This is a genomic window from Paenibacillus sp. FSL R10-2796 (genome assembly GCF_037965315.1).
Taxonomy (GTDB): Bacteria; Bacillota; Bacilli; order Paenibacillales; family Paenibacillaceae; genus Paenibacillus_AQ; species Paenibacillus_AQ odorifer.
In genome coordinates this window covers 1,841,819-1,899,489 of sequence record NZ_CP150178.1, presented here as the reverse complement: position 1 = coordinate 1,899,489, position 57,671 = coordinate 1,841,819, and the positions used below count along the sequence as shown (strand labels likewise).

Annotated in this window: 57 protein-coding genes and 1 riboswitch (2 of these 58 running past the window's edge); of the genes, 21 read left to right on the top strand and 36 right to left on the bottom strand. The window is 45.4% G+C overall.

The window, feature by feature from the left end; genetic code table 11:
• Together NST58_RS08650 and NST58_RS08645 are read right to left on the bottom strand one after the other, a co-directional pair.
• On the bottom strand, positions 1–328 hold the start of the coding sequence (locus NST58_RS08650) for a rhamnulokinase family protein (RefSeq protein WP_076220128.1). It extends 1,118 nt beyond the left edge of the window; 328 of the gene's 1,446 nt are visible here — the first part of the coding sequence; it begins with the start codon at positions 326–328; the stop codon falls past the left edge of the window.
• A gap of 29 nt (positions 329–357) precedes the next feature.
• Complete coding sequence (locus NST58_RS08645) at positions 358–2,124, bottom strand: L-fucose isomerase (protein WP_143762477.1); 1,767 nt, start codon at positions 2,122–2,124, stop codon at positions 358–360.
• Positions 2,125–2,365: 241 nt separating this feature from the next.
• Here NST58_RS08645 and NST58_RS08640 point away from each other — a divergent pair, with 241 nt between their 5' ends.
• A complete protein-coding gene (locus tag NST58_RS08640) occupies positions 2,366–3,136 on the top strand; it encodes a DeoR/GlpR family DNA-binding transcription regulator (RefSeq protein ID WP_076130709.1) in 771 nt (256 codons plus the stop codon).
• Positions 3,137–3,177: 41 nt separating this feature from the next.
• On the opposite strand, the gene NST58_RS08635 is transcribed toward NST58_RS08640, so the two are convergent.
• Positions 3,178–3,885 carry an SGNH/GDSL hydrolase family protein gene (locus tag NST58_RS08635; RefSeq protein WP_076130708.1) on the bottom strand — a complete coding sequence of 236 codons (708 nt, stop codon included), beginning with the start codon at positions 3,883–3,885 and terminating at the stop codon, positions 3,178–3,180.
• Positions 3,886–3,951: 66 nt separating this feature from the next.
• Between NST58_RS08635 and NST58_RS08630 the strand changes: the two genes are divergently transcribed.
• Positions 3,952–4,926, top strand: coding sequence for an aldo/keto reductase family protein (locus tag NST58_RS08630; protein WP_076130707.1), 975 nt, complete (start codon positions 3,952–3,954; stop codon positions 4,924–4,926).
• Between the two features lie 82 nt (positions 4,927–5,008).
• Here the strand turns inward: NST58_RS08630 and NST58_RS08625 are convergent, their stop codons facing one another.
• A complete protein-coding gene (locus NST58_RS08625; RefSeq protein WP_076130706.1) occupies positions 5,009–7,684 on the bottom strand; it encodes a YhgE/Pip domain-containing protein in 2,676 nt (891 codons plus the stop codon).
• Positions 7,685–7,919: 235 nt separating this feature from the next.
• On the opposite strand from NST58_RS08625, the gene NST58_RS08620 reads away from it, so the two are divergent.
• Entirely contained in the window at positions 7,920–8,447 is a 528-nt protein-coding gene (locus NST58_RS08620) for a hypothetical protein (RefSeq protein WP_076130705.1), read from the top strand.
• A 115-nt stretch (positions 8,448–8,562) separates the two neighbouring features.
• Positions 8,563–10,121, top strand: a protein-coding gene (locus NST58_RS08615; RefSeq protein WP_143762009.1) for an IS3 family transposase whose coding sequence is annotated in 2 segments (ribosomal slippage) — positions 8,563–9,196 and positions 9,196–10,121 — 1,560 coding nt in all. Because the reading frame shifts where the segments join, the coding sequence is not laid out codon by codon here.
• Between the two features lie 81 nt (positions 10,122–10,202).
• Here the strand turns inward: NST58_RS08615 and NST58_RS08610 are convergent.
• Genes NST58_RS08610 through NST58_RS08590 form a run of 5 tightly spaced genes read right to left on the bottom strand, consistent with a single transcriptional unit; the run spans position 10,203 to position 15,609 of the window.
• Complete coding sequence (locus NST58_RS08610; RefSeq protein WP_076125166.1) at positions 10,203–11,168, bottom strand: family 43 glycosylhydrolase; 966 nt, start codon at positions 11,166–11,168, stop codon at positions 10,203–10,205.
• Positions 11,169–11,180: 12 nt separating this feature from the next.
• Positions 11,181–12,458 (bottom strand): glycoside hydrolase family 27 protein, encoded by a 1,278-nt coding sequence (locus NST58_RS08605; protein ID WP_339248756.1) that lies wholly within the window; start codon positions 12,456–12,458, stop codon positions 11,181–11,183.
• A gap of 31 nt (positions 12,459–12,489) precedes the next feature.
• The gene (locus tag NST58_RS08600) at positions 12,490–12,762 is read right to left on the bottom strand and encodes a DUF6171 family protein (RefSeq protein ID WP_076125168.1); all 273 of its coding nucleotides are present in this window, start codon (positions 12,760–12,762) and stop codon (positions 12,490–12,492) included.
• Between the two features lie 4 nt (positions 12,763–12,766).
• Positions 12,767–14,242, bottom strand: coding sequence for an alpha-N-arabinofuranosidase (locus NST58_RS08595; RefSeq protein ID WP_076125169.1), 1,476 nt, complete (start codon positions 14,240–14,242; stop codon positions 12,767–12,769).
• Positions 14,239–15,609 (bottom strand): arabinan endo-1,5-alpha-L-arabinosidase, encoded by a 1,371-nt coding sequence (locus tag NST58_RS08590; RefSeq protein ID WP_339247315.1) that lies wholly within the window; start codon positions 15,607–15,609, stop codon positions 14,239–14,241. Before NST58_RS08590 ends, NST58_RS08595 begins: the two co-directional genes overlap by 4 nt.
• A 376-nt stretch (positions 15,610–15,985) precedes the next feature.
• Here NST58_RS08590 and NST58_RS08585 point away from each other — a divergent pair, with 376 nt between their 5' ends.
• The 3 genes from NST58_RS08585 (at position 15,986) to NST58_RS08575 (ending at position 17,590) form a co-directional block, all read left to right on the top strand.
• Positions 15,986–16,942, top strand: a complete 957-nt coding sequence (locus NST58_RS08585; protein ID WP_036675692.1) for a winged helix-turn-helix transcriptional regulator — start codon at positions 15,986–15,988, stop codon at positions 16,940–16,942.
• Positions 16,943–17,073: 131 nt separating this feature from the next.
• Positions 17,074–17,232, top strand: a complete 159-nt coding sequence (locus NST58_RS08580; RefSeq protein ID WP_036675694.1) for a hypothetical protein — start codon at positions 17,074–17,076, stop codon at positions 17,230–17,232.
• A gap of 136 nt (positions 17,233–17,368) precedes the next feature.
• Entirely contained in the window at positions 17,369–17,590 is a 222-nt protein-coding gene (locus NST58_RS08575; protein ID WP_339247314.1) for a hypothetical protein, read from the top strand.
• A gap of 389 nt (positions 17,591–17,979) precedes the next feature.
• Here NST58_RS08575 and NST58_RS08570 read toward each other — a convergent pair whose 3' ends face one another.
• The 16 genes from NST58_RS08570 to spoVAC all read right to left on the bottom strand — a co-directional run bounded on the left by NST58_RS08570 (position 17,980) and on the right by spoVAC (position 30,944).
• Positions 17,980–18,153: a hypothetical protein gene (locus NST58_RS08570; protein WP_339247311.1), complete on the bottom strand. Its 174-nt coding sequence runs from the start codon at positions 18,151–18,153 to the stop codon at positions 17,980–17,982.
• A gap of 36 nt (positions 18,154–18,189) precedes the next feature.
• Positions 18,190–18,960: a class I SAM-dependent methyltransferase gene (locus tag NST58_RS08565; RefSeq protein ID WP_339247310.1), complete on the bottom strand. Its 771-nt coding sequence runs from the start codon at positions 18,958–18,960 to the stop codon at positions 18,190–18,192.
• 56 nt (positions 18,961–19,016) lie between these two features.
• Positions 19,017–19,940 carry a S1-like domain-containing RNA-binding protein gene (locus tag NST58_RS08560; protein WP_339247308.1) on the bottom strand — a complete coding sequence of 308 codons (924 nt, stop codon included), beginning with the start codon at positions 19,938–19,940 and terminating at the stop codon, positions 19,017–19,019.
• Entirely contained in the window at positions 19,937–20,284 is a 348-nt protein-coding gene (rsfS, locus tag NST58_RS08555) for a ribosome silencing factor (RefSeq protein WP_036675699.1), read from the bottom strand. Before rsfS ends, NST58_RS08560 begins: the two co-directional genes overlap by 4 nt.
• Positions 20,281–20,859, bottom strand: coding sequence for a bis(5'-nucleosyl)-tetraphosphatase (symmetrical) YqeK (gene yqeK, locus NST58_RS08550; RefSeq protein WP_339247305.1), 579 nt, complete (start codon positions 20,857–20,859; stop codon positions 20,281–20,283). The genes rsfS and yqeK overlap by 4 nt, the downstream gene beginning before the upstream one ends.
• The gene (locus NST58_RS08545; protein WP_076138319.1) at positions 20,831–21,433 is read right to left on the bottom strand and encodes a nicotinate-nucleotide adenylyltransferase; all 603 of its coding nucleotides are present in this window, start codon (positions 21,431–21,433) and stop codon (positions 20,831–20,833) included. Before NST58_RS08545 ends, yqeK begins: the two co-directional genes overlap by 29 nt.
• A gap of 36 nt (positions 21,434–21,469) precedes the next feature.
• Positions 21,470–21,763 carry a ribosome assembly RNA-binding protein YhbY gene (yhbY, locus tag NST58_RS08540; protein ID WP_036675703.1) on the bottom strand — a complete coding sequence of 98 codons (294 nt, stop codon included), beginning with the start codon at positions 21,761–21,763 and terminating at the stop codon, positions 21,470–21,472.
• A gap of 67 nt (positions 21,764–21,830) precedes the next feature.
• The gene (aroE, locus tag NST58_RS08535; RefSeq protein WP_339247302.1) at positions 21,831–22,703 is read right to left on the bottom strand and encodes a shikimate dehydrogenase; all 873 of its coding nucleotides are present in this window, start codon (positions 22,701–22,703) and stop codon (positions 21,831–21,833) included.
• A gap of 17 nt (positions 22,704–22,720) precedes the next feature.
• Entirely contained in the window at positions 22,721–23,848 is a 1,128-nt protein-coding gene (gene yqeH / locus NST58_RS08530) for a ribosome biogenesis GTPase YqeH (protein ID WP_339247300.1), read from the bottom strand.
• A 2-nt stretch (positions 23,849–23,850) separates the two neighbouring features.
• Entirely contained in the window at positions 23,851–24,372 is a 522-nt protein-coding gene (locus NST58_RS08525) for a YqeG family HAD IIIA-type phosphatase (RefSeq protein ID WP_036675921.1), read from the bottom strand.
• Between the two features lie 87 nt (positions 24,373–24,459).
• A complete protein-coding gene (locus tag NST58_RS08520; protein WP_076125184.1) occupies positions 24,460–26,700 on the bottom strand; it encodes a transglutaminase domain-containing protein in 2,241 nt (746 codons plus the stop codon).
• Between the two features lies 1 nt (position 26,701).
• Positions 26,702–27,946, bottom strand: a complete 1,245-nt coding sequence (locus NST58_RS08515) for a DUF58 domain-containing protein (RefSeq protein ID WP_076185303.1) — start codon at positions 27,944–27,946, stop codon at positions 26,702–26,704.
• Between the two features lies 1 nt (position 27,947).
• Positions 27,948–28,904 (bottom strand): MoxR family ATPase, encoded by a 957-nt coding sequence (locus NST58_RS08510; protein WP_076125188.1) that lies wholly within the window; start codon positions 28,902–28,904, stop codon positions 27,948–27,950.
• 155 nt (positions 28,905–29,059) lie between these two features.
• A complete protein-coding gene (gene spoVAE / locus NST58_RS08505; protein ID WP_036675923.1) occupies positions 29,060–29,410 on the bottom strand; it encodes a stage V sporulation protein AE in 351 nt (116 codons plus the stop codon).
• A 2-nt stretch (positions 29,411–29,412) separates the two neighbouring features.
• The gene (spoVAD, locus tag NST58_RS08500; RefSeq protein ID WP_076185304.1) at positions 29,413–30,444 is read right to left on the bottom strand and encodes a stage V sporulation protein AD; all 1,032 of its coding nucleotides are present in this window, start codon (positions 30,442–30,444) and stop codon (positions 29,413–29,415) included.
• Complete coding sequence (gene spoVAC / locus NST58_RS08495; protein ID WP_076125192.1) at positions 30,441–30,944, bottom strand: stage V sporulation protein AC; 504 nt, start codon at positions 30,942–30,944, stop codon at positions 30,441–30,443. The genes spoVAD and spoVAC overlap by 4 nt, the downstream gene beginning before the upstream one ends.
• 563 nt (positions 30,945–31,507) lie before the next feature.
• Here spoVAC and NST58_RS08490 point away from each other — a divergent pair.
• On the top strand, positions 31,508–32,581 hold the full coding sequence (locus NST58_RS08490; protein ID WP_339247296.1) for a M42 family metallopeptidase: 1,074 nt from the start codon (positions 31,508–31,510) through the stop codon (positions 32,579–32,581).
• Positions 32,582–33,170: 589 nt separating this feature from the next.
• Here the strand turns inward: NST58_RS08490 and NST58_RS08485 are convergent.
• From NST58_RS08485 to NST58_RS08475, 3 genes are all read right to left on the bottom strand, one after another.
• On the bottom strand, positions 33,171–34,070 hold the full coding sequence (locus tag NST58_RS08485) for an aldo/keto reductase (RefSeq protein ID WP_076098851.1): 900 nt from the start codon (positions 34,068–34,070) through the stop codon (positions 33,171–33,173).
• A 149-nt stretch (positions 34,071–34,219) separates the two neighbouring features.
• A complete protein-coding gene (locus NST58_RS08480) occupies positions 34,220–34,534 on the bottom strand; it encodes a multidrug efflux SMR transporter (RefSeq protein WP_076125196.1) in 315 nt (104 codons plus the stop codon).
• Complete coding sequence (locus tag NST58_RS08475; RefSeq protein ID WP_036675723.1) at positions 34,535–34,897, bottom strand: multidrug efflux SMR transporter; 363 nt, start codon at positions 34,895–34,897, stop codon at positions 34,535–34,537.
• Positions 34,898–34,981: 84 nt separating this feature from the next.
• A riboswitch (guanidine-I (ykkC/yxkD leader) is annotated at positions 34,982–35,089 on the bottom strand.
• Between the two features lie 148 nt (positions 35,090–35,237).
• Between NST58_RS08475 and NST58_RS08470 the strand changes: the two genes are divergently transcribed.
• The gene (locus NST58_RS08470) at positions 35,238–36,176 is read left to right on the top strand and encodes an MBL fold metallo-hydrolase (RefSeq protein ID WP_076305041.1); all 939 of its coding nucleotides are present in this window, start codon (positions 35,238–35,240) and stop codon (positions 36,174–36,176) included.
• Positions 36,177–36,204: 28 nt separating this feature from the next.
• Positions 36,205–36,543: a hypothetical protein gene (locus NST58_RS08465; RefSeq protein ID WP_076220329.1), complete on the top strand. Its 339-nt coding sequence runs from the start codon at positions 36,205–36,207 to the stop codon at positions 36,541–36,543.
• 140 nt (positions 36,544–36,683) lie between these two features.
• On the opposite strand, the gene NST58_RS08460 is transcribed toward NST58_RS08465, so the two are convergent.
• The gene (locus NST58_RS08460; RefSeq protein WP_339247291.1) at positions 36,684–39,515 is read right to left on the bottom strand and encodes a glycoside hydrolase family 3 C-terminal domain-containing protein; all 2,832 of its coding nucleotides are present in this window, start codon (positions 39,513–39,515) and stop codon (positions 36,684–36,686) included.
• A gap of 188 nt (positions 39,516–39,703) precedes the next feature.
• On the opposite strand from NST58_RS08460, the gene NST58_RS08455 reads away from it, so the two are divergent.
• The gene (locus NST58_RS08455; RefSeq protein ID WP_339247289.1) at positions 39,704–40,297 is read left to right on the top strand and encodes a hypothetical protein; all 594 of its coding nucleotides are present in this window, start codon (positions 39,704–39,706) and stop codon (positions 40,295–40,297) included.
• Here the strand turns inward: NST58_RS08455 and NST58_RS08450 are convergent.
• The 4 genes from NST58_RS08450 to NST58_RS08435 all read right to left on the bottom strand — a co-directional run bounded on the left by NST58_RS08450 (position 40,271) and on the right by NST58_RS08435 (position 42,787).
• Positions 40,271–40,948 (bottom strand): winged helix-turn-helix domain-containing protein, encoded by a 678-nt coding sequence (locus NST58_RS08450; RefSeq protein WP_076220878.1) that lies wholly within the window; start codon positions 40,946–40,948, stop codon positions 40,271–40,273. The genes NST58_RS08455 and NST58_RS08450 overlap by 27 nt on opposite strands.
• A 950-nt stretch (positions 40,949–41,898) precedes the next feature.
• Positions 41,899–42,036, bottom strand: a complete 138-nt coding sequence (locus NST58_RS08445; RefSeq protein ID WP_339247285.1) for a hypothetical protein — start codon at positions 42,034–42,036, stop codon at positions 41,899–41,901.
• A gap of 6 nt (positions 42,037–42,042) precedes the next feature.
• On the bottom strand, positions 42,043–42,462 hold the full coding sequence (locus NST58_RS08440; protein ID WP_076185312.1) for a rhodanese-like domain-containing protein: 420 nt from the start codon (positions 42,460–42,462) through the stop codon (positions 42,043–42,045).
• A 4-nt stretch (positions 42,463–42,466) separates the two neighbouring features.
• A complete protein-coding gene (locus tag NST58_RS08435; protein WP_076185313.1) occupies positions 42,467–42,787 on the bottom strand; it encodes a rhodanese-like domain-containing protein in 321 nt (106 codons plus the stop codon).
• 101 nt (positions 42,788–42,888) lie between these two features.
• Between NST58_RS08435 and NST58_RS08430 the strand changes: the two genes are divergently transcribed.
• The 7 genes from NST58_RS08430 to NST58_RS08400 all read left to right on the top strand — a co-directional run bounded on the left by NST58_RS08430 (position 42,889) and on the right by NST58_RS08400 (position 49,799).
• Complete coding sequence (locus NST58_RS08430) at positions 42,889–43,173, top strand: metalloregulator ArsR/SmtB family transcription factor (protein WP_339247282.1); 285 nt, start codon at positions 42,889–42,891, stop codon at positions 43,171–43,173.
• Between the two features lie 6 nt (positions 43,174–43,179).
• Positions 43,180–45,768: an FAD-dependent oxidoreductase gene (locus tag NST58_RS08425; protein ID WP_339247279.1), complete on the top strand. Its 2,589-nt coding sequence runs from the start codon at positions 43,180–43,182 to the stop codon at positions 45,766–45,768.
• Between the two features lie 209 nt (positions 45,769–45,977).
• Complete coding sequence (locus NST58_RS08420) at positions 45,978–46,670, top strand: response regulator transcription factor (RefSeq protein ID WP_076282298.1); 693 nt, start codon at positions 45,978–45,980, stop codon at positions 46,668–46,670.
• A gap of 82 nt (positions 46,671–46,752) precedes the next feature.
• Positions 46,753–47,676: an ABC transporter ATP-binding protein gene (locus NST58_RS08415; RefSeq protein ID WP_076279587.1), complete on the top strand. Its 924-nt coding sequence runs from the start codon at positions 46,753–46,755 to the stop codon at positions 47,674–47,676.
• Positions 47,669–48,430, top strand: coding sequence for an ABC transporter permease (locus NST58_RS08410; RefSeq protein ID WP_076279586.1), 762 nt, complete (start codon positions 47,669–47,671; stop codon positions 48,428–48,430). Before NST58_RS08415 ends, NST58_RS08410 begins: the two co-directional genes overlap by 8 nt.
• A gap of 20 nt (positions 48,431–48,450) precedes the next feature.
• Positions 48,451–49,377 carry a HAMP domain-containing sensor histidine kinase gene (locus NST58_RS08405; protein ID WP_339247276.1) on the top strand — a complete coding sequence of 309 codons (927 nt, stop codon included), beginning with the start codon at positions 48,451–48,453 and terminating at the stop codon, positions 49,375–49,377.
• Positions 49,378–49,604: 227 nt separating this feature from the next.
• Positions 49,605–49,799 (top strand): helix-turn-helix domain-containing protein, encoded by a 195-nt coding sequence (locus NST58_RS08400; protein ID WP_076279585.1) that lies wholly within the window; start codon positions 49,605–49,607, stop codon positions 49,797–49,799.
• Positions 49,800–49,924: 125 nt separating this feature from the next.
• Here NST58_RS08400 and NST58_RS08395 read toward each other — a convergent pair whose 3' ends face one another.
• Complete coding sequence (locus tag NST58_RS08395; protein WP_076279584.1) at positions 49,925–50,383, bottom strand: Lrp/AsnC family transcriptional regulator; 459 nt, start codon at positions 50,381–50,383, stop codon at positions 49,925–49,927.
• 172 nt (positions 50,384–50,555) lie between these two features.
• Between NST58_RS08395 and NST58_RS08390 the strand changes: the two genes are divergently transcribed.
• Both NST58_RS08390 and NST58_RS08385 read left to right on the top strand, forming a co-directional pair.
• Positions 50,556–51,731 carry a serine hydrolase domain-containing protein gene (locus NST58_RS08390; protein ID WP_254848798.1) on the top strand — a complete coding sequence of 392 codons (1,176 nt, stop codon included), beginning with the start codon at positions 50,556–50,558 and terminating at the stop codon, positions 51,729–51,731.
• 118 nt (positions 51,732–51,849) lie between these two features.
• Entirely contained in the window at positions 51,850–53,058 is a 1,209-nt protein-coding gene (locus NST58_RS08385) for an MFS transporter (protein ID WP_076279583.1), read from the top strand.
• 104 nt (positions 53,059–53,162) lie between these two features.
• On the opposite strand, the gene NST58_RS08380 is transcribed toward NST58_RS08385, so the two are convergent.
• Complete coding sequence (locus NST58_RS08380) at positions 53,163–55,427, bottom strand: glycoside hydrolase family 3 C-terminal domain-containing protein (protein ID WP_076279582.1); 2,265 nt, start codon at positions 55,425–55,427, stop codon at positions 53,163–53,165.
• Between the two features lie 110 nt (positions 55,428–55,537).
• Between NST58_RS08380 and NST58_RS08375 the strand changes: the two genes are divergently transcribed.
• Positions 55,538–56,815, top strand: coding sequence for an AraC family transcriptional regulator (locus NST58_RS08375; RefSeq protein WP_076279581.1), 1,278 nt, complete (start codon positions 55,538–55,540; stop codon positions 56,813–56,815).
• A gap of 52 nt (positions 56,816–56,867) precedes the next feature.
• On the opposite strand, the gene NST58_RS08370 is transcribed toward NST58_RS08375, so the two are convergent.
• Positions 56,868–57,671, bottom strand: partial view of a serine hydrolase domain-containing protein gene (locus NST58_RS08370; RefSeq protein WP_076193439.1) — the 3' portion only. It continues 264 nt past the right edge of the window; 804 of the gene's 1,068 nt are visible here — the last part of the coding sequence; the start codon falls outside the window, past its right edge — the gene reads right to left on this strand; it ends in the stop codon at positions 56,868–56,870.

The following is a 57,671-nucleotide window of genomic DNA, read 5'->3' as shown; positions in this document are numbered from 1 at the left end:
GATGGCTTCCCATTCTCCTATCCCTATAATGATGGGGGGAATAGAGCAACATCCCTCTTTTATCAATAAAACCGTAATCGACTCCCCACGTATCCACGCTTAGAGACCTCAATTTTCCATGCGCCCTATAAGCTCTCTGGATTCCTTTTTTCATTTCGTGGAAGAGCTTCAAAACATCCCAATACAAATGCCCGCCAACATACACCGGCGTATTAGCAAACCGATGAATTTCTTCTATGCGAAGGGTGTTACCGTCATACAATCCCAACATCACTCTTCCGGAACTGGCGCCAAGATCCATAGCCAGAAGCTTAATCGTATCACCCATTTCAAGCACACCTGCTCCACAAGAAGATTTTAATATAGCGGTCCGAAATTCTGACAGGCTCTGTAATCTGCTCCTTCCAGATTCTCCGTCCCAAATAACGACCACACCCGTGGTCTGAAAATACGTGATTCCTCAACGTTATGCATACTTACTGGAATGCGTAAAATCGACGCCAGCGTAATCAGATCCGCCCCGATATGGCCATAACTGATCGCCCCATGATTCGCGCCCCAATTATTCATGACATCATATACCGATTGGAATGAACCACTGTTAGTTAGCTTAGGAGCGAACCAGGTCGTCGGCCATGTCGGATCTGTTCTTTGATCCAAAGTATGATGAACCTCTTCAGGCAGCTCTACAGTGTAACCTTCAACAAGTTGAAGAACAGGTCCAAGCCCCTTCACCAGGTTCAAACGAGCCATAGTAACCGGCATTCCGCCTTGGGTTAAATAATCGGTAGAGAAGCCGCCTCCCCGGAAATATTCTTGAGAAGCTGGCCGGAATTGTGTATTGCTTAGACAAGCCTCAGCCTCTTCGTCTGTAATCTCCCAAAACGGTTTGATTGCAGGCTTACCCTCTATCCTTTGCTCACCTGTACCATCAAGCGCTGCCGAACCAGAGTTGATCAGATGTAGTATTCCGTGAGCTGCTTCTCCCTCCAATTGATGACCCGTCACTCGCTTCACAGCATCGGGACTCCAGAAGGTTCGGACATCCGCAAAGATTTGTGCTGTATTCGTAAGCAAATAATTGAACAGCATCGTTACCCCATTCAAGCTGTCATTCTCTGTCGCTACGAGATAAGGTGCACGTTTGCCGTTCCAGTCAAAAGAAGAATTCAACATCGTCTCCATGAAATCGCCGTTAGGGAAATGGTCCGTCCATTGTCTCTGGCCTTGGAAACCGCCAACAATTGCATTGTGGCCGTTAGCTTCCTCCTCAAAACCAAGCTCAGCGAGAACCGGATTGCCGATCATCAGGTCGCGGGCGATCAATGTCATTTTCACACAGGTCTCCCACTGCTTCTCTTTCTCTTCTGCACTGATTTGCAGATGCGGCGGATTATTATCGGCGCCAACTTGGCAGTTTTCTTTAGTCCACGCTAGCGCACGCTTAAATTCCCCTTTATCATAAATCTCTTCTTCAAAGCGCCGGACATATTCAGACATATCTATATATTCATTGCGCATGCCCAGATACTCTTGGAAAAACTGTTCATTCACAATGGAACCCGCAATCCCCATCGAAACAGAACCCATAGATAAATATGATTTCCCCTTCATTTGAGCAACTGCTAAGCCTGCTCTAGCAAACTGCAGCAATTTAGACTGCACATCCGCTGGAATCTCTTCACTGCTAGACTCTTGAACATCTTCACCATAGATACCAAACGCAGGAATTCCCTTTTGAGCATACGCCGAGAGAACAGCAGCTAGATACACAGCACCCGGCCGTTCCGTTCCGTTAAATCCCCACACGGCATGCGGAATGGATGTATCCATATCCATTGTCTCTGAGCCATAACACCAGCAAGGCGTCACGGTGATCGACACCCCTACGTTAGCCCCGGAGAATTTCTGAGCCGCAGCAGCAGCTTCTTTAACTCCACCGATCGTAGAATCGGCGATGATGCACTCTACAGGACTCCCATTCGGATACCTTAAATTCGCTTCAATAAACTTAGCCACCCGCTGAGCCATGCCCATCGTTTGCTCTTCCAGTGATTCACGAACGCCTCTTCTTCTGCCATCAATGGTTGGGCGGATACCAATTTTCGGATAGTTTTCTATCAATGCCGTTCCTCCTCAAGATCATCTTAGAGTCATCGTTAATAGATCTATTTCTCCTTCATCATAAAATCTGCAAGCGCTTTAGTCAACACAAAACAACATATCTCCTAAACAAAAGTGTGGTTTTATGTGATATTATTATTATATATTGTGGTTTTATGTGAATATGTAATTATTTTTAGATTTAAACAACAATGTAGTACACTAGAAAGCAGACGATTTATATATAAAGGTGAGTGAATGAATGAAAGCATTTGAACGACGGGATCTAATTATTAAAGAGCTTTACAGACAGAAGAAGGTCCATGTCGCAGAGCTAGCGCAAAAATTCAACGTCTCGGAAGAGACCATTCGGCGGGATCTAGATAAACTGGACAAAGAAGGCCTTGCCAAAAAAAATTATGGTGGAGCCATTCTCAACGCCCATACCAATGAAGATCCTTCCTACATCAGCAGACATCAGGTCAATATTGAAGCAAAGCGAATCATAGCCGATAATGTACTGCAATTAATCAATGATGGAGACAGCTTGGTGACAGATACGAGCTCAACGGTGTTTGAAGCCTTGCGTAGAATTATTGAGGAGAAAAACAATCTGACAATTATTACGAACTCTCTGGTGGTATTATCCGAATTTCAACACTCCGGTCAAAAGCTGATTTCCACAGGTGGAATTTTAGGTCCCGAGACCAGCTCCTTTGTTGGAAATACCGCTTCACAGACGATTCGAAAATATAATGTGGATGTAGCTATATTCAGTTGTAAAGCATTGTCCATGACAGGCGGGCTAAGTGATTCAAATGAAGAAGAAAGTGAACTGAAGGTGCTTATGCAGCAGCAGGCAAATAAAGTGGTTCTGCTCGTAGATCACTCCAAATTTGACCGGACTGCGTTCATTAAGTTGTTCAGCTTTGATAGAGTGGATTATATTGTTACAGATCAGAAGCCTTCTGAGGAATGGACCGATTTCTTAAATAATTACCATGTATCTCTTATCTATGCGCCCGCTGAGTGATCAGTAGGTGCATAGATAAAGAGAGATAATAACTTTATAACTTAGTTGTTTAAAAGACCACTTTCCAAGACGACCTCCAGCCATTCCCCAGCAATCAGATCATGCCCGGCAGTCGTCGGATGAACGCCATCCCACAGCCAGTAGGCTGCTTCTGCTCTCTCCACAGCTGCATTGAAAGCATCCTGTAAAGGTACATAGACCGTATCAAATTGCTCAGACAGCTGCTTAACCACTCCCTGATAATGTGTAATCTTCGCTTCCCATTCTGCCCACTGTTCAGCTGGAGCTCCGGTATTTAAAATAAAAGGCTCACATAAAACCAGCTTCGTATGTGGCAGAACTTCACGTGTTTCTTCAAGTACGTGACGGTAAGCGCGTTCAAAACGGTCCGTAACTCCACTTGGTTCCCCTTTCATCATTCTCCAAATATCGTTAACCCCAATCAATATACTAATGATGTCAGGCTGCAAGCTAATTGCATCTTCATTCCAGCGTGCATATAAATCGGAGATTCGATCTCCACTCACTCCGCGGTTATAGAATACCAGATTCTCTTCTGCCCGCTCATTCCCTAGCTTGCCCCCAATGATATACGCATAGCTATGTCCAAGAATATGATTCGGGTCTTCATCACGACCCCGATTCCCATCCGTAATGGAGTCACCCTGAAATAAGATCACTTTTGATTTTTTAGTAGCTGGATTAGTCATTGAATCTTTCATCTCCTTGATTACTAGTATATTAATCATTCAACTTGAATGTCTCCTATAATACAAGTAAAGTTATCATATAGAATACAAGGAGGAAAGAGAAAAATGAAATATAGAAGACTAGGCAATTCAGGGCTCAAAATCAGTGAGATCGGACTAGGCAGTTGGCTTACATATGGAACAGCAGCAGAGCAAAAGGCAGCCGATGCTTGTATCAGCAAAGCTTTTGAATGCGGTATCAATTTCTTTGATACGGCTAATGCATATAACCGTGGTGAAGGCGAAAAAGCGATGGGTGCTGCTCTACGCTCCTATGAAAGATCATCTTATGTGCTAAGTACAAAGGTCTTTTTCCCCATGGGAGACGATGTTAATAACCGTGGTTTGTCCCGGAAGCATATTATGGAGCAATGTGAAGCCAGCCTCCGCCGCTTAGGCACCGATTATATTGATGTATATTTTTGTCATCGCTTTGATACAGAGACCCCTGTAGAGGAGACTCTACGCGCGCTGGATGATCTGACGGCTCAAGGTAAGATTCTCTACTCCGCTGTTAGCGAATGGAGCGCAGCCCAAATCTCCAATGCAGCTGGTATCAGCCGCAGACTGAACCTGCGTCCACTGATCTCGAATCAACCCATCTATAATATGTTCGAACGTTATATTGAAGATGAGGTCCTTGAAGTATCCCAGCGTGAGGGGCTGGGCCAAGTGGTCTTCTCTCCACTAGCGCAAGGAATTCTGACTGGCAAATATAAACCGGGGCAACAACCTCCAGCAGGAACCCGTGCAGCGGATAATTCAGTTAATGGTGTGATCTCCAGCTACCTCCGTGATGATGTGTTGTCTGTGGTTGGACAGCTGGATGAACTCGCTCACAGTTTAGACCTGAAGCTTTCGCAATTGGCATTGGCATGGATTCTACGCCAGCCTGGTGTAAGTTCAGCATTAATTGGTGCCAGTAAGCCAGAACAAGTTGCAGAGAACACCAAAGCTGTAGATGCGGTACTCTCCGCAGATACTTTACAGAAGATCGAGGAGATTCTTAAGCCGGTAGCTGATTTTGCTCCTGCCAGATAACCTTTTGCACAATTGCCATATAGTACACAAAAGAGGTTGTGCCAAAAGCCATCACCATGGCTTAGGTACATCCTCTTTTTCTTTAAGAAATCAATTTAGACTCTTCGGCTTGTTCAGATGCCTTATGGATAAAAGGCTCCAGTGGTTTCTTGAGGAGTAATGCCAGCAAGAGTGCCAGCACACCGAAGATAATCAGATAAATCACATCACGAATCGCCACTTCCGGCAGAATTCCCCCAACCGCCTCCCGCATCAGACTAATTGCATAGGTAAACGGCATATACGGATTTAATATTTGAAAAAAACGCCCAGTCGTACTAATCGGAAATGTGCCGCCGGAGCTAGAGAATTGAAGCACCATGAATACGATCGCTATCCCTTTTCCCAGGTTGCCAAATACAGCGACAAGCGTAAACACAATGGTTACGAACACGATGCTGATTAACACTCCAAAAAGTACAAACCACACCTTATTCACCACATAACAGTGCAGAATAAAAATGTTGCCAAGGACAGCCACCAGCCCCTGAAGAATTCCCACCGTAAGGAAGGTCAGCAGGCGGCCAAAATATAGTTGATATCTTTTGTACGTTAGCCCCCCCGTATCCACACCTGTGCGGAGAAGAGAGACAAGCAGTGTGCCTCCGACCCATAAGGAAAGTACGACATAAAAAGGAGTCATTGCTGAGCCGTAATTCGGAATGGGATATAACTTATTCTCTTTTAACACTACCGGATTGGCCAAAAAATCACTTTTGCTCTTAATATCTCCTCCGAGCAGTTGCGCAATTTCCCCCAGATCAATCTCTTCTTTAATTTGGCGGATCGTGGAGGCGGCTTTTCGAATCGAGTCTTCCAGTACTGGAAGATCATTTCTCACCAAATCTGCGGCAAGCGCCACTCCTTTGTCTGCACGGGGGAGTCCTGTACGTATCAACTCCGAGACCTGATGAACCCGCTCTTCTACAGTAGGCAGATCCTGACGCACGAAATTCGCAGCTTGCTGTATCTTTTCCCCTGCAGTAGGTAAGCTGCTCTCCAATAGCGGAAGTGTATCTCGGATGAAAGCACCAAAGCCCTGGGTCTGATCGGCAACCCCACTGGCTGCTGTGTGGACCGCTTCGCGTATAGCTGGCAAATCCTGCTGCAGACTAGCTAAGCTTGTCTGCCCGAACTCAATCGCCGACATCGTCTCTTCCAGTAGGGTACCCAGCGCGGGTATACGATCTGGCACCTGCTGCAATGCGGTGGCTGTGACATCTGCCGCCGAAGTTATTTGCTCCAGTGTATTTTTTATGGCAGGGATAGTCGACGAATCATACCCAGAGATAAGCTTCGCAATTGCCAGCTTCCCAAGACCAGACTTTAGGAACAATTGGTTAATTGCACTGGAATCAGCGTTATCCTTATTCTGAAGGTCAGCCGCCATAGCATTTACCAAGGACTTCTGACTGTTCAAAACACTGTCTACACCTTTCAATGCCGCAAGATCAGCAATAGACACTGTTTCAGGTGAAAATGTGTTCAATGCATTTAACATAGAAAGTGTGTGTTCAATCACGCTGCTTCCTGCAGCCAACTGTGCTGAGAGTACCTCCAACTGCTCACGTACAGCTTGTGGCTCGTTATCCTCTCCCTTTAACTGTTCAGCAAGCTTGACCACTGAGCTCTCCGTTTGCTGTAGGAGATTAAGATTCTGTTTGACAGCTGCTGGAACAGCTTCAAATGCAGCACTGCTCTTCTCCAAAAATTGTTGAAGCTCCAGAACAAAATCATTTCCGGCAGTGGCAATCTTTTCTGCCTCAGGCAGTGCTGTTAAGGCAGCATTAACGATTTTATGCGCTTCCGTAAGACCTTGCGAGGCCTGAGCCATGATCTGTTCAACTTCACCATAATGGTTATCAAGTTGAACGATTAGCTGTGCCGCTTCTTCAATCTTGGGCAGCTTGTCCTGTAGCCCCCCTAAATGATCTAAGGTACTCGCGATTTGCGGCCAATGCTCAGCAATTTTCTCTAAAGCCTCACCCGCTTTTTCCACCTCTGGCAGCTTATTCTCCAATGTGGAAATACGCTCTGCTGAGGCATGAATCTGCGGCCAATTTTCCTGAATTTTTAATACACGTTTACCTGCGGTTTCAATTTCTGGCAGACTCGCCTCTAATTTAAACAATCCTTTTTCTACCTTGCGTATAATGGGCAATTCAGATTGAAATTCCTTATCAATTTGACTTAAAACAGTAAATACCGTCTCACTAATCGTTTCCGTGAAATTCTCACTGATCTGTGTGGTGATTGAAGTGGCGCCTTTATCTGTGATTTTAGGAGCAATCGCATTTATTTTCTCATTGACGGTATATTCGATCTCTGGTTTCACAATCGTTCCTTCAAGAATTCCAGTCATTCGTTTGGAGAAATTTGCAGGGATAACAATACTGGCATAGTAGTCTCCGCGTTTGACACCATTATGTGCAGTCTCTGCATCTACAAAGGTCCAGCCCAAGTTTTTATTGCTCCGAAGACTTTCCATGACCTCATTGCCGATATTAAAATCCTTCTCCTGCACCTTAGTACCTTCATCTAAGCTGGTAACAGCAATTTTAATGCCAGAAGTATTGCTATAAGGATCCCATACTGACGCAACGTTCACCCAATCATACACGGAGGGCAATACCACCAAAGCGGCAACCAGCAATACGGCCACAGGAACTCTGAATAAGTTACGCCAATCGTTCCTATAAATCCGTAGTATTCCGCCCATTCGCTGCTCCCCCTAATCTGCATGTTTTGATATTTTAATATGCCCGAGGAGACAAGCTTTTACTATTCATTTTAGGGAACTCATGACTTCTCATTGCTTTTCAAAAAAACTTTTAAAAAAATGCAACAAAAACTGCTCTTCTCACGTAAAGAGTAATATAAACCCGTTTAAGAAAAAACAGAGCGGGTAATAAGTTTTATACAACGTCTTACATATCTCAAGGGGGAGATTAATAATGTTTAAGAAAAAGTCAGCGTATGTGTTACCGGTTGTTGTTCTGTTGTTTCTTTCCCTCATTACTTCTGCAAGTACCGTTGGAACACGGGTAGATGCGCAAGATAGTGACAAGACCCAGCATCAAACAGTTTACTTTCATACTATTGAATCCGACCATGGCAAGCTCTCCGGTATGACCGATGAAATAAACTGGTATCAGGGTGCTGATGCCGATCGAATCTTTGCTGAAAGAGATCCAGAAGCTGCAGCAGAAATAGGCGGAGCTCCAGACAGTTATTATATTGTAAATGATGTTGATACTCTGACAACTTATCCGATTGCGGATAACGCCACAGTGACGATGCAAATTTTTGATCACACTGGCAATATGGATGACTTGGATATCAACTGGAATGAGTCCATCACCTTACAGCAATTTATGGATCAATTTAATAAAACGGATGTCATCGACTTGAGCCAGTTCCCGTATCACATCACCATTCAGGACGGCGTAATTACTTCTATCGTTCAACAATATATACCTTAAGGTGCAACATAAGAAAGAGGGTTACTCAGCAGCCATGTAAATGGCTTATGATATGCTCCCCATATAGTAGACAGGTGAAATAATAAAAACCTGTCGCTGTATGGGGAGCATTTTTATGGAACAAAAGAAGTTTACAGCACTGGAAAAGTTAACGATTCTCCAAGAAATTGAACGGGGCGACATTGGTTTGAAAACTGCGGCCCGGAAGTATGGAATATCCAAAAACTCATTAGTGAAGTGGCGGCAACGTTATCAATTGTATGGATACGAAGGGCTGGAAGTCCGAAGCTACAATCGTACATATTCTGCAGAACTTAAACTCCATGCCGTTAAGGACTATCTCGAGGGAGGATTGTCGCAAAACCAAATCATCTGCAAGTATAAGATTGCAAGTTCAACCCAACTTGCCAACTGGATTAGGAAGTATAATGGTCATAGCAACAGCTTAACAGCTCATTCAGGAGGAACTAAAGCTATGACCAAAGGACGCGTAACCACTTGGCAGGAACGGATAAATATCGTGCTGTACTGCCTTTCGAACAGAGAAGACTATGCGAAGACGGCAAGCCATTTTCACGTGTCTTACCAACAAGTATATAGCTGGGTAAAGAAGTACGAAGCTGGTGGTGAAGAGGCGTTACGAGACGGTAGAGGACGCACTAAAGCGCCTGAAGAACTTACGGAAGCAGATCGCCACAAACTCGCGATGCAAAAACTGGAATACGAGAATGCACGCCTGCGTGCGGAGAATGCTTTTCTAAAAAAGTTAGAGGAGCTCGAAAGGAGGAGACGTTAAGGACCATTCGCCAGGTGAACATTTACCTGGCCATTCAGGCCGTTCAGCAGGAACAATCTTGCTCCATTCGGCTTTTGTGTGACATCGCAGGGATTTCACGGTCAAGTTATTACAAATGGTTGAATCGCAAACCCAGTTCTCGAGAGGCTGACAACGAGAAACTGACAGAGGCTATGCTCCTCTTGTATGAGAAGGTGGAGCGAACCTTTGGGTATCGCCAATTGACCCTGCATTTGCGCAGACAAATGGATAAATCTATTAACGCAAAGCGAGTGTACCGGCTGATGAAATGCCAAGGCATCCAGTCAGTCATCCGCAGAAAGAGAAAGAAGTATGTAGGCTCCACGCCTCAGCAGGTTGCAGAGAATGTGCTGAACCGTAATTTTGAGGCTGAAGCTCCAAACCAAAAATGGGTAACGGATGTAACGGAATTCAAATACGGAAACGGCAAGAAGGCGTATTTAAGTGCAATAAAAGATCTGTATGACAAGTCGATTGTTGCTTACGTTCTGGGTCATTCCAATAATAATTCGCTAGTTTTTAACACACTGGAATTAGCTTTGAAGGCAGCACCGGAGAGCCGAACCTTACTCCATAGCGACCGTGGTTTTCAGTATACCTCTCTGCATTTTAAAAAGATGCTGGACGATGCAGAACTGAAGCAAAGCATGTCCCGAGTAGGCTGCTGCATTGACAATTCGCCGATGGAATCCTTCTGGGGAACATTGAAATGTGAGAAGTACTACTTACATTCCTACCAGACCTTTGAAGAACTCCAAACAGATATTGATACCTACATTCATTTTTACAATAACGAACGGTTACAGGCAAAACTAAACGGCCTCAGTCCCATTGAATTTAGGACTAAGGCCGCTTAAACTACTTTTATTTTTTTTGCTGTCTACTTGACGGGGTGCAGTTCATTATAAGTAACCCTCTTTTTTTATTTCCTTAACAAATTATTGTTTAGCTGCATCCTTAACGGGAACCCCAAAATTCGGCGTACCATCTTCATTCCAATGGAAGACTTGAGCACGAGTATGACGGTTCGGATCGTACAGCGGATCGCCGGTAATTTCTTTATAATTGCGGCAGTGGTAGATGAGTACATCTTCCCCATTTTCATTTACAGTAAAGCTGTTATGACCCGGTCCATATTGTCCATTCTCTTCATTGGTCTGGAATACCGGTTCCGGCAGTTTGGTCCATGAAGTGGCATCCAGCAGGTCGCTGTCCTCATCTGCAACCAAAAGTCCCATGCAGTAATTGAAGTCCGTAGCGCTAGCCGAGAAGCTGATAAAGATACGGCCGTTACGTTTAAGCACTGCAGCTCCTTCGTTTACCTTGTACCCAATAATCTCCCAGTCATATTCAGGAGTAGCAATCATGGTCTGAGGACCGGTTAGCGTCCATGGATTACTCATTTCCGAGATATACAGGTTAGAATTCCCCTCAATATTCAGATCCTTCTGTGCCCATACATAATACAATTTTCCTTTGTGTTGAAAGGTGGTTGCATCCAATGCAAAGGATTCCCAAGCGGTTTTTACCTGGCCTTTTTCTACCCATGTTCCTTCTAAAGGATTGGCAGATTCATTCTCAAGAGCAAACATACGGTGATCGAATAATCCATCCTTCGTCTCCGTAGTACGCGCCGCCGCGAAATAAATGTACCATTTCCCGTCAATATAATGGAGCTCTGGTGCCCAAATGTTTGCACTAAGCGGACCCGTCTCATATTTACGCCAAGCTACAACCGGTTCTGCAGCAGCCAATCCCTCGATTGTTGTTGCTCTCCGTACTTCGATCCGGTCGTATTCTGGGACAGAAGCAATAAAGTAGTAATAACCATCTGTATGTTTATATACCCATGGATCAGCACGTTGCTCCACCAATGGATTTTTATATTCTACACTCGTATTCATAATCTCTCTCCTCTATTTAAACTTTAACAATACAGAACCATGCTGTGGAAGAGTTTGAGAAATACCTTCGTTAACCACTTCCAAATCGCGGCTTTGCCATAGATCACGTATAGTACTAGGAATTGAAACCTTAAGCTGCTCGAACGACACCTGAAGCGTTAAAGCTTCATCGCTAAGATTAAACAAAGCTACATAATGGTTACCTTGTTCATCCTCAGATGTCCAGATCGCATGCTCCTCATTTAGCGCCACCTGTCTGCCGCCTTTACCATAACGATGCAGATGAAGCACTTCCTTATTGGTCAATAAAGATAATGTCCAATCATCATTGTCCCGAAGTTCTCCTCCAAACATTAACGGGGAGCGGAAAATACTCCATAGTGTCATCATGGTGACCTGCTCGTCATGAGTAAACCGCGTGAACCGGTCTCCCCCGCCATCTACAGAACGAATGCCCAGATGACCTAACGGAAGCATGTCACAATCCGGCCAATGGCCCGGCTGCACATAAGGAGCCCATTTCTCACAGCGCTCAAACATCCCGCGCAGCAAATGCCAATGATCCCAGTAATCATCGGTCATTCTCCAAAGGTTAGCGTGTCCGGCTAAGTGTTCAGCCTCTTCCACTGGAGCAGGTCCAGGCGAAAGACTGAGCACCATCTCGCGACCACTGCGGTCAATAGCCTTACGGATCATAGCAACTTCTTCTTTGTGATATCCATAAATGCGTGAAGCGGCAATATCATCCACTTTCACATAATCCACACCCCAACTGGCATACAACTGGAACAGCGAGTCATAATACGCCTGACTGCCTTCTTTTGAAGCATCTACTCCATACATATCCGTATTCCATGGACAAATAGAATTTGGGTGAGCCACATCGCGTGCGGTTTGCTCAGATCCTAGAATGGCACTGGCCGCATGAGCAGCCTGACGCGGGATTCCGCGCATAATGTGTATGCCGAATTTCAAACCCAATCCATGTACATATTCAGCGAGTGGCGCAAACCCTTTGCCTCCCGCTGCGGAAGGAAACCGGTTCTCAGCAGGTTGAAGTCTGGAGTACTCATCCATAACCAGCGGTACAAAGTTGCGGTACTGCGAAGAATTCGCTCCAGGCTCATACCACTGAATATCCACAACTACATATTCCCAACCAAAGTCCTTCAAATGGGTAGCCATATATTCTGCATTGCCTCTTACTTCTTCTTCATTTACACTGGCCCCGTAACAATCCCAACTATTCCAGCCCATCGGGGGCGTAGCAGCTAACAAATTTTGTTTGATGATTTTCACGTCCTTTTCAAAAACTTAGTATTCACTCCCAGCGAGGTGCCAAGGGATAAGGGCAAGTAGAGTCCTGCAATCTTGTTCTTACCTCTACAAGACAGCCACAATAACGGCAAGTGCTACCAAATTGCAGGCCAGAGCAATCTCGGCAATGTTCAATACGCTGCAAATATTGCTCCTCCGGTGCTAAAGGTCTTTCTCTAGTGGCTATTTCTATTAAACGCTCCAATTTTTCTGGGCTTATTCTCATGTTCTCATCACAGCTTTTGCAGCGACGGTTTTTTTCTTGGTTCTCTGACATGATGTTATTCCAGAGTCAAGACTACCACGGAAGCAGGTGGAAGCTCACAGCTCAGCTTTTCACCTAATAAAGACGCACCCTCAAAAGCTACTGGAGTAACTGTATCCGGTGCCTCAAATGTATTGTGCGCTCCCAGCACGGAATGCGTTAAAATCTGACCTGTCACTTTGCTAAAGCTAACCTCTTCAATACCAATACTTAGCGATGCGCTGTCCTTATGGCTCAGGTTACAGAGTGAAACATATACTTTGCCATTCGTATCACGAGATGCAGAAACGCTAATCTGTGGAATTGTAAGCTCCCCAAACGTATAATCAGGGCTCTCAATAGTAACTTCAAGCAGTTCATTATCCTGATGCTCTTTGTACATTTCAAATACATGATAGGTAGGCGTTAGAATCATCTTGTCGCCCTCCGTCAGGATAAGAGCCTGCAGTACATTGACCACTTGAGCCAAATTCGCCATTTGCACACGACTGCTATGCTTTTGGAAAATATTCAGCGTTACCCCTGCTACCAATGCATCTCTGAGTGTATTCTGCTGATACAGGAACCCTGGATTCGTACCAGGTTCACTTAAGAACCAGGTTCCCCACTCATCTATAATCATTCCAACCCGCTTATCCGGGTCATATTTATCCATAACCGCTGAATGTTTAGTAATCAATTCATCCATATGCAAGGTTTTTTGCATAGTCTCAAACCATTCGGCTTCATCAAAACCTAAAGCGTAACGTTTCTCTTCCCAGCTTCCAGGAATCGTATACGAATGAAGACTGAGACCATCCATAAACCGTCCAGCTTCGCGCATTAGCACTTCCGTCCAATTATAATCATCAACGTTGGCGCCACCAGCGATTCTATAGATCTGATTTTCACCATAATTGCGCACATATGTCTGGTAACGTCTGTACAAATCTGCATAATATTCTGGACGCATATTGCCGCCGCAGCCCCAGTTCTCATTACCTACACCAAAATACTTCAACTTCCACGGCTCTTCACGCCCATTTTCACGACGCCAGTCCGCCATCGGTGATTCGCCTTCAAAGGTCATATATTCAACCCACTCCGACATCTCCTGAACAGTGCCACTGCCAACATTCCCGCAGATATACGGTTCACAATCCAGCAACTCACATAATTCAAAAAATTCATGCGTCCCAAAATGATTATTCTCGACGACACCGCCCCAGTGCGTATTCACCATCCGCTTACGGGTTTCTTTTGGACCAACGCCATCCTTCCAATGATACTCATCGGCAAAACAGCCCCCCGGCCAACGAAGGACAGGAATATTAACTTTTTTGAGTGCTGCTAGGATGTCATTGCGGAAGCCCTTGGTGTTCGGAATCGGTGAATCTTCCCCCACATAGATCCCGTCATAGATACATCTGCCCAAATGCTCAGCAAAATGACCATATAGATATTTGCTGATCTTATTAATTCCTTTACCTGCATGTAGCTTGATCGTAGTCATCTATTCTCTTCTCCATTCTTTTGCTTACCCCAGATGGAAATTCCATTTTCATTTAATCCAGTAAATACAAGGGTCTGAGTTTCTTTCTCCCAATCCCATGACGGAAGCAATTGCACCTTCTCTATCCGGCCTTCACCCTCGACAACATCATTCCAGACCAAGGTCAGGACTCTGCATCCATCAAAAGACCAGCTTCCCTTTCCATTCGCACCTTCCAGCTTAAAGTCAGAGGATAGACTTATGACGGCAGACTGAATCTGGCCATCCGCTGAGGGGTCCATTACAATCCATTCCCACTGTCCTGCGATTAGCTGTTCTGGAATATCCTGTTCCACTTCACCCGCATACCGTTCTGGAGATACAACAGGCCAACCATCCTCTGTCCACAGAATTCGACGAACCTGTAAATAGGACCAATGTTTATCGATTTCACCACGTGCATGATGAACTATATAATAGCTGCCATCCTCATGAAGAACTGAGTTATGGCCGGGAGCTATCCAACCTGGATCTTGTCCAAAGCGATAGCCACCCAGTATTTTATTGCCGACCTCATATCGGGGTTGATGCGCACTATCAGTCATATCTCGTCCGTTATAATCCACATATGGGCCGGTAATAGTATCTGCACGAGCGACACGAACGTTATAATCCTCAAACAGGGAGTCATAGGAGACGAACAAATAGTATTTTTTGAATTGCTCGTTATACACTATGTACGGTCCTTCAACTGCTCCATCTTTAATGGTATTATCCCGTTTAGCGATCAGCGTACCAATACCTTCTTGCTTCGGTTTGCCTGTTTCCGCATTCAGCTCAATGATATGAATTCCACCAAAAAAAGAACCATACACCATCCACATTCGCCCATCTGCATCCGTAAGCACATTGGCATCAATCGCATTCAGTGAATCTTCAGCACGCGTCTGAATCACTACACCTTCATCGGTCCAAGGTCCCTCAATAGAAGCTGAAGTTTGAAGTCCGATTAGTGATTGTCTACTTCCGAAAGATGAGGCCGAGTAATACATTCGATACTGTTCACCGTATTTCACCACATCGGGTGCCCATAAATTAGTAGCCCCTGCCCATTCCTTCGCAACTTGGGGAATTCCCGGCAGCGCATAATGAACCCATTCCCAATGGATAAGATCCTGTGATTTCCGAACCATTACGCCTGGACGTAATTCTCCTCCGACTCTTATGTCGGTAGAAAAAACATAGTAACCCTCATCTGTTTTAATAATGCCTGGATCATGTGTGTTGTGAATCGTCCATAAAGACTCGATATCAATCACTGATAGATCATACATTGGCATGTTCCCCGGGGAACTTGGAAAGACAAGATCTGATGTTTTTTTTACCATTAAATTATCACCTCAGAAATAGCAACAGATTGAACAGCAATAAATATTAAATTTAAAATGAAAAAATATGTATTCGCTTACAATATAAAATAACATATATAAAAAGCCTTGTAAATATATTTCTATAAACCTTTTTATATTTATATGAAATTAAACTCGAAATAAATGAATTAGGGCGAAATAACAGCCTTTTTCTTTAGATTAATTCTTTATATGTTTAAATTTTACTAAATCAAATAAAAATCATGCCAAAAATCCCTCTTATATTCGTACATTCTACAAAATAAGGAAGTATACTTTATTTATATGCCTTATTAGTTTATAATTTTATAAAATAGTATAATTTATGACGTAATCGGAAGAAGGTATTGATAAAATGATCTATATTAAAGATTTAATGAGTGGATTAGAAATTTTTAAGGCACTAAGCTCAGAAATCAGAATTCTCATTTTAGAGCTCCTTGCCACCAATCAAGCCTTGAACCTGAATGAAATTGCCAAGAAACTGAACCTCAGCAACGGCGCCATCACCATGCATATTAAAAAGTTAGAAGAAAGCGGTCTCATTGAGATAAACACATCAGTGGGTAAGCACGGTATTCAAAAGGTCTGCTATTTAAATAAGGACAAGCTTATTGTTGACCTTCGCAGCAAGGATGTTGATAATCTTTACGAAGTAGAAATTCAAGTAGGTCATTACAGCAACTATCAGGCTGTTCCAACTTGTGGACTGGCTACCAAAGACAGCATCATCGGGGATTTCGACGAGCCGCGTTATTTTGCAGATCCGCAGCGAATTGAATCCGAAATTATTTGGATGGCTGAAGGGTTCCTCGAATATAGAATTCCGAACTACCTTAAAGCCAACCAAACGTTCCGCGAAATTCAGTTCTCGATGGAGATCGGCTCTGAAGCTCCTGGGTCTAACGATAACTATCCGTCCGACCTTTATTTCTATTTAAATGGAATTGAAATCGGATTCTGGACTAGCCCTGGCGATTTCGGAGATACCCGGGGAACATTTAACCCCGATTGGTGGCCTCCGCACCTAAACCAATACGGTATGCTGAAGCTGATCCGTATCAATAATGAAGGCAGCTTTATTGATGGCTGTCGGATTTCTGACGTGACCCTTGATGATATCCAATTGGATTACAAAAGTGAACTCACTTTCCGTATCGCAGTAACCGACAAACCTACAAACAAACGCGGACTCACGATTTACGGAAAACATTTCGGCAATTATAGCCAGGACCTACTGGCACGTGTGTTGTATGATGTACATGAAGTTGGAGAGGGCCTCCCTCGTAACGCTGTTATAATAGCAGAGTAACAACCCCACTTGAATAAAAAGACCCTAGATTCAGCTAACGCTGATTTAGGGTCTTTTTGTGCTTCGTATATTTTTTCGATATTGAACCATAATAACTTTGTCTCCCAAACCACCGAGAAGGAGTGTTTCGAATGCGTGAAGGTCTAATTCCCGCTGTTCTTGGAACCGTCGTAACCGCTTCTAGCGCCGCTTTTCTTGGAAGCAAGTATAAGATGGCAGCAACAGGCGTACTTGGATTTGGTCTGGCTCATGTCGTATTGGGTGCCATTGATCTGTTTGAGCATCGGTAAGGATTGGAAGATGCCGGGTGGTATGAACACTGCCCGGTTTATTTTGTATTTCTTATGTTGGCGCAATTACAAGCTGCTCCAACAGATGATGTCATAAAAAAACAGCGCTTCTCCTGATATCGGAGAAGCGCTGTTTATGATTGGGTCACTGGCTGGTTGCTCCAACCTTGTCTCCATCATCTCACGTATCTCACGTGGCTTACGTGGCTTACTGGCTTACGTGGCTTACGTGGCTTACGTGGCTTACGCGGCTTACTGGCTTACACGGCTTACGTGGCTTACGTGGCTTACGTGGCTTACTGGCTTACGCGGCTTACGTGGCTTACGGACCCAGATGACGTTATTTGCATATTTTTAGCTCTTGGAGCATGTTTTCGGACTCCAGTGACGCTATCCATTGGAAAAAGACCAATATTGGACGTTTTTCAAGCCAATAGCTGCAATGGAGTCCGATAGCACCCCAAATATTGGAAAATGCTGCGTATAAGGTCCGCTGGGTCCAATAGCTACTACTAATACGTATATCTGATGGTACTTGTGCATGCATGCGTGATGGGTAGTGAAAACCCACACGCATGCGGCAGCGGTAATGCATGAGCATTCGAGAGCGGGAATCCACACGTTTACGCCGGCGGTGATGCATGAGCATTCGATAGCGGGAATCCACACGTTTACGACAGCGGTAATGCATGAGTATTCGATAGCGGGAACCCACACGCTTCCGCAAAGCGGCAATATATGAGCATTTCAGAGCGAGAACCCACACGCTTCCGCCAGCCGTAATGCATGAGCATTCGATTGCGGGAACCTACTTGTTTCCGGCAGCGTCAACTTATGTGCTTCCAACAGCAGCATTCCACTCGCTTCCCCCAGCAATAAGCTAAAGTCAAAAAAAGGGGCTGTCCCAGCAGCTATTTTCATAGCTTATGGGACAGCCCCTCTTAGCATTTTGAATAATTATTTTATAGCTACATAAAATAATCGTTCAGCATCATCTTCTGCCTCTACCCACTCGAAATCGGCGTAGATCTTCACATCACTAAACCCAGCCTTAAGCAGTTCTTCCTTCATCCAGTTAGGATCGTAGGCGCGCTGAATATGGGTCTCTTCGAATCGGCGATAGCGATCGCTATGTCCGTCTTCACGGGCAAAAATGGACAGATGATGTTCAATTTCGCGGCGTGGAACATCCATCTCACAAGTCCAAATATAAGAAACAGATGGCTCGTCCAGAATAAAGGGCTGTTCTTCTTCATAACGAATTAGTGTGTTTGGATGATGCACATCGAACAGGAAGGTTCCGCCTTGCTTTAACCCTGCATAGGTACTGGCAAAAACAGCGCTGATGTCATCCTCTTCCAACACATAATTCATACAATCACAAAAGGAAATCACAGAATCCACCAGCTCCGGAAGCTCCCATTCCTTCATGTTTTGTCTAATCCAACGAACACTGCCTTCGCGCAAAAAGCGCCGTCCCTGGGGATGCTCCTCCATTTTGCGCTGTGCCACTGAGAGCATGTCAGAAGATAAATCGATTCCAGTCATATGATATCCTGAACCCGCCAAAGGAATTGTAATACTTCCTGTTCCGCAGCCAAGCTCGGCTACAGTTAACGGTTTGCCGTATTTACTCCATGCGGCTTCAGCAAAGGATATCCAATCTGGATACGGCATATCTGCCATAAGCTCATCGTATACATAAGCAAATTTCCCATAGGAAGACACAATTACACCGCTTTCTATAACAACATTTTATAAATTCCGTCTATTGAATCGTAAGCTTAATCCGTCGTTTCTTCTTGCCCTTCGGTTGTTCCTTCTTCATTATCCTTAGTAACAAGATACGTCCAGTTCTCTTTTTGAGTAATATGGCCTTCCTTCATCAGCTTCCCAAGTGCACGCTTGAAGGCGGATTTACTGATTCCGAACCGTTGTTTGATAATATCTGGCGGCGTAGCATCCGAATAAGGCATCGCTCCACCTGGACGAGCATGTAAGAACTCCAAAAGTGCGGCAGAATCTACATCCATCCCCACTTCTTTACGAAGACCCATAGAAAGGTTAACACGTCCATCTTCACGGATATGAGAGACACGTGCTTCAAACTGCTCACCAAGACGCAGCAGACGGCTCCGCTCCGAGGAATGGACCATACCGATAATCCCAAAGCCTAGCACACCCGCATCCACAAGTACAAAAGTACCCATTTGCAGCGGCTTATACACTCGGGCGGTTACAGTCTGTCCCATCCAAGATTCAGGTGCAGGCAGTGCTAGTGGAGCAAGCTCTTGTTCTCCGGCCAGCTTGGCACGCAGACGCCCCTGTTTATCATGCTCCATGATCGCAAACACATAGTCCCCAACCTGCGGACGCAGCTCTGGAAGCTCTGGAAGCTCACGGATAGGCAGCAGCAGCTGACGTCCAAGACCCATCTCCAAAAAGCAGCCCAGACGCGGATGAATATCAGCCACTTCCAATAACGCCATCTCGCCCAGCGTCAGAAATGGTTTTTTCATCGTTGCCGCAAGACGGTCCTCGGTATCAAAGAAAATGAAAACTTCAACTTTATCGCCGGCTTTTACCTTCTCTGTCAGCTCCGTATAATGCAGCATAACATCCTGGTCTCCAGCATTCAGAAAAAATCCGTATGGGGAAACTTCCCGCTCTACATGAAGTGTAACCGTAGTTCCTGCAATCAGGCTCATACAGTCTCCACAACCTTGGCATCGGACCACAGACGCTCGATATTGTAATATTCACGCTCATCGCGGTGGAATATATGAACGATAACATCGCCAAGATCCATCAGCACCCAGCGTGCTGAATCCATGCCTTCAATCCCTTTGATCACTCCGCCTGCTTCATGAACCACTTTACGGACTTCGGTAGCGATCGCCTGTACCTGAATATCCGAGTTACCGTGACATACGATAAAGTAATCACTGATTGGTGAAACATTACGTAGATCTAGTGCCACGACGTTCATTGCTTTTTTATCTTCAACAGCCTTAAGGGCCAGTTCTAACAGCTTGCTTGGTTGTACACTCATATTTTATCCTCCAATATTCTAACTAAATCATTACGCGCCAGTACCGTTAAGGGGAAAATCACCCGGCGTTTCTCCAGTAACAAACTAATCGTAGAATCGAACCCAGCGACTAATCCTTCTTCCAAACTTACTTGTGCCTTCTCGCGTATCTTATCAACCCCGGGAAAATCACGCCCAGGCTCGATGTAGTCAGCTAGGCAGACGATCTTTTCAAGTAAACTCATGTCTTCACGGCCTGAGGTATGGAAACGAATCGCATTGATAATATCAGGATCCGTAATCCCATAGTCTTTCTCAGCTACAAAGGCGCCTACTTCCGAATGCCACATCTGCTTGTCATACACCAGAAGATCCAAATTTAATTGATTTTGTTCAATGATCTCCTTCATACGCTCAACCGGCCAATACTTGGCCACATCATGCAGAATTGCTGCTTTCTCTGCACGCTCAGGGTCAGCACCATATTGCTTCGCCAGTTGAATAGATGTCTCCATCACGCCGAGTGTATGCTTCCAGCGCTTATCAGGCATCTGTGCGGAGACCGCTTCAATCAGCGCTTCGCGGCTGTATGCCATACAATCCACTCCTTTGAACATAATCGAACACTGCCTCTGGAACCATATAACGAATAGATTTACCTGCTGCCGCCCGTTCTCTTAACATCGTTGACGAAATATCAACCAGTGGCATATCTGCAAGCAATACCTTTTTTGCTATAAAGTCTGGCAATGCATCCAGATCAAGAGGTGTTCCCGGACGACCCACACCAATAAATGTAAGACGTTGCACCAGTTCTTCAATCTCGTTCCATTTCGGCAAATACTGGACCATATCCGCTCCAATGATGAAATAAAGATCGAAATGCGGATACTCCTCTTGCAGACGTCTTATGGTCTCATAGGTATAGGAGACGCCACCTCTGACCACTTCCCAATCTAATGTGCAAAAAGCTTCGTGATTCTTCACCGCTTCCTGCACCATGGCTAGTCGGTCTTCTCCAGATACACCCGCCTCATGTTTATGAGGAGGGATATGTGAAGGCATAAACCATACCTCTTGCAGCCCATAAGTATCTCTTGCGGCTTCCGCTGCCATCATATGACCGATATGAAGAGGATCAAAGGTACCTCCCATAATTCCAACTTTCAAGAGGACGACCTCCTCGGTAAGGTATACTTACAGCTATTAACGCGGCAGCTCAATGGTTTTGTTATCACGTGATTCTTTGTATAGAACGACAGTCTTACCGATCACTTGCACAAGCTCAGAACCCGATTGTTCAGCCAGAGCAGCACCGATTTCCTTGGGATTCTCAATATTATTGCTCAGTATACTAATCTTCATAAGCTCGCGCTTCTCAATAGCTTCTTCAATATGGCGTACGAGGTGATCGTTTACTCCACCTTTGCCCACTTGAAAAATAGGATCGAGATGATGCGCCAATGAACGAAGATACCGTGTTTGTTTACCAGTTAACATAAATGAATAACTCCTTAATTAACATATATTATTACCTATTATTACCCTAACTTGATGAATCCATTTCTTACTCATTTCCACCCAAACAATCGAGAATAGTCTGCCGCATGATTTCCGTAGGTGCAGGCTTCCCTGTCCAATACTCCAGAGCATAAGCTCCCTGATAGACAAACATACCAAGGCCTCCATGAATCGTACAGCCCCGTTCGAGTCCTTCCAACAATAGCCGCGTGCGCAGCGGATTATAAATCAGATCGCTTACGACCATTCCTTCACGAAGCAGTCCAGGATCTATCGGTGTCTCATCCATATGAGGATACATACCTACGGAGGTAGTATTGATCAGCACGTCTACACCACTTAGCATTTCTGCTACTTCGTTCATGCTAATCCCGATGACATTCCCTTTGCTACGGCATTGTGTCGCCAAATCCTCTGCCTTATCAACACTGCGATTAGCGATAATGATTGAAGAAGGCTTCTCCTGAAGTAGTGCGGCAACAATTCCTCTTGCTGCTCCACCGGCCCCGATAACCATAATCTTCACACCAGACAAATCAGAAATAGCTTCCGCTTTGAGCGAACGCACATAACCGATCCCATCCGTATTATATCCGGTGAGCACTCCGTTATCATTAACAATCGTATTGACTGCACCAACGGCTACTGCACTGTCATCTAATACATCCAAATATTGCATCACCGCAACCTTATGCGGAATCGTCACATTCACTCCACGGAAACCAAGCGTACGGATCGCTTGCACCGCATCGCCCAGCTTCTCCGGGCGGATGTGAAGCGGTACATAAGCACCCGGAATTCCCAGCGCTTGCAGCGCTGCTTCATGCATAATTGGAGATTTGGATTGTATAATAGGATCTCCCATTACACCGAGTAGAATATTACCGCTATTGTAGCCTTCGACTGCAGTTGTAGACAATAGATTATCCTCCCTCGTTAAATCATCGAAGGGCGGGTAAGCACCTTCACACCACGCGGAACATGAATGGCCACAACTGCACCTTCAGTTCCATTAACCTTAATCCAGCCCAGACCCGAAATATACAGATCGGCTCTGCTGCCCCGGTTAATCCGGAACTCATGCCGCTGCCAAGGTGGCAGCTTGTCCATCCGGTCACTTCCCGGTGGAGACAGCATTTCACCGCGATGATCCTGATAGAGGGAATCTGCGCGTTCCAGCTTCGTGCGATGGATTTTTAAAGTACCACTAATAAAGCAAGTGAAGGATTGATGCGGGCCTTGTACGAAATCAAAACGTCCCAATCCACCGAAGAAAAGAGTCTGTCCTTCGTTCAACTGATAAACTGTCGGCTTCAAAGGATTGGCAGGCATAACTGCATCCAGATCCTGACGCTCAACTAATTCACTATAACGCCAAGGATACACAATCCCTGGAGTATCTATAATGTAGTGGCCGTCATCCAGTGGAATTTTGACCGTATCGAGTGTTGTGCCAGGGTAACGTGAAGTCGTTAACTCCTGCTCTAAATCGCTATAGTCCGAAATCAGACGATTAATAAGTGTGGATTTGCCCACATTGGTAGCACCTACTACATATACGTCGCGTTGACCGCGCAACTCAGTTACGGCTTCCAGCAAACGGTCAAAACCTTGATTGCGTTTCGCACTGCAAAGTACGATTTCAGCCGTCCGCAAGCCTTCCTCTTTACAGCGCTGCTGCATCCAGTTACGCAACTTGTTCCAGTTTGTAACCTTCGGCAGCAAGTCACATTTATTCACTGCAAGAATAACAGGGTTATTGCCAACAAACCGCTGCAGGCCGGAAATCAGACTGCCTTCGAAATCGAAGATATCGACAATATGAATAACAAGCGCATTCTTCTCTCCTACTCCACTCAGCAGGCGAAGAAATTCATCCTGATTCACCGAAACAGATGAAGCCTCATTATAATTTTTAATCCGGAAACAGCGTTGGCAAATCACCGGGTCCCGTTCAAGTGCAACCTTCGGAAGGTATCCTGGTTGATCCTTATGCTCCGTCTGAAGCTTGATGCCGCAACCGCTGCACTTCTCAGGACGCTGTGTTTCGCTTTGTTCGTTCATTACTATTTATCCTCCTCGTGCCACAATCCTTTTTTGCGAAGCCGTGTCAGAGCAACCCGCTCTACCCGGCGATTAAACCTTGTGCCGAACCCCTCGTCCTTGACGGAGATTGGCAGTACCAAAACAGTATACAGGCCAAGGCGATTGCCGCCGTATACATCAGTAAGCATTTGGTCTCCCACCACAATCGTTTGTTCAGGGGGCAGCTCCATCTGCTTCATCGCTTTGAGAAAAGGAGCATTACTCGGTTTACGAGCCTGGTGCACAAATTCAATATTAAGCGGTGTTGCAAAGCGGGACACCCGTTCCATGTTATTGTTAGATACGATGATGAGCTTAAAGCCCAGTTCCTTCACCTTTTCGAACCATAACAACAGCTCCGGAGTAGCCACAGGCGCTTTGGCACCGACCAGTGTGTTATCCAGATCCGTGATGATTCCGCGATATCCCTGTCTATACAGCTCGTCCAGAGCAATATCGAATACCGTATTCACCCGGAGTTTGGGAACTAACATTTCAAACAATACGTTCACCTCGATTTCATACAAAAAACTATAACATACTCCTAGCGCATCGCAAATAAATCTGTAGCTATACTTTCACGCAAAGTGTTATTTCTTGGATCTCATTTTTCTCCGCACCCACAAAGCTTCAGTATACACGCTCTGCCAGTCTTTGTCTTCAATAACCTCAGGGCTATATTTCGCCTTTTCGAACATTGTTAGTAGCGAGTGTAGATGATCAGCCACTGCCGGCCGTTCTCCACTCCAGCGATCTACGGCTTCACGTAAAGTTTCGTGTTCTTCTTTTAGCATTCCCTTGCGATGCAAATACCTTACCCAACGCTCAGTTTCCGCCACTACTTTCTGATCTGGCGTTAAAGGCCGGCCATTGCGCAACTGCTGCATGAAGAAGCGAAGCTTAAAGCGTCTATGCCAAACTATAAAAATCGCCCAGGACAGCAACACCACTACAGCTGCCACAACAACCCATAGACCTACATGAAACCCTTGATCTTCTTGTGCGTTATTCACAGGCGCTGGTGTAGGTTCTGCCTGCTCTTTTTGATCTTCTGGTTCGACTTCAGGGGTTTGCTCACTCTGAGTTAAAAGCGGAATATTAAATCCAGGTGTAGCTTCAACTGGAATCCAACCATAATCACCAAAATAAACCTCAGCCCAAGAGTGGGAATCCGCATTGGTAATTGTATAGTTATTATTCACTGTGCCTGATTGCTGTTGTGCCGGATTCATTGGGATTTCCGGCTGTTCCCCAGGTGCGTACCCCTTAACCCATCGTGCAGGGATGTTCAGAGAGCGCGCCATAGTAACCAGTGCCGTAGAATAATAATCACAGTAACCTTCCTTTAACTCAAACAAAAACCCTTCTACAAAATCGTTGCTTGTGACACGTGATATATCTGGATTATTGGTATATGGAAAGGTTTGTTGTAAGTATTGTTGCAAAAGCGCTGTTTTTTCATACGGCGTTTTTCCTTCAGCCGTGATTTCCTCAGCCAGCTCCCGGACTCTTTTAGGAAAATCGTTAGGCAGTTGAAGAAACATTTTCTCCAAATCGTTCCCTTTATATAGCTCCTCATACGTCTTTGTTGTCAATTCTTGAACAGGAATTACAGGAACCTCAGACGTCACCTCAAAAGTAGACGGATAAGCGAGTTTCTTCCCATCCACATCCCAGATCAGCTCGCTGTCTCGGCTTCTCCAGGAGAGTCCATCTCCAGCTTTTTCCCCATTTAAAGAATCCACCGAAGATACTGAATAAGTGCCAAATAGTACGGGAAATTCATTATTATTAAGCACGGTTACTGTTTGTTTCAGTGTTCGTGTATTTACTTTAGAACCCACACTGCTCTCTAAAGCTTCACCTACATCCACCGCTTCTAGAGGTCCCCGATTTAACCGGTCTCTATCGACCCAACCTCTTCCGGAATATAATCTGCGCGTTTCTCCCCGCATATAAATACGCAAATCAGAAACCACTGTCATCACCGGTGTATAATCGAAGGTAAAGCCGCCACCTAGTTGATCATCATTCAGACTGTAGCCTGACGATGTATTGTTAGTAGGGGAGACAGAACCCATCTCAGATTTCGTGGTCCCAACTGTGCCCTTCCCAGAAGACTTCCCAATCCCATTCCATTCTTGCCAAGCGGTATAAGGATCGGTTAGGGTAGGCCTTACCCCAGGCATATTCACTCCAATTAGGATGACCAAAGAGAAGACGATGGCAATATTAATGACTATTTTCGTGGGATATTTCAGCAGATGCACCCAACCACGCGGATATTGAAGCTGGAAGCTTCTCAGATGCTGGCTGACCAGCCAGCCCATCCCCGCAAATACCGTCCAGGCTACTTCCTGCCACAAAACAATAGATGTAAAGGAATCCAAGGCAGCCAAGGCCACTATGTTCATTCCTATAAACCATAAAATACGTCTTTTTGAGGATGCCCACCAAGACGACAACAGCAGCAGGGCTGAGGCTCCGAGAGCAAACCAGATATAGGGCACCATATGAACTGCAATATCCTGCAGTCTGTCCGGGAGGGTTGTTGCCCAAGGATCAGCAACGTATATACCATAATTGATAAGTATCCGATAAACGATATAAATAATAGCTGCCGCTTCAATAAAGAGCCTTATCTGAACTTTTACAGGAATTATGATTTCAATAACAGTGATCGTTATTAATGCAGCCCACACAACAGCAGTTGTCTGTCTTAACCAGATAGGTTCCGTATAAGAGACCCACTGGTGGGCTATAATCAAAAGCCACAATAGACCTAAAGAACGGTGCCAGGAGAATTTCATCTGATTCCACCAGTTTCTCATATCAGACTTCCCCTCCTAATACTATGGGAAGCTCTTGCAGTGAGCTAATGCTGTAGCCTGTAATCCCCCGTGATCTTAGAACGTCTGTCCAATCTGTGCTGCTATTCGTTTCTGATAAATTCCCTATATGAATGTGCGACGGAGTCATCCCTCTGCTGTCAGCCCAACGTAGTGCATCCAGTACAGGCTGACCACGTTGAGGACTAATTAGCACGAAGTATGAGCCTTTAGGGAACATACGGTAACCTTTTTCCAAACGGGATATGAGTGGACCGTGCCCTTCGGCGTTAAGATCGATCAAATATTGAATCATTTTCTGACGCTCAGCAGCACCTTCAACAGGTGCAAATACCTTCGTGGTCTTATCCAAACAGCAAAGACCGATCCCAATTCGCTCTCGAATGCCGAATCCAAGTAGTGAGGCTGCGACGGAGACTGCGAGTTCAAATTGGTTCGAATTCATATAAGCAGAAGCAGAGCCGTCCAGAACTAGAATGGTCTTGGGAATCGACTCATGCTCGAACTCTTTGGACTTCCACGAGCCTGTCTTTGCCGTTGCATTCCAATGAATGCGTGTTAGGCGGTCGCCATATACGTAGTCGCGTACACCGTTAATTTGGGTAGTCTCACGTCGTGATTGAACAACAGAGGTCTGTGGCCCAGAAAGACGGGATTTTCTTTCATATAACTGCCAGCGCGGAACATAGATTGCACGAGGCAACACCTGAAACTGGCCTTCAGCCAGAAAAGTACCTTTATGCTCAACAAGGCCAAAAATATCTTGGCTGATGATATCCGTATCTGAAAATGTATAAGTGCCCCGTTCGAGAACTGGTGTCTGAAACCGCAGTTCCCCAAGTCCTCTGAGGCTGGGAATCAGGCTTTCCTCAAATACCCAGGATTCGCCATTATGCCGTTTCAGAACTTCCCTAACAACTACATAAGGTAAAGGCAAAATCCCCGGGATTGTGACCTTCAGACCTACACGAAGATACCCACCGGCAGAGAGCAAATCTCCCTTATCCTGTTCGGCATAAAAACTGCGAACACCCTTAGCCCGCCGAACGCCTCCCAAACCTCCAGCAATCAGATATGCAATAAGTACAGAGACCATAATAAACAACATAAATGCAGTTTTACCGCCCTGAAATAGTACATATAAGAGCGTAATACTCCAAATTACAAGGATGCTGGCGAACTTAGTAGGCTGAATGCGAGCTGCCATCGTAGACAAATAACGTCTCATATTATTGCCTCATCGTAACAGGCACTTGAATGCTCTGCAGAAGCTTTTGAAGCAGTGAATCTACGCTAACATTATCTAGGCGCGACTCTGGACGCAGCAATATACGATGACCCAAGGCAAATGGAGTAAGCACCTTTACGTCATCTGGAAGCACATAATCTCTTCCCTGTAAGAAAGCATAAGCTTTACAAGCCAGCATAAACGATAACGAAGCTCGTGGACTTGCACCGAGCAATACAAGCGGATGCTCTCTTGTCTGGCGCACAATATCTAACAAGTAATTCAGTACAGGATCACTCATATAAATCTCACGAATCTCCTCCTGAATACTAGCGATCTGCTCCATACTAGTGACAGCCGTAAGCCTGTCCACTGGTTGACCTTCTTGATGGCTCAACAATAGATTTTTTTCGGTTGCTGCATCAGGATAACCAAGACTAATTCTTAGCATAAACCGATCCAACTGAGCTTCCGGCAACGTGTAGGTTCCCTCAAAATCTATCGGATTCTGGGTGGCGCACAACATAAATGGATGCGGCAGCGGATAGGTCTCCCCATCTACGGTTACATTTCGTTCCTCCATCACTTCCAGAAGGGCGGATTGTGTCTTTGTGGTGGCTCGGTTAATTTCATCGGCCAGCAGGATATTCGTCATCACTGGACCTGGGCGGAAATGAAACATCTCGTCTCTCGGATGATACACAGATACACCGGTAATATCACTCGGAAGAATATCCGGATTACATTGTATCCGGCGATACTCTCCGGACATTGATCTGGAAAGTGCGCGAATAAGCTGGGTCTTTCCTGTTCCCGGTACATCCTCGATCAGAACATGACCACCGGCAAGCAGCGCTGTTAGCAGCAATTGTATTTCAAATGATTTTCCAAGTATGCAGGATTCTAGATTATTACGGACAGCATTCATGATGTGCATTGATTCTTGACGAACGGGCATATATGATCCTCCTAGGTCAGAATAAGCAGTAATATTTATATTTTACATGATTAGGGGACCCAAAGTACATTGTTGAAGCTTACGAAGTGTAAACAAACCAAAAACCCGCAGGACAAAATGTCCCGCAGGTTCTAATCTAAATCGCTAAAATCCCATTATCCTTTAGGCCGAACAACCAATGCAGCCAGAAAAGAGAACACAATCGCTGACGAAATCCCTGCGCTCGTGATATCAAAAATCCCTGTAACTACACCGATCCAGCCATCCCTTTCCAGCTCTGTCAATGCTCCATGGACCAAAGAGTTACCGAAGCTTGTGATTGGAATGGTTGCGCCCGCACCCGCAAATTTCACAAGTGGATCATAGATGCCAAAAGCATCAGCAATCGCTCCGGCTACAACTAATGTACTCATCGTATGTGCAGGTGTCAGCTTCAATACATCAAACATCAGCTGGCCTATAACGCAAATGGCTCCTCCGATCAGAAAAGCCCATAAGTAAATCATCATTAAACTCCACCTCCACTTTCTATAGCAACAGCATGAGCCACACACGGAATGCTCTCTCCCTGCTGGTATGACAATGGGGATAATAAGGCTCCAGTTGCCACAATCAGCACCCGTTTTAGTTCACCTTTTTTAATACGCTTCAGTATATGACCATAAGTCACTACCGCGGAACACCCGCAACCACTTCCTCCGGCGATCACATACTTCTGTTTCTCCAAATTGTAGATAAGCAAACCACAATCATCAAAGGTTGTTTGCTCCATTGGAATCCCTTCTTTAGCTAATAAGGTTTTCGCAATGGGCAAGCCTACAGATGCAAGATCACCTGTAACAATTAAGTCATAATGCCCGGGGGATAGTCCTGTATCCCGAAAATGCGCAGTGATCGTATCCGCCGCCGCCGGTGCCATCGCTGTTCCCATATTAAAAGGATCTGTCAAACCGAGATCCATTATTCGTCCAAGGGTAGCCGAGACCACTACCGGATTGTTGCCAGTCCCATCATTCTGACCTACTACAGCACAGCCCGAGCCTGTGACCGTATATTGCGCCGTTGGCGGCTTCTGTGAACCGTATTCGGTAGGATAACGAAATTGCTTCTCCACCGTACAGTTATGGCTGGATGTTCCCGCGAGCACGTATTTGCTGCCTCCGGAATCAACGATCATAGAGGCAATTGCAAGGCTCTCCATAGAAGTGGAGCAAGCACCAAAAACTCCAAGATAAGGCACACCTAATTTTCTTGCCGCGAAGGAGCTGCTGATAATCTGGTTCATCAAATCTCCGCCAACAAAAAACTCCAGCTTCTCCTTATCCAGGTTTGCATTAATCAGTGCCAATAGGGAGGCTTTTTCGAAAAGAGCCCGCTCAGCCTTTTCCCATGTTTTTTCACCCATTTCCAAGGAATCAAATATAAAATCAAAATCTGACGTTAATGGACCCTCTCCCTCTTCAGGACCCACTACAGCGGAAGAGCCTAAAATAACGGGACGGCTCGTGAACTCCCAAGTCTGACTGCCAAGCTGTTTCATGTATGTGCACCTCCGCCAACGCCTAAAAAGAGATAGACGATACCAATTATGAAAGCAGCAACGGCACCAAATACGATGACTGAACCCGCCAGCTTGAACATATTGCCGCCCACACCGAGCACAAGTCCTTCCGCACGATGTTCAAGAGCTGCTGAGCACATACTGTTCGCAAAACCAGTAACCGGAACCGCAGTTCCTGCACCGGCCCATTGCGCCAGTTTGTCATACACGCCAAAGCTGGTCAGGATTACAGAAAGTAGAATCATCGTCGCTACAGTTGGACTTGCGGCTTCTTTGGAGGTCATATCGAATATTGCCATATAAGCCTCCTGAATCCCTTGTCCAATTACACAGATTAGGCCGCCAGCAAGAAATGCTCGCACACAGTTTTTGAATACGGGCCTAGCGGGTACAAAGGGCTTGGACAATTTCTCGTAATCTTGCGGGGTCAGGGTATCAAGCTTCAGCTTGACACCCGATTTTTTCGTTTTCGCCGGCATTGAGGGCACCTCCTGAAAGTTAGGCGAAGGGGGCTGACAAGCATCATAGTAGTACTCACTTTGAGCCCCTCAAGTTGTTTCTTCGCTTAGAAGTTTTCCTTATTGTTTGCCATACCCCGCTTCGTTATGTCCCTCCAATTCAGGAAAAATACAGTAACACAACTATCAGCAGCAAGAACAGCACAAGAATAAGCACTGCTTCCTTTTCCAGAGAGTTGTGGCGCCAGTAACGTCTGCGCGCTCCGCTAACCTTTAGGTTTCTTTTGGAGTATCCTCCCTGCACCCTTCTTTTGGGTACACTACCTGCTACCCTCATTTCCTTCGCATCCTTTCTAAAGCTCCTGCCACCAGAGCCCCTATTGCATTGTATTCGCGGAGCGTTCACCGGGTGTTCATTTGTCTCTTTAGCATGGACAAGTGAGCTCACAATGTTCATACTAAGTGGCAGGAAGAAATAACGTTGTCGTCCATTTTGGATGGCAACCGTTTCTCGTAGAACTATAAGGATGATGTATAACGCAAAGCTTATACGTCCTTATATTTTAATAAAGGAGTGATTTCAAATGAATCAAGAAACATTGGATCTATTCAAAACACTTACCGAATTCCCTGCAGCCCCGGGCTTTGAGCGCGAACTCCGCGCTTACGTCAAGGATGCTATGACACCTTATACCGAAGAGTTCGTGCAGGATCGTCTCGGAAGTCTGTTCGGCGTATTGCGCGGTGAGGAAAACGGGCCAAAAATTATGGTCGCTGGACATTTTGACGAAGTGGGCTTTATGGTCACCGGAATTACTAGCACCGGAATGATTCGTTTTCAACCGCTAGGCGGATGGCTTGCTTCTGCTGTTGCTTCCCAGCGTCTCCAAATCATTACACCAAAAGGCACATTGACCGGTGTTGTTGGCAGCACGCCTATCCACCTACTAAGCGCAGAAGAACGCGGCAAGACGGGCGAAATTAGCAAAATGTATATTGATATCGGTGCAGACAGCCGTGAAGAGGCAGAAAGCTTTGGCGTCAGACCAGGTCAACAAATACTGCCGATCTGTCCGTTCACCCCGCTTGCCAACCCTAAAAAAATCATGGCTAAAGCGTGGGATAACCGTTACGGTGTAGGTCTCGCCATTGAGCTGGTTAAGTCATTACACGGCAAAAAGCTGCCTAATACTGTTTATGCTGGTGCTACTGTACAAGAGGAAGTCGGACTTCGTGGAGCACGTACAGCCGCTAATCTTCTGTCCCCAGACATTTTCTTCGGCTTGGATGCGAGCGCTGCTGCCGATATGACCGGGGATAGCCAAGCCTTTGGCCATTTGGGAAAAGGCGCTCTCCTGCGCATTTATGATCCTACGATGGTTACACATCGCGGCTTAATCGAATATGTACAAGACACAGCGGATACTCACAAGATCAAATACCAGTATTTTGTCTCCCAAGGTGGAACAGATGCAGGTCAGGTTCATGTAAGTGGCATCGGCGTTCCTTCCGCAGTCATCGGAATATGCTCCCGCTACATTCATACTGCTTCATCAGTTATTCATAGCGATGACTACGAAGCTGCTAAAGAGCTGTTAGTTAAACTGGTAGAAGGCCTCGACCGCACTACACTGCAAACGATTATTGAGAACAGCTAAGTTCTTATTTTTAAAAGAGCAGCGATCCTTTTTGAAGGATTGCTGCTCTTTTTTGGGTCGGGGCTTACGGACCTGTGTCACTTGCGCCCCAGTGGTGTTTACAAACCCCGATATTACTTCTAAAAAACAATTGTGCTTATGAACCCCGTTGCCCGCTGATCCCGCCATTGGTACTACGACGAATCCATGATGCTTACGAACCCACGTTGTTTATTGTTTACGCTCCCAAGGTTACTTGCTTACGGCGACGAAACATTGTTTATTGTTTACGCTCTCAAGTTGCTTGCTTACGGCGACACGTTGTTTATTATTTACGCCCCCCATATTGCTTCGGACTCAGATGACGCTATTTGCTAATTTAGAGCCTTTTGAGTAAAGTTGCGGACCTCAGAGACACTATTCCAGAGAAATGGGCTCATAATCGGTGTCATTTATGCTAATAGCGACTATGGTGTCCGATATTCCTCCAAAAGTGGCATAATTCTGCGTTTAAGATCATCTGTGTCCTATAGAGACTCCCCCTATCTCTTTTCATATAAAAAAAGCCCGCCTCAACGGCGAGCTCTTTGACAATTCTCAGACAGCTATATCAACTCATATCCAACGGCACTTTCCACGAAGGTATCGGGAAAGCCTCATCCAGCTTCCATCTTTCTTCTTCACTCAGCGTAATTAAACCTGCAGCAGCATTCTCAATTACATGCTCACGTGAAGAAGCTTTTGGAATCGTAATGATGTCCTCCTCGCGGATCGTCCAAGCTAACATAATTTGTAGTGGGGTTGCGTTATGAACACGGGCAATTTCCTGAACTGCCTCACTCTCGATAACCCCTTTGCGGAGCGCGCCTGCTTGTGCAAGCGGAGAGTACGCCATTACGGGCATGCGGTGACTTTTCTGCCATGGCAGCAATTCAGCTTCGATGCCCCTCGACCCTAAATGATACAGCACCTGATTCATAGCACAGTGAGTCCCCCCAGCTATACTAAGCAGCTCTTTCATATCGTCAACATCGAGGTTCGATACACCCCATCTTGCTATTTTACCTTGAGAGACCAGTTTCTCCATGCCTTCCACAGTCACTTCAAGCGGAATATCTCCCCGCCAGTGCAGTAAATAGAGATCCAGATGATCCGTATTCAGTCGTTGCAAGCTTTCTTCACAGCTGCGAATAAGATTCTCGTTGCCGGCATTATGTGGGTATACTTTGGATACCAGAAAAACGTCATCCCGAATTCCTTTAATAGCGTCACCTACTAAAAGCTCTGAGTTTCCTTCCCCATACATCTCCGCCGTATCTATCAAATCCATGCCTAATTCCACGCCTAATCTAAGAGCAGCAATTTCTTCCTCTCTACGGGAAGCATCATCACCCATATTCCAAGTTCCCTGTCCTATTCTAGGCACAGAGGTACCGTCTGGAAGCAGCATGCGGTTAGCTCGGTTCACTTTCACAATTTCAGCCAAATGCTCGATTGAATCCTTAGTCATTGTAAAAATCTCCTTACCGATAAATTGTATACTTACTTTATACGACCTTTATGACCCTTTCGAAACATCTGAATCGTGTCTAATTTATAACTTATCTTTCCTTTAGGAGAAATCCTTTAGGAGAGAAAAAGTAACAAATTGATTGCTAACTACGCTATCAACTTCAGCCCCACTGCCGCTCCCAGTATCATAAAAATACAGATAACCCGCCGCCAGTCTTTGGCCTCCCCATATAAAAGCATCCCCAAAATTGCTCCACCGGATGCACCGATCCCCGTCCATACCGCATAAGCTGTGCCCATAGGCAAACTTTTCATTGCAAATGATAGAAAAAGAAAACTTCCTCCAAAACCAAGGAAGAGCAGCAAAAACGACTGCAGATTCCGGTATTTATTCAACCTGTTGATCATAGCCACTCCGAACATTTCAAACAATCCTGCAACAACCAAAAATGCCCATGCCATTTAAGACTCCCCCTTTATTTCAGTTTCTTTGATATCTTTGGTTTCGTTAGTTACCATTTTCAGACCTATAACTCCTGCCAGCAAAATAACCACCAGTACCAGCTTCATTAGCTTGAAGGGTTCACCGAATAAAACCATGTCCGCAATGACTGTTCCTGCCGTCCCCAGCCCAACAAATACAGAATATACGGTACCCACCGGTAATTTACTGCTTGCTGAAATAATGACATAGAAACTTATGATTATGGCTACAACTGTAATCAGCCACTCCCATACGCTTGAAGCATGCTTTAAACCTATGACCCACATGACTTCGAAAATCGCAGCGCCAACTACCTTCAGCCACTCTGAATTCTTTTTCATTTCAAGCCCTCCTTCAATTCTCCATAACTTATGATTGCCCACGGACAAACAAATAAGCCCGGAAGGTCATCGCCAAATGGCGATACCTCCCGGGCTTTTATCCCTCCGTGTAGACACAAACTTAATGTTCGTGCGTTTTCCCTCGGACCAGACCAGCTGTGCACCCGCTGCGGAACCCTAGAAAACAAATAAATGATTAAGTTACATCGTATGGTAGCAAATCGGGCGTATAAAAGCAACCTTTTCTATTCCGAGCGTAATTAAATCATAGTATAAAATTCCATAAAATTATAAAATAGATATAAATTTCATTCGATTATCTAGGAAAAGAGGGTAATTCATGTTTCTTTCCAGACATTTTAACTGCGTCCCTCTAGTGGAAGGCATTTATTGCCTTGAAGCGAAGGAGCAAGGCGGAGCCATGAGTAATGCCGGTTTGATAGATATGGGTGATTACACATTAATCTTTGATACATTCAACACTCCACAAGCTGGCAAAGATCTTAGGGATGCCGCTCTGTATTATTTTAATAAACCTATCAAATACATCGTCAACAGCCATTGGCATGGAGACCACGTTAGAGGGAACCAATTCTTCTCGGATGAAGTAATCATATCCTCCAGTAGAACTAGAGAGCTCATGATAAAAACTCAACCAGACTGGCTTGCCCGAATGAAGAAACTGCTTCCTAATCTTGAAGAAGATCTTACGAAGCTTAATACATCTCTCGAGCTCGAACTGAACGATTCCAAACAACGAGAGCTCCTTTCGCAAATAGGTTATTTACAAGAAACCAAAGAGTCTATACTAACGCTTGAAGTAACCCTTCCCCAACTAACTTATGACCGCAAAATGACTATACATGGCTCGGCAAGGACCGTTGAACTCCTATCGGTGGGTACTGCCCATACGGAATGCGATTCTATTCTATTTTCTCCATCCGATTCTTTAGCTTTTGTTGGAGATATTGTCGCAGTTGATAATCATCCATTAGTAGTAGACGGTAATCCCTTATCCTGGTTGGAGGCACTTACTTATGTCGAGCGCTTAGATGTGAACATAATTGTTCCCGGTCATGGGCCCGTTACTCAAAAACATTATCTACAGCAAATAAAACGGTATATAAATGATATAATCCATATTAGCGAATCATTGATACGCGAAGACATGAATGTGAATGTGAACCATATAGAAATTCCCGAGCCTTATCTGGGCTGGAATTATGGGAGTATTTTTTACAGAAATCTTGAGTTTTTGACGAAAGCAGCTAGTAACTAATTTTTGGAGTTGAAAGGAGCGGTTCGTTATGGTTTTTGGGATACTATTTGTAGGTGTTGCTGTATTTATTATTATACAAGCCGTAATACGTAATGGCTCGAGCTCAAACAAAAGTACCTTTGATAGAAATAGGCAAAATGATGCCGCCAACATGTCTTTTATGGCTGCCAGTCATCCGGATCTGCTGGATCCAAACCACTCTAACCACTCTAATCATTCTAACCACCACCATAATCACCACGGAGATCACTCGCATCACCATTCTGGACCTGACAGCGGGGGGCATAGCTGGGGTGGAGACGGCGGACATAGTGGCGGTGGAGACTTCGGTGGGGGTGGAGATGCTGGCGGGGGCGGTTGTGATTAATTGAAAAGAAACGAAAAGGACATCCCTGATCCTTCAGGAATGCCCTTTTTTTTAATGCTCATTTATGATACTGAGAATTTTAGCTTGATTTTGGCTTAATAACTTTTCGGCACCGTGCGGATGGAGCGTTCTAGCTTATCTTATTGATTAAATTGAAAACGGCTAAGCAGTACCTCACCATTAAAGATGAGATAAACATCGGTAGTTTCAGATTCCACGGACACTTCACCAGTAAGTGTGTTCCACTGCTGCAACACGCCACCCGACGGTACAGTCACAGATCCAACCAGCTTCCCTGCTGGGCTGCCCGTTCTGATCTCAAGGGTGCCACCTTTTGCAGAGGATACCAAGGCTTCAAAAGCTCCTGCCCCTTGCTCGAACAATACATCTTTAAAAGCGATCCAAGCGCCATCTTTTACCGGATGTATGGAAGCACCGCCTGCTTTGCACTCGTCCAGATATACACCTTCGTAGTCATCGTAATTCTCTGCTTTGGTATTGATATACAGATTACGCGACGGAATAACGTCCCCCTGGACCGATAGTTGAGCGGATAATTGGATGTCAGCAGATGAACGGCCGATCAGAACCATATACTCTCCATTTTCCACGCAATATTGCTCACGGGTAACATCCCAGAATGCCAGCTCGGCAACCGGTAACGTAAACTCTATGGTTTGCGATTGACCTGCGGTTAGGTTTACTTTTTCAAAACCCTTCAACTGTTTAATCGGACGTTTGACCCGGGAATTCAGAGCTTGCACATAAAGCTGCACCACTTCGTCCCCATCAACAACGCCTGTATTCTCTACTTGAACAGAAATTTTCAGCGTCTCATTCGCTTGCAGCTCCTTAGCGCTTAGGCTTAGGTTGCTGTAGGAAATTTGGGCATAACTTAAGCCGTGTCCAAACGCATACAGTGGCTCTCCGTCAAAGTACATATATGTTCTTTTGCCTTTGATAATATCATAATCCATCAGCTCAGGCAGCTGTTCTACAGAACGGAACCAAGTCATGTTCAGCTTGCCGGAAGGACTGTAATCGCCGAAAAGAACTTCTGCCACCGCATTGCCCAGCTCTTGTCCACTGTGGGAGGTATACAATACAGCCGGGATGTTCTCGTCAATCCAAGTGGAAGTTATCGGGTAACTGCCGACAATGACTACAACTGTATTCGGGTTCGCTGCATAGACAGCCTTGACCAGTCGCTCTTGCTCCTCTGGAAGCACAATATCCGGTCTGTCGATTTCTTCTTTTCCGTTAAGGAGTGGATGGTTGCCCACAAAAACCACAGCGATTTCAGCCGCCTTGGCAGCTTCTACTGCAGCCTCTATGCCGTTAGTTACGATGTTCTTTTTGAAAAGACGTGCTTGCGCATTGGCATCCTGATCTGCCGCCTGCAGCGTTCCATCTTCCGGATTCACCGAGATCATTTTATCATTCCAGGTCCGCAAAGATACCGTATCTTCGCTTTCCGGAACGATGTTAATCGATTCTTTTACAAACCAGCCGTAAATTTCCTCAGCAGATGCTGTAAGAGTCTCTGCTTCGCTTAAAGTTACATACTGACCGCGACTTGTCGACTTCAGAGTATTGCTAGTCCAGCCCCAGGCTGTATGTTGGAACAATTCTCCGTGCGCTGCTATGTCATGCTGTACAGCCAGTCTTCCGTCCTCACCTGTGATTCCAATGGCTTGGCCGTTTGCAGCTGAAGTAAGAATGATCTGATCTGCGCCACTCTCAAAAGTAACGTGTTTACCAGGCAGCTTTTTGCTAACCCCCTGCAGCGGAGTCACTCCATAAGGTAATGTGCCAGAATACCAGTCTCTAAAAGCTTCATCACCAAGTGGACCAATAATCGCCAATTTGCTCAGACTGCTTTTGCTCAATGGCAATGTACCTTGGTCATTCTTCAACAATACTATCGATTGTTTCGCTGCTTCCAAGGAGAGTGCGGTATGTTTTTTGCTAAGTATAACGGAATCGTCGATCGCTGCGTATGGGTTCCCTTCAGCCGGATCGAACTCTCCCAGACGGAAACGAACTCTGAAAGTGTTGGCAAGCGCACGATCCAAATCTTCCTCTGCTAAGAGGCCTTGGTCTAGTGCTTCGTGAAGAACCTTGATTGTCTCTGCGGTTTCTTCTGTTACGCTGTCAATTCCATTTTTGATAGATTCAGCCATCGATTGTGCAAAAGATTCATAATACTTGTGATCCTTCACAATCCCAAAAAGATCGCCGGCATCGCTTACGATAAAGCCATCCATTTCCCATTCGCCTTTGACCACATCCATTACTGCCGGATGAAGAATAACAGGCACGCCATTCACCGAGTTATAAGCGGTCATCATGGACTGTGCGCCACCTTCTTGAAAAGCAGGCTTAAACGCTTCCAAATAATACTCCCGCATATTTCTCGGATCGATGCTCGCGGAGCAGTTCCCGCGTTCAATCTCATTATTGTTGCCGAGGAAATGCTTCAGCGTTGCTACCGCTTTCAAATAGATCGGGTGATCACCTTGGATTCCCTGCACAAGTGATGTGCTGAGGCGTCCGGTCAACTCTGGATCTTCGCCGTAAGCTTCCTCGGTTCTTCCCCAACGCGGGTCACGTTCCATATCCACCGTTGGCGCCCATAATGTCAGACCGTTCACCGTTGGATTCTTTTTGTAAAAGGCTCTAGCTTCATCTCCGATGGCCGAACCAATCTCCTTCAGCAGCTCTGGATTCCAAGTACAAGCCAGTCCGCTCGGCTGAGGAAAAGAAGTCGCTTTTCCAAGCCAAGAAATCCCGTGCGCCGCTTCCGTACCATGCTTGTAGGCCCCAACACCCAAACGCTCTATGGCAGCTTGATACTGAGGCATCAGGCTTACTTTTTCATCAAGTGTTAATCTGGAGATCAGATCCTGCACTCGCTCATTTAAAGGTAAATCAATCTGTTGAAATGGATATTTAGCTATATCTGTTCCCATCAAAATCGCTCCTTCGTCTCTTGTTGATAGCGGTTTCATTCATTCCCGAGGACAATCCTTCGAAAAAACACCCATACGTCCTATCCATCTAATCATAGAAGATTCCCCTCCTCCGCAACACCTTAACAATCTAAATAGAAATCAGGTCATAATTAGAGATTTAGGGGGGATGATGTGAGTGTGAGAGCATGGGTTTGCTCATTATTCGCTCCATCTCCACAATCTGCGGGATTTCTACCGTTCATTCGCCCACTTCTCGCTCCACGCCTCCAATCTACGGGATTTATACCGTTCATTTGCTCACTTCTCGCTCCACGCCCACAATCTACGGGATTTATACCGTTCATTCGCCCACTTCTCGCTCCACGCCTCCAATCTACGGGATTTATACCGTTCATTTGCTCAATTATCGCTGTACGCCCACAATCTGCGGGATTTCTACCGTTCATTTGCTCACTTCTCGCTCCACGCCCACAATCTGCGGGATTTATATCGTTTATTTGCCCACTTCTCACTGCACGCCTCCAATCTACGGGATTTATACCGTTTATTTGCCCACTTCTCACTGCACGCCTCCAATCTACGGGATTTATACCGTTTATTTGCCCACTTCTCACTGCACGCCTCCAATCTGCGGGATTTATACCGTTTATTTGCCCACTTCTCACTGCACGCCTCCAATCTGCGGGATTTCTACCGTTCATTTGCTCACTTCTCGCTCCACGCCCACAATCTACGGGATTTATACCGTTTATTCACCACAGCTGAATATCGTTAAGTGAATGTACATATTCATAGCGACAAACCCTCCCACTCACCTGGGAAACTATCGGCTTAAACTTACCTTTCTCACAAAGTGACCTCATACATTTCCTAACTGTACGCAGATCAATGCCAAGCTCCCTCACCAAATCAACAGGCCGAATGTCCCCGTTCGAACGCACCGCAATTTGCAAAATATCACGCTCCAGTCGGCTAAACGCCTCCTTCTCTTCTGTCCTTAAAGCGAGGTACGGCATCAGTAATGATCTCAACAAAAAAATAGTATTCTCAGGACTCGCTTCCAGATCATCATAGGGTATCGCAACTACCCGATAACCCGCAATTTGTAGATAAGTCTCTCGATTCAATTCCTGCCGATAACGCGTCCGATCTGTGTTTTGCACATGTGGACCGTAACCTTTTACCTCAAAAGCAAACTTAACCTGCCCAGGCTTCCACGCAAAATCAACAAAATAAGGCCATCCCCGCCAATCCAACACTTCATATTCAGGATGAAGATCATTAAAATGACCCATCATTGGCCACCAAACCTTCTCCACAAACATCCGCTCACCATGCCCATGTCCCCGCTCCAATCTCCCCCGTCTTTCTCCCGTTCTTCGACTAATATGATCTTCCACCCACTTACGATGTTCTTCCGTAAACCCCATAACGTTCTCCTCCTCCTTGGCATAAAAAAATCCCGCACCCAATTATGGATGCGGGACGTGCTTCGTCCTATTACTCAAAAGTATAGTATTCGCCTTCTTATGCTGTCAATGACACTCTACATTCAACGTTAGCACTCAAGCTAAACATGCTTACCTATTAAAAAATCACATTGGTTAAAGTGAGTCGCATTAAAGTAAGTTCAGTTACAGTTAGCTCATTTAGAGTCAGATCACTAAAATTAGTTCAGCTAGAATTCGATCACTACAGTAAGTTCAGCTACAGTTAGATCACTACAGTAAGTCCAGCTAGAGTTAGATCACTACAGTTCAGTTAGAATTAACTCAGCAAGAGCAATCACGGTTAAGTAAACTACATTTGAGTTAGATGACTAGATTCAGCTCAATATAGTAGGTTTTGTATAGTAGGTTCAGTTAAAGTAATCTCGGTTTGACTAAGTTCCGCTAGAATAATATTATTCGACCTACCTTTTTGAAATTGCCCAAAACCGTCCCCCATTCTCCACTATTCACTGGCTATCGACCTGTGATTTTTTTATTTAATTGTATTTCATGCAACTATTTAACTCTTATCCCACTAAAAGTCCATTTAGTTGTACTTTCTACAACTAAAAAAGGAAACATTAGGTAGTTAGGCGTAAATGATCAAATTTAGATGTACAAAGTGCAGTTAACTCTTACTTTTCCTAAAACTACTGAAGTTTAACTGCACAAAATGCAATTAAAACTGAGTTCGAGATGAGGCTGACTGGATTGCGACTTAGTTACATTGACTTAGCCGCCTAGCTATAACATTGCGAATTAGCAACATTGACTTAGCGGCCTAGCTACAACATTGCGACTTAGTTGCATTGACTTAGCGACCTAGCCACAACATCACGACTTAGCAACATTATATAGCGGCTCAACTAGAGTGACATATTGCTCCCTCTTCACTGCCTTCCCTCACCTAGCAAATGTGCAGGCCGAGCGCCTTGCCCATAGGCATCAAAAGAGATCATTCCATCGTCACCCTGACTTCGACACCCCAGCTTCAACCCGAGACGGCAAATCATTGACTTTAAATCCATTATCCATTATCCTTCACAACAACCTTTCACAGAAATGTCGGAGAGCGTTCTTTTGTTCCCTAACAAATCACCATTTACCGCATATAGCTTACGAAATCCCTGCTTATAAAGAATTCGCGCGGCTTTATTTCTTTTGTAGTAACTTCCTGCAAGAATTAGAACCGAGTCGCCCGGAGATAGACAGTGCTGCCAGACATAGGGTAATCGCCCCAGCGAAATATTTATCGAACCACGGATACTGTCCTTCTGGTAATCAACGGCATCCCTGACATCGAGCATTTTCATAGCCAATGATTGATCCGCTAATTCGCGAACCTCACGTACTTCTATATAAGTAAGTGAACGAACAGGCCAAGCATAACGCAAAAACCTCACAATACTAAAGACAATTAAAATACTCAGTAGGATCCGAACCATCATGCTCATATCATTACTCCCGTACCAAAAAATCATCCGTCCAAGCGCCTAATCCACCCGTCATGTTCACAACGTTATACCCCTTTTCACTCAGCAGCTCACAAGCCAGTCCACTACGGCCACCACTTAAGCACATCACAATTATCTCTCCATGAGAATCCAGTTCATCTGTGCGCATCAATAGCTGTCCAAGCGGGATATGTTTAGCACCCATTACATGTCCCTCCACCCATTCGGCGGGTTCGCGTATATCCAACATGGTAAGAGTCTCGCCATTCTTCAAGCGTTCCGCCACTTGCTGTGGGGTAATTTCCTTTGAAATTTTAAAAGACATCGAGCATCTCTCCTTCACCTTTATAAAAATAACTTGATTTTCATATCACTATATCATAATATTACGATATAAGGATATTGTAAAGCGAGGTGTTCGTTACCATGGACAAAAATTTCAAAGCCTATAACCAAACCGCCGAAACCTTAAAGGCTATAGCTCATCCCGTGCGCTTGTGCATCATCAAAGGACTTCTGGAAAAAGGCAGCTGCAACGTTAGCTTCATGCAGGACTGTCTCGATCTTCCACAATCTACGGTGTCCCAGCATTTACAGAAGCTTAGATCACTAGGCATCGTTGAAACCGAACGTAATGGGCTGGAGATTAACTATTCTGTTAAAGACGAAAAAGTCAAACATCTGATTCAGTTATTTTTAGGGGAGGAATAAGTCATCATGAGTAAAAAAGTATTAATTGTTGGCGGTGTTGCAGGAGGCGCGTCAGCAGCCGCCCGACTTCGGAGATTAGATGAAGATGCGCATATTGTAATGTTTGAGCGTGATCCGTACATTTCTTTTGCCAATTGCGGACTTCCTTATTATATCGGTGGGTCCATTCAGGACCGCTCCAAGCTGCTGGTGCAGACACCGGAGGCGATGCACAAACGTTTTAACATCGATGTTCGGATTCAAAGTGAAGTCGTGTCTATCGACCCCGTGAACAAAAAAGTGCGAGTAGAAAGCATAGAAAAAGGCTCCTATGAAGAGAGCTATGATGCGCTTATTTTATCGCCAGGTGCTAAACCGATTCGTCCGAATCTGCCCGGTATCGAGAGTTCCCAAATACACATGTTGCGTAACATTCCCGACACTGACAAAGTCAAAGCTAAAGTCGCTGCGGAAGGCACACGTTCGGCCGTGGTGATCGGTGGTGGATTTATCGGTGTGGAAATGGCTGAGAACCTTAGAGAAGCTGGTCTGGAAGTTTCCTTAATTGAAGCAGGACCACAAATATTAGCTCCATTCGATACTGAAATGTCTTCTATTTTGGCAAAAGAACTCGACGAGCATGGTGTTAATCTTATTTTTTCCGATATGGTCCAAGGGTTTGCTGAGGTGGGAGAACAAATACAGGTGCAATTAGCAAGTGGCACTATACTGCAAAGTGATATGGTTCTGCTGGCTATCGGCGTTTCTCCGGATACCTCTTTTCTGAAGGACAGTGGCTTAGAATTCGGTCCCCGCGGCCATATTTTAGTCAATGAGCGGATGGAGACTAATCTGGATCAAGTGTTCGCTGTAGGTGACGCGGTTGAGGTGGTTGATTTCGTAAACGGAACAAAAACCGCTATTCCACTAGCTGGTCCTGCCAATAAGCAAGGGCGGATCGCTGCGGACAACGTCAGTGGTCTCGGCACAACTTACAAAGGATCACAAGGGACTTCTATTATAAAGGTTTTTGGAGTCACAGGTGCTTCTACCGGAAATAACGAAAAAACATTACAACGTTTGGGTCTGCCGTATCACGTGATTTATATACATCCAAGCTCACACGCAACCTATTATCCGGGGGCAACCCCGATATCTATGAAACTGATTTTTGATCCAAAAGGTACGGTGCTAGGAGCACAAGCTGTAGGTTACAGTGGTGTAGACAAACGTATCGACGATATCGCTACAGTTATTCGTTTTAGAGGTACGGTCACTGATTTGACGGAGTTGGAGCTATCTTATGCCCCTCCTTATTCTTCCGCTAAAGATCCGGTGAATATGGCTGGCTTTGCCGCTGAAAATATTTTGCATGGTTTGACTACGGTATTCGTCCCTAAGGATTTAGAAGGTCGTGACAAAAACAATACCATTTTAGTTGACGTACGTTCGGAAATCGAACATGCTAATGGTCATATTGAAGGGTCCATTAACATCCCTGTGGATGATCTGCGTGGTCGGCTAAGCGAGCTTGACTCTAGTAAAGAAATTTGGGTGTATTGCCAAGTTGGACTCAGAGGCTACACCGCTTCCCGGATTTTACAGCAAAAAGGTTACCGTGTGAAGAATCTGACCGGCGGTTATAAAACCTATCAGATGAGCCAATTTACACCTAAAAAAAAAGATAACTTGACGCCAAACGTTGGTACACCAGCAGCCAGTAAAGAAATCGCAGCAACGGGAGCAATGACGGAGACTGAGACTGGTATTGGAACTGGAACTGGAACTGGAACTGGAACTGGAACTGGGACAGAGACTGGAACTGGCACAGTTACACCAACCGTTAACGCTACAGCTTTCACAACACCTGATTCCGTGCTTGATGCCTGCGGACTGTGCTGCCCAGGGCCGCTGATCCAAGTTAAAATGAGCATGGACCCGCTCTTGGACGGGCAAGTCCTGAAGGTCACTGCTTCCGATCCCGGATTTTATGAGGATATCAAGGCTTGGGCTCGTATGTCCAACAATACGCTTTTGCAGCTAACAAAGCTGCCTACTGGCATGATCGAAGCTTATCTGCGCAAAGGAGTTATCGAGACTTCAGCATCAGCACCAACCGGAGCAGGCGCACAAGTAATTCAAACTAGCAATGCAAGCACAATGGTTGTTTTTAGCGGGGATTTGGATAAAGCGATCGCTTCCTTCATCATTGCCAACGGAGCAGCATCCAGCGGCAAAAAAGTCACAATGTTCTTTACCTTCTGGGGCCTCAATATTATCCGCAAGGATGAGAAGGTGCCTGTGAACAAAAACTTTATCGGAAAAATGTTCGGTGCCATGATGCCACGCGGCAGCCGGAAGCTGACGCTTTCAAATATGAACATGATGGGCATGGGCTCGAAGATGATCCGCTCTCTAATGAAGAGCAAAAATATCTCTTCCTTGGAAGAATTGATTCAGATGGCTATCGACCAAGGTGTGGAAATCGTCGCCTGCCAAATGTCCATGGATCTTATGGGCATCACTCGTGAAGAACTGATTGACGGTGTCGGAATCGGCGGCGTTGGTTACTATCTCGGCCAAGCCGATCAGTCGGGTCATAATCTATTTATCTAAATACCTTAACGCCGCAAAGAGACTCCTCTATTTAAATAGAAGAGTCTCTTTTTTATATAAAAATGAACTCACGAGAATCGGTGATATAGATTTGAATAACCAAAATGCAGAAATTGGCTGGATCTGGATACAGAATCTAAAACCTGCTATCCTATTTAATAGGCATTCATCCGAACAACGACCTATTTCAGGTAAAAAAAGGAGATTAAATGAATAACCCGATACATATTCTTGTTGCTGAGGACGACAGCGACATCAACCGATTGCTGTGCAACATTATTAAGAAAAGCGGCTATATTCCCCAACCTGCTTACTCGGGAACGGAGGCACTTCTCTATCTGGAGCAACGTCAATGGAGCATGCTGCTACTGGATCTGATGCTGCCAGGCATGTCAGGTGAGGAACTACTTGAGAAGATTGCCGGGCGGGATGATATGCCGGTAATTATCATTTCTGCCAAGGGTGAGCCCCAGACCAAGGTGTCTGCCCTGCGGGCGGGGGCGGATGATTTCATTACGAAACCCTTCGACGTTGAGGAAGTCTCTGCACGGATCGATTCTCATCTGCGTTTGTATTCGCGGATTACGCAATCGGCTTTGCCTAACGTGCTCCAGCATCAGGGTCTTGTACTTCATCGAGAGGCGATGTCGATTACGGCAAATGGTGTGGAACTGACGCTCACAGCTCTAGAGTTTGAAATTCTCTCGTTACTTTTGTCAGCCCCCAAAAAGGTGTTTACGAAAGCGAATTTGTATGAAAGAGTCTGGCACGAGCCATATTACGGGGACGATAATACGGTCAATGTCCATATGAGCAACTTGCGCAGCAAGCTAACCAAGGCCGCACCAGGAAGCGAATTTATCGAGACGGTATGGGGCATAGGTTATCGGCTCAAGCCTTAAGACATTCTTAAGATTTGGCTTTAGCTCTTCTTATGTTTTCAATTCTATACTTGGTCTATCACGAAAAGGAGGCCAAGACGAGATGTACGAGTATGTATTAAAAACAAATCAGCTATCCAAAAAGTTCAAGGGCCATACAGCGCTGGACAAAGTCAATTTGTCAATCCGTAAAGGCTCTATTTATGGTTTTATTGGACAAAATGGAGCCGGAAAATCAACATTAATCCGGATTGTGACCGGACTTGCTTTTCCGACTCAGGGGACGATCGAGCTGTTCGGAGCCAGTGAAGAGCAAGCCCTGATCCAGGCTCGTAAGCGAATCGGCTCGATTATCGAGAGTCCCGCTTTATTCCCCCATATGACTGCGAGTGAAAATTTAGAAGCAAACCGGATTCTACGTGGTATTCCCGGCAAAGATTGTGTTCCTAGAATGCTAGAGCAAGTTGGACTGCAGGGCGCCGGAAAGAAGAAAGCCAAAAATTTCTCACTTGGAATGAAGCAGCGGTTAGGTCTTGCCATCGCCTTACTGGGAGATCCAGAATTTCTGATTCTGGACGAGCCAACTAATGGGTTGGATCCGATGGGTGTCGTCGAAATGCGCGAACTGCTCAAGCGACTAAACCGTGAGCTAGGCATTACGATAATGATCTCAAGTCATATTCTAAGTGAGCTGCATTTAATGGCAAGTCATTATGGCATTATTCACCACGGTCAGTTGCTTGAACAACTCACTGCGGAGGAATTAAACGAGAAATGTCAGCAGTATTTATTTATCAAAGTGGATGATCCGGGCAAGGCAACAGCCGTCATTCAGAACGAGCTGGGTACGGCCGATTTCGAAGTGATGCAGGATGGAACCATCAAGTTGTATAGCCGTATTGAGCAGCCAGGCAAAGTATCAACTGCTTTATTCTCTGCGGGCCTCGAGATCGAGAAGTTTATGCCTATGGGTGAAGACTTGGAAAGTTATTTTACAAAGCGGATTGGGGGGAACCCAAATGTATAATCTGATCAGAGTGGAGTTTTTCAAGCTCCGAAAGAATAGATCATTTTGGACTTTTCTATTGGCACTTTCCGTCCTCTCGCTTGCGTACCCTTTGCTATATTATTTTGATCATCGTTCCAATGGGGAACCTCAGATCACCGGCGCTGAATTTCTGACTACCTTTATTTCAAGCAATGCCTACATTATTAAATTCGGCGTAGCCATTCTGGCTGGATTCTTTATCTCTAACGAATATTCCACAGGGGTCATGAAGACGATCGCCTCTTCGGGCAACACCAGAGGCCGGCTGTTCGCAGCAAAACTAATCGTATTCGCAGTTGGAGCCATGGCGATTTCGCTCGTCTTTCCTATTGTCAGCACAGTCGAAGTCACGCTGCTTTCGGGCTTCGGTCATCTGCCGGAAGGAAGCACTACACTTTTCATACCGCGAGCTCTCGGGCTAACGTTATTGTACACGGCTGGTTACGCAGCCATTGGGGCGCTGTTCACCGTAATCCTAACCGACAGCGGCAAAACTATCGGCTTCTCAATGATTTTCTTCCTTATGATCGATACGGTTTTGGCTAGTATAGGTTCGAAGATCTCTTTCTTTAGTAATTTGTACGATTATTCCATCTTCAAACGGGTGAGCGATATCGGTAAGCTCAGTATCGACAGTGGAGATTGGCCAGCACTTCTACTCGTGCCGTTGTTGACAATAGCCGTTTCCGGGGTACTCGGTATTCTCGTATTCCACCGAAAAGAAATCAAATAGCAAATGGGGGGTGCAGGAGAGTGTTGCTTATTCTGACAATCATATTGTTTGCGGCAGGAGCTCTCCTGCTTTTCCATTTTTTAATGTTAAGGCGAGAACTAGGGCGGATAACAGAGCAATTGCATACCTACAACGAGCGAGCATCCGGTAAAAAAATTGATGTGGCTCTATTCGACCAGAAGCTTGAGGCGCTTGCGGGACAAATCAATCGTCAATCTGATTTAATCGTCGAAGCGGAAGCCCAGCGAAAACGTGTCGAACAAGAATTCCGTCAGGCTGTGGCGAATATTTCACATGATATCCGTACACCCCTCACCTCCATCTTCGGTTATATTCAACTGTTGGAGGATGAGTCTATTACCCCTGATGAAAAGCTTGAATATGTTGCCATCGTTAAAAATCGGACGAAACGGCTGCAGGCGCTGCTGAATGATTTTTTTGAGCTTTCCTTGATCGAATCGCTAGATTATCCTCTACATACGGAAAAGCTTGGGATGACGGCCCTGCTCTCGGAAATTCTGGTCGGATTTTACGATTCTTTCAACGAACGCAATATTACACCGGATATACGGCTACCTGAAGAAAATGTATCCGTATACGCCGATGAATCCGCTGTGCGGAGAGTTGTCGAGAATTTACTTGTCAATACGGTCAAACACGCGACCGGGTATGTAGAAATCCATTTCGAACGACGGCGGGAAACAGCTGACTTAACGATAGTAAACGATGCGAAGGAACTAGTCGGAAGCGATGTTAACCTCTTATTTGACCGATTCTATACCGCAGACCGTACCCGATCTTCTCAAGCTTCCGGGCTGGGTCTCTCCATCGCCAAAAGTCTAATGAATAAAATGGGTGGCACGCTGACAGCCGAACTGGAGGGTGAGAAGCTGATAATGACCTGCCGTTGGAAACTAGGCGATGCTGGCATTAGCTTGGCTACTTAATTCATTTTATAGTTGGTCTAGACTAACCATTGTTCTAACCCGTTTATGGAAGGTAGCTCATTCCCGATAGCCAATGGCCTTCAGGTTTTTCCGGACTTCTTCGAACTGATCTCCCACCCGTTCAGGTTCATGGTTCTGAACAAAACTTTATCGAGAAATTATTCAATAAAAGGGTCTCTGAATTTACGAAGCAACCTCCCGGCTATGAATTATATTTAAAAACACTTATGTTTAAGCTGCTTATTTATACTTATCGCCACCAGGAAGCTCGTGCCTTGTTAATCAATACTGCCTTTAAAGTAGCCAAGATAGCTGAAAATTTTGGATTTGATAATATGACTCACTTTGGTCGGGTATTTAAGGAAATCACCGGGCTTTCTCCACTAAAATACCGCCAGACTTATAAGATAGAAAGTCCATGATGTATCTACGAAAAAGGAGCAGCTGCAATCTTTTTTATTACAATATCTAAACCAAAAAGACTCCTCTATTTATATAGAAGAGTCTTTTTTTTTGTTACGACAGGCTAACGGATTATGTTTAAAATCTAACTCAGCAAGTTTAGGCTTGCTTCTTCAAGCGAGGGTATAAGAAATTTATAATCGATTGGTGATGACATCACGATCAGAATCGTGTAAGTACCGTATTTGTCACATTGATTTCCGAACTCCTCGAGGGCTCGTGTAGAGTCGGTTACTACCTTCAATAAGTAGTTGTGTTCCCCACTTATACGGTAACATTCGACGACATCAGGACTTGAGCGGCAGAAATCAAGGAATGCATTACAATCCCTAGAATGAAATAACATGTAGGCAGCTGCTTGTTTCCCAATCTTTTCAGGAGAAATTATGGTGCGATATTCGCTGATGATGCCTTTTTCCTCCATACGCCTAACTCTCTCCGTAACCGCAGGTTGCGATAAACCGACACATTTGCCCAGCTCTGTCATAGAAATTCTTGCTTGATTTTGAAGATGGAAAAGAATTTGCTTATCAACATGGTCCATCAAAATCGCCTCCTTTAAATTTAAGGTTTTCTATATTAACTAGATTGTAATTAACCGTTATAAAGCTAATTTAGCTTAGTTGCCTTATGTAATCAAGATAACTTGTTATATATAATAACCCTACAATAGTAAAGTGTTCTTGACTTTAACTATTCCGAAGGGATGAAGACCGTTGAGTATATTGGATTCAAATAAAATAATTACAGAATGTTTATCAGGTCGCATCGATAGAGTAATCGATCGAACCCTCGCTGACAAGCGCTTGGTCGGTGCTGTCATTAAAGTGGCGATAGATGGGGAACTGGTTTATAGCCGTGCTGCCGGTTTTGCCGACCGCGAGCTAGGCCGACTTATGCGAGAAGATGCCTTATTCCGGCTCGCTTCAGTTACTAAACCTATCGTTTCAACGGCAGCCCTAGTATTAGTTGCGCAAGGTCGTCTACAACTGGACGACCGCGTTGATCGTTGGCTTCCAGAGTTTCAGCCGCGTTTGCAGAATGGCGAGTTCGCTTCCTTGACGATTCGTCATTTGATGACGCACACCGCGGGCCTGTCTTACCGATTTTTCCAAGAAGAGAAGGGTTCCTATCAGTCAGCAGGGGTATCAGATGGTATGGATCAGTCCGGCATCACATTGGAAGAGAACCTGCGCCGTCTTGCCTCTGTCCCCCTCCTTTATACGCCAGGTACCGAGTGGAAATATTCCATCGCGACAGATGTGCTGGGAGCAGTAATTGCAAAGGTCACAGAAACACCGCTCAGTGAGGCTGTACATTCACTCGTGACCAAGCCGCTTGGCATGAGCGACACGGGTTTTATTGCAGTCGATCGAGAACGGCTGGCCACTTCCTATGCCAATGATACTCCAGAGCCACGGCCCTTACTTGATCCTGACAGTATTGCCTTTGTGGAGGGAACGGCTGGGTTCCTGCTTGCCCCTAGCCGAGCACTTGACACTACTGCCTATCCTTCTGGAGGAGCTGGCATGGTCGGCAGCGCCGGAGATTTTTTGCAACTGCTGGAAACATTACGTAAGGGCGGAGCGCCGCTGCTACCGGAGTCACTGGTTCACGATATGACGACCAACCAGATCGATGATCTGCCAATGGCCTTCTGGCCAGGACGAGGCTTTGGCCTAGGCATCACGGTACTAAAGGATCCTGTCGCTGCAGACACTCCAGAATCTCCGGGTACTTGGCGCATGGGGGGTACTTATGGTCATTCGTGGTTCGTAGATCCCAAGCAACGCCTCAGTGTCGTCGCTTTCACTAATACCGCATTGGAAGGCATGTCGGGTCAGTTTACTGTAGACCTTTGTGATGCCATTTATGATAGACGTAATAAATAGAGCATGAACACAAGAAGCCTGGGTCGGAATGAACCAGCCTAGGCTCTCTGTCCAGTAGACCCTATTCGTCGTCTATATCATTGAGTTTGCTAAAATTATATAAGAGAGGGGCTTCTCTATGAGCCAAAACACATCTTCTGCCACACAAAGTGCCCCCAGCACTCCCTCTTCTGAACGTCTGCCATGGGCTGGATTACTCGCCTTAGCTATGACGGGGTTTATCTGTATTCTTACCGAAACGATTCCGGCAGGCTTGTTGCTCCAAATAGGTGAGGGGCTTGGTGTCTCCGAGGCCCTTGCCGGTCAACTTGTCACTTTGTATGCTCTTGGTTCCCTGTTGGCCGCGATTCCCTTAACTACCGTGACGCGTGGATGGCGGCGGCGACCACTGCTACTAATGTGCATCCTTGGTTTTCTCATATTCAACACCGTCACCACTTTTTCTTCCAATTATATACTTACGCTAACAGCTCGGTTCTTCGCCGGCGTATCCGCTGGAGTCTTATGGGGCATGATAGCAGGTTACGCCCGGCGCATGGTGCCGGAGTCACTCAAGGGACGAGCAATGGCGGTAGCGATGGTTGGCACACCTCTCGCTCTGGCACTCGGTGTCCCTGCTGGAACCCTTCTTGGCACCCTTGTAGGCTGGCGCTCTATCTTCGGGTTCATGTCGCTATTAGCTCTCATGCTGATCGCTTGGGTATTTTGGAAGCTACCGGACTATCCAGGAGAAGCCCCTGAAAAACGGCTCCCTCTCTACAAGGTTTTTGTTATTCCGGGGGTACGGCCGGTATTGTTTGTCGTTCTGGTATGGGTACTAGCACACAACATCTTGTATACCTATATTGCCCCCTATCTTACTCAGGCCGGGCTAACCCAGCGGGTTGACTTGGTGTTGCTTGTTTTCGGCATTACAGCGCTTGTTGGCATCTGGGTCATCGGTATTTTGATCGACCGCAAACTGCGTCCATTGGTTCTGATCAGCCTAGCTGCTTTTGCCTTGTCATCCATTGTACTAGGCATTAGTAGCAGCCAGCCCATAGTGATCTATTTAGTGGTTGGTGTATGGGGGTTGACGTTCGGAGGAGCAGCTACTTTGCTACAGACAGCCGTTGCCGAAACCGCTGGCGAAAGTGCAGATGTGGCCCAATCGATGCTGGTGACGGCATGGAACCTAGCTATTGGCGGTGGCGGAGTGATAGGCGGAATTCTTATTGAAACACTTGGTGTCCGCTCCTTCCCGTGGGTAATGTTTATACTATTGATTCTTGCGCTGCTAGTAGCGTGGCGCGCTAAAGATTACGGATTTCCTTCAAGGAAACGTTGAGGCACACCTATCGAGTTAATGGGTAAGTGTCCAGACAAGAAATTTACACAAATAAGGCCAGTGGTGCATATTAGATAGGACTAATATGTGCCACTGGCTTACTTCTACTTAGTAGCCAATGTATTAAATTCTTGCAGATCCTTGGCTAAATCTTCTTCCGTGTATTTCCCTTGGCCGAAACCGATCATTGCCCGCAGCGGCATATATTTCATCATCGCCATGTACATTTCCGGGTTATCGTCCATCGCACCTTCTAAGCCAAAAACACTGCTGAATTTCTTCACTTTTTCCGCTGTCCGTGGATTATCCAGCAAATCACCAATAGTACTATTCCGATGATAACGCATCGTAAGCGGATTGGTCGATTCCACTCCGATACAAGTTGTCAGACGAATATCCCGCGATGATGAGCCAATAGCAATTTCAAAATTTCCACTTTCCACATACCAATCACCAATGTTAACGTTGTAATAAGCAAAGGAGCGTTTATCTAACTCAAAGGTTACCTCCTGCTCTTCTTCAGGCTGAAGCTCTAGCTTCTTGAAGCCTTTTAGTTCCTTCAGTGGACGGATCACGCTGCTCTCCACATCACTAACATAGAGCTGAACGATTTCTTTTCCTGCGCGAGTGCCCGTATTTTTAACAGTAGCCTTAACCTGAATAGTCTCGGTGTCCTTTATGCTGCTCTTGGAAATTGTTAAATGACTGTATTGAAACTCTGTGTAGCTGAGACCAAAGCCGAAAGGAAACAGCGGTTTTATCTCTTTTTTATCATAATAACGATAACCTACGAACAAACCTTCCTTATACTCTACCTTATCCCCTTCCCCCGGGAAATTAAGAAAGGATGGATTGTCGCTCAGCTTCATGGGGAATGTCTCTGCCAGTTTACCGCTTGGGCTGACCTCTCCAAACAATAAATCTGCTACGGCACCCCCAAACGCCTGCCCACCTAGATAACCCTCAAGGACTCCTTTTGTTTTATCAATCCAAGGCATCTCTACAGGTGAGCCATTACTGAGTACAACAACGATATTACTCTGCACCTCAGCTACCACATCGATCAGCGCTTTATGGCTCTCTGGAAGAGACAAGTGGCTGCGATCATAACCCTCTGACTCATAATTATCCGGCAGTCCAAGGAACAACACCGCTACATCACCTTTTGCCGCTGTTTCTCGTGCCTCTTGCAGCAAAACCTCATTAATCTCATCATGCTCCAGTTCATATCCTTGGGCATATAGCAGCTCAGCAGACCCCGCAAGACCTCTCATCTCTTCAAAAGCATCATCCAATTGAGTTGGATTCACATGCGAGCTTCCCCCACCTTGATAACGCGGATTTTTAGCAAATTCCCCAATGATCGCAATAGTACCTTGTTTAGATAAGGGTAGAACTTCCTCCTCATTTCTAAGAAGCACCATGCTTTCCCGCGCCACTTTCCGTGCCAGTTGGTGATGCTCTTCAGCATTAAATGAAGTATTATCTTTACGATTGTCTACCGCCTTAAAAATAAAAGTGAGCAGCCGCTCCACCGCAAGGTCTAACGTTTCTTCAGCTAGTTCCCCACCTTGCACCGCTGCGACAATCTTGGCATCGCCAAGTCCTCCCGTTGACGGCATTTCCAGCTCCAGCCCTGCTTGCAGCGCCTTCACTCGCTCATTGACCGCACCCCAATCCGAAACTACAAATCCTTCGAAACCCCATTCATCTCTAAGAATCCGCGTTAGAAGCGTTTCACTCTCAGAAGCGTATTCACCGTTAACCCGGTTGTAAGAACACATTACGCTCCAAGGTTGACTGTACTTAACTGCACCTTCAAAGCTAGCCAGATAAATCTCCCGCAGCGTCCGTTCATCAATAACCGCATCTACCGACATTCTCCGGTGTTCCTGATTATTGGCGGCAAAATGCTTAAGCGAGGTGCCGACTCCTTCGCTTTGCACACCTTTGATATGGTTCCCCCCCATCTCCGCAGAAAGATAAGGGTCTTCCGAGAAATATTCAAAGTTACGACCGTTCAGTGGAGAGCGTTTAATATTCGTCCCCGGTCCCAACAGAACAGCAACGTTTTCTGCCTGGCACTCCTTACCAAGCGCCTTCCCCACTCGCTCAATTAGTTCCCGATCCCACGAAGAAGCCAACCCTGCTGCTGAAGGAAAACAAGTTGCGGGAACACTGTTATGAAGCCCGAGGTGATCGGCACTCTCTTTTTGCTTGCGTAAACCATGGGGTCCGTCCGTTACCATCAAAGAAGGGATTCCGAGTCGTTCAATCCCCTTGGTATGCCAGAAATCAAGCCCTGAACAGAGTCCCGCTTTCTCCTCAAGGGTCAATTGTGATATGAGTTCATGAATTTTGGTTTTCATAAAAATGCCTCCTCTGAATGTATACTATCCCCATTTTAATATACTTCATGCTTGATTTATGGCATTATTATTGTGTTTTTGGTATTCTTGTTAGGTGAGGAGGTCATAACATGTTAGATCATTTGGAGGATAAGGAAAGAGTCCAATATATCTGTAAAGTGATGTATGAGTCACAGCAAATTCCCGTGTTCCTGCTCGACGCCACTCGGGAAATTGAATTTGCTATGCCTTCCTCCTTCGAGTGCGCCCCTTGGGTTCATAACCTTAATGAGCCACTTTCTGAAATTACTAAATCTTTTAATCGTGAGAACAACTCTAATGGCAATGGACCGACTTGTACTGTACCAATCGTTCGTACCACAAATTTTCTAGAGAATTACATCATTCTCCATTTACCCTCAGACAACAGTAACGAGGGAAGCATTGTGATTGGCCCTTCATTGTATGCTCAACCTACGGAGGATAATGTGGCAAGTCTGATGCGTGATCATGAAGTTCCGCTTAAGTTTCAGGAGCAATGGCTTAACTATTACCGCAGCCTGACCGTGTTAAATAAAATGAGACTATACCATACCGCTATGCTGCTATACTCGCTCGTTACTGGAAAAACCTTGACCCTTAGCGAACTACTGCTGGACTCCCGCATTCTTGCCTATAAACAACTGCCCTCAGGCAGTTTGGATTTGGATATTTCTTATCGCCGTGAGAATACGTGGCTGCACCACGAGCCCATGCTAGAAAAAAATCTCTTTCACTATGTCAAAAAAGGCAATAAAACTGAGCTGCTACGCGTTCAAGCTTCGTTCTCCGAAGAGAGTTACGGGCTTCTCTCTAAAAGGAGCCAATTACGTAACAAAAAGAATCTGGCAATCTCTTGTATTACACTCGCTACACGTGCAGCTATAGATGGAGGGCTGTACTGGGAAATTTCTTATACCCTAAGCGACTTTCATATCCAGCATATCGAAGAACTAAAAGATATTCCCGCTGTAGATCATGCCGTTCTTAATGCCCTTTGCGATTTCGCAGACCATGTCAAAGAGAGCCGGATGGCGAAACTGTCGCGCACCGTGGCTCTCTGTCAGAACTATATTTTCAATCACCTATATGAGGAACTTTCCTTAGATAGACTGGCTGAGGTTGCAGGATTAAATAGAAGTTATCTCTCCCTATTATTTAAGAAGGAGACCGGCATCACCATCAGCGATTTTATTCAATTGGAGCGGATTGAAGAGGCAAAACGACTAATAGAAGTACCAGAGATAAGCTTATCGGACATCGCCTCACGCCTACATTTTAATGATCAGAGCTACTTTACCAAAGTGTTTAAGAAATATACCGGAATCACCCCTAAACAATTTAGAACAAACAGGGAAAACACACTTTAAGAAAAGTAGACACAACAAAAATTCTAAATGGATATGAAAATAGCAGCTGACATCACAGCTCTGTGATTGCTGCAAGAACAGTATTGTTGAAGTAATCAACATACATATTTTTAAATGGCTTCTGGTGATCCAGTTCTACGGATAAATGAACCGTCACTGTCTGATAAATCGGATCCACGCAGAGGAAAGGACCTGCCGCCCCCCAGTGTGAATAGGCATCTGCAGAGAGCAGATCTCCGCCGTCACGCTTCGTGCCATTAATCGCCCATCCGTACCCCCAGTACGCTTCAGGGAAAACTTCGTCTCTATATTGTGAGGATACGCCCGGAATTTGATTGCGGGTCATTTCTTTTACTGTTACCGGACTAAGCAATCGTACTCCGTTATAAATTCCGCCGTTAAGGAACATCTGGCCAAAAACAGCCAAATCCATAGCCGTTGAGTAAGCCCCGCCCCCCGCAGATACAGAATTCAAATTGTATTCGCTGTCTACCCATTCCGCGCATGCTGCCTCAGGGGCACGTCTAACTACTCTGTTCCGCACTTCCATTGGCACACGATAATATGTATTTTCCATTCCAAGCGGTTTAAATATGGTTTCCTTTACGAATACATCATAAGCTTGTCCACTAACTCGCCGTATAATTTCACCCAACAGCTCATAACCATATCCACAGTAAGACATCACAGTACCTGGCTCGTGGCTTAGTGGTGCATCATAACCGCCATTAACCTCAATTCCAGAGGTATGTGTCAACAAATGATGTACGCATACTTTTGTTTTGTTCTCCCCTGTAAATTCGGGGATGTAATCAGAAACCGGCCTATTTAGGCCCACTTTCCCTTGTTCCACTAA

Coding starts and splice junctions, on each gene's coding strand:
- NST58_RS08640 (WP_076130709.1), top strand. CDS start 2,366: ATGAAAGCATTTGAACGACGGGATCTAATTATTAAAGAGCTTTACAGA.
- NST58_RS08635 (WP_076130708.1), bottom strand. CDS start 3,885: ATGATTAATATACTAGTAATCAAGGAGATGAAAGATTCAATGACTAAT.
- NST58_RS08630 (WP_076130707.1), top strand. CDS start 3,952: ATGAAATATAGAAGACTAGGCAATTCAGGGCTCAAAATCAGTGAGATC.
- NST58_RS08625 (WP_076130706.1), bottom strand. CDS start 7,684: ATGGGCGGAATACTACGGATTTATAGGAACGATTGGCGTAACTTATTC.
- NST58_RS08620 (WP_076130705.1), top strand. CDS start 7,920: ATGTTTAAGAAAAAGTCAGCGTATGTGTTACCGGTTGTTGTTCTGTTG.
- NST58_RS08610 (WP_076125166.1), bottom strand. CDS start 11,168: ATGAATACGAGTGTAGAATATAAAAATCCATTGGTGGAGCAACGTGCT.
- NST58_RS08600 (WP_076125168.1), bottom strand. CDS start 12,762: ATGTCAGAGAACCAAGAAAAAAACCGTCGCTGCAAAAGCTGTGATGAG.
- NST58_RS08595 (WP_076125169.1), bottom strand. CDS start 14,242: ATGACTACGATCAAGCTACATGCAGGTAAAGGAATTAATAAGATCAGC.
- NST58_RS08590 (WP_339247315.1), bottom strand. CDS start 15,609: ATGGTAAAAAAAACATCAGATCTTGTCTTTCCAAGTTCCCCGGGGAAC.
- NST58_RS08585 (WP_036675692.1), top strand. CDS start 15,986: ATGATCTATATTAAAGATTTAATGAGTGGATTAGAAATTTTTAAGGCA.
- NST58_RS08580 (WP_036675694.1), top strand. CDS start 17,074: ATGCGTGAAGGTCTAATTCCCGCTGTTCTTGGAACCGTCGTAACCGCT.
- NST58_RS08575 (WP_339247314.1), top strand. CDS start 17,369: ATGATTGGGTCACTGGCTGGTTGCTCCAACCTTGTCTCCATCATCTCA.
- NST58_RS08570 (WP_339247311.1), bottom strand. CDS start 18,153: ATGAAAATAGCTGCTGGGACAGCCCCTTTTTTTGACTTTAGCTTATTG.
- NST58_RS08560 (WP_339247308.1), bottom strand. CDS start 19,940: ATGAGCCTGATTGCAGGAACTACGGTTACACTTCATGTAGAGCGGGAA.
- rsfS (WP_036675699.1), bottom strand. CDS start 20,284: ATGAGTGTACAACCAAGCAAGCTGTTAGAACTGGCCCTTAAGGCTGTT.
- yqeK (WP_339247305.1), bottom strand. CDS start 20,859: ATGGCATACAGCCGCGAAGCGCTGATTGAAGCGGTCTCCGCACAGATG.
- yhbY (WP_036675703.1), bottom strand. CDS start 21,763: ATGTTAACTGGTAAACAAACACGGTATCTTCGTTCATTGGCGCATCAT.
- yqeH (WP_339247300.1), bottom strand. CDS start 23,848: ATGAACGAACAAAGCGAAACACAGCGTCCTGAGAAGTGCAGCGGTTGC.
- NST58_RS08520 (WP_076125184.1), bottom strand. CDS start 26,700: ATGAGAAACTGGTGGAATCAGATGAAATTCTCCTGGCACCGTTCTTTA.
- NST58_RS08515 (WP_076185303.1), bottom strand. CDS start 27,946: ATGAGACGTTATTTGTCTACGATGGCAGCTCGCATTCAGCCTACTAAG.
- NST58_RS08510 (WP_076125188.1), bottom strand. CDS start 28,904: ATGCCCGTTCGTCAAGAATCAATGCACATCATGAATGCTGTCCGTAAT.
- spoVAE (WP_036675923.1), bottom strand. CDS start 29,410: ATGATTTACTTATGGGCTTTTCTGATCGGAGGAGCCATTTGCGTTATA.
- spoVAD (WP_076185304.1), bottom strand. CDS start 30,444: ATGAAACAGCTTGGCAGTCAGACTTGGGAGTTCACGAGCCGTCCCGTT.
- spoVAC (WP_076125192.1), bottom strand. CDS start 30,944: ATGCCGGCGAAAACGAAAAAATCGGGTGTCAAGCTGAAGCTTGATACC.
- NST58_RS08490 (WP_339247296.1), top strand. CDS start 31,508: ATGAATCAAGAAACATTGGATCTATTCAAAACACTTACCGAATTCCCT.
- NST58_RS08485 (WP_076098851.1), bottom strand. CDS start 34,070: ATGACTAAGGATTCAATCGAGCATTTGGCTGAAATTGTGAAAGTGAAC.
- NST58_RS08480 (WP_076125196.1), bottom strand. CDS start 34,534: ATGGCATGGGCATTTTTGGTTGTTGCAGGATTGTTTGAAATGTTCGGA.
- NST58_RS08475 (WP_036675723.1), bottom strand. CDS start 34,897: ATGAAAAAGAATTCAGAGTGGCTGAAGGTAGTTGGCGCTGCGATTTTC.
- NST58_RS08470 (WP_076305041.1), top strand. CDS start 35,238: ATGTTTCTTTCCAGACATTTTAACTGCGTCCCTCTAGTGGAAGGCATT.
- NST58_RS08465 (WP_076220329.1), top strand. CDS start 36,205: ATGGTTTTTGGGATACTATTTGTAGGTGTTGCTGTATTTATTATTATA.
- NST58_RS08460 (WP_339247291.1), bottom strand. CDS start 39,515: ATGGGAACAGATATAGCTAAATATCCATTTCAACAGATTGATTTACCT.
- NST58_RS08455 (WP_339247289.1), top strand. CDS start 39,704: ATGGGTTTGCTCATTATTCGCTCCATCTCCACAATCTGCGGGATTTCT.
- NST58_RS08450 (WP_076220878.1), bottom strand. CDS start 40,948: ATGGGGTTTACGGAAGAACATCGTAAGTGGGTGGAAGATCATATTAGT.
- NST58_RS08445 (WP_339247285.1), bottom strand. CDS start 42,036: ATGGATTTAAAGTCAATGATTTGCCGTCTCGGGTTGAAGCTGGGGTGT.
- NST58_RS08440 (WP_076185312.1), bottom strand. CDS start 42,462: ATGAGCATGATGGTTCGGATCCTACTGAGTATTTTAATTGTCTTTAGT.
- NST58_RS08435 (WP_076185313.1), bottom strand. CDS start 42,787: ATGTCTTTTAAAATTTCAAAGGAAATTACCCCACAGCAAGTGGCGGAA.
- NST58_RS08430 (WP_339247282.1), top strand. CDS start 42,889: ATGGACAAAAATTTCAAAGCCTATAACCAAACCGCCGAAACCTTAAAG.
- NST58_RS08425 (WP_339247279.1), top strand. CDS start 43,180: ATGAGTAAAAAAGTATTAATTGTTGGCGGTGTTGCAGGAGGCGCGTCA.
- NST58_RS08420 (WP_076282298.1), top strand. CDS start 45,978: ATGAATAACCCGATACATATTCTTGTTGCTGAGGACGACAGCGACATC.
- NST58_RS08415 (WP_076279587.1), top strand. CDS start 46,753: ATGTACGAGTATGTATTAAAAACAAATCAGCTATCCAAAAAGTTCAAG.
- NST58_RS08410 (WP_076279586.1), top strand. CDS start 47,669: ATGTATAATCTGATCAGAGTGGAGTTTTTCAAGCTCCGAAAGAATAGA.
- NST58_RS08400 (WP_076279585.1), top strand. CDS start 49,605: ATGTTTAAGCTGCTTATTTATACTTATCGCCACCAGGAAGCTCGTGCC.
- NST58_RS08395 (WP_076279584.1), bottom strand. CDS start 50,383: ATGGACCATGTTGATAAGCAAATTCTTTTCCATCTTCAAAATCAAGCA.
- NST58_RS08385 (WP_076279583.1), top strand. CDS start 51,850: ATGAGCCAAAACACATCTTCTGCCACACAAAGTGCCCCCAGCACTCCC.
- NST58_RS08380 (WP_076279582.1), bottom strand. CDS start 55,427: ATGAAAACCAAAATTCATGAACTCATATCACAATTGACCCTTGAGGAG.
- NST58_RS08375 (WP_076279581.1), top strand. CDS start 55,538: ATGTTAGATCATTTGGAGGATAAGGAAAGAGTCCAATATATCTGTAAA.